The 57,133-nt window shown below is 56.3% G+C and carries 56 protein-coding genes and 1 tRNA gene (1 of these 57 cut by a window edge); 17 read left to right on the top strand and 40 right to left on the bottom strand.

All coding sequences use genetic code 11. The features are described 5' to 3' along the window. Window positions 1-148: the 5' end (the start) of a ParA family protein gene (locus VMV64_RS04535; RefSeq protein WP_325328760.1), read on the bottom strand. The gene continues 476 nt to the left of window position 1, outside the view; 148 of the gene's 624 nt are visible here — the first part of the coding sequence; it begins with the start codon at window positions 146-148; the stop codon falls past the left edge of the window. Window positions 149-313: 165 nt separating this feature from the next. Beyond that, window positions 314-766: a SixA phosphatase family protein gene (locus VMV64_RS04530; RefSeq protein ID WP_325328759.1), complete on the bottom strand. Its 453-nt coding sequence runs from the start codon at window positions 764-766 to the stop codon at window positions 314-316. Window positions 767-867: 101 nt separating this feature from the next. Here VMV64_RS04530 and VMV64_RS04525 point away from each other — a divergent pair, with 101 nt between their 5' ends. The 6 genes from VMV64_RS04525 to VMV64_RS04500 all read left to right on the top strand — a co-directional run bounded on the left by VMV64_RS04525 (window position 868) and on the right by VMV64_RS04500 (window position 6,128). Next, window positions 868-1,380, top strand: coding sequence for a hypothetical protein (locus VMV64_RS04525; protein WP_325328758.1), 513 nt, complete (start codon window positions 868-870; stop codon window positions 1,378-1,380). Between the two features lie 96 nt (window positions 1,381-1,476). Next, window positions 1,477-1,731: a hypothetical protein gene (locus tag VMV64_RS04520; RefSeq protein ID WP_325328757.1), complete on the top strand. Its 255-nt coding sequence runs from the start codon at window positions 1,477-1,479 to the stop codon at window positions 1,729-1,731. Then, a complete protein-coding gene (locus VMV64_RS04515; protein ID WP_325328756.1) occupies window positions 1,731-2,549 on the top strand; it encodes a Stp1/IreP family PP2C-type Ser/Thr phosphatase in 819 nt (272 codons plus the stop codon). The genes VMV64_RS04520 and VMV64_RS04515 overlap by 1 nt, the downstream gene beginning before the upstream one ends. Before the next feature lie 180 nt (window positions 2,550-2,729). After that, a complete protein-coding gene (locus VMV64_RS04510; RefSeq protein WP_325328755.1) occupies window positions 2,730-3,488 on the top strand; it encodes an FHA domain-containing protein in 759 nt (252 codons plus the stop codon). Window positions 3,489-3,775: 287 nt separating this feature from the next. Next, window positions 3,776-4,219: a pilin gene (locus VMV64_RS04505; RefSeq protein WP_325328754.1), complete on the top strand. Its 444-nt coding sequence runs from the start codon at window positions 3,776-3,778 to the stop codon at window positions 4,217-4,219. 64 nt (window positions 4,220-4,283) lie between these two features. After that, complete coding sequence (locus VMV64_RS04500) at window positions 4,284-6,128, top strand: hypothetical protein (RefSeq protein WP_325328753.1); 1,845 nt, start codon at window positions 4,284-4,286, stop codon at window positions 6,126-6,128. A gap of 19 nt (window positions 6,129-6,147) precedes the next feature. On the opposite strand, the gene VMV64_RS04495 is transcribed toward VMV64_RS04500, so the two are convergent. The 3 genes from VMV64_RS04495 to VMV64_RS04485 all read right to left on the bottom strand — a co-directional run bounded on the left by VMV64_RS04495 (window position 6,148) and on the right by VMV64_RS04485 (window position 12,098). After that, entirely contained in the window at window positions 6,148-9,114 is a 2,967-nt protein-coding gene (locus tag VMV64_RS04495) for a tetratricopeptide repeat protein (RefSeq protein ID WP_325328752.1), read from the bottom strand. Then, window positions 9,047-11,656: a tetratricopeptide repeat protein gene (locus VMV64_RS04490; RefSeq protein ID WP_325328751.1), complete on the bottom strand. Its 2,610-nt coding sequence runs from the start codon at window positions 11,654-11,656 to the stop codon at window positions 9,047-9,049. Before VMV64_RS04490 ends, VMV64_RS04495 begins: the two co-directional genes overlap by 68 nt. A gap of 79 nt (window positions 11,657-11,735) precedes the next feature. After that, complete coding sequence (locus VMV64_RS04485; RefSeq protein ID WP_325328750.1) at window positions 11,736-12,098, bottom strand: hypothetical protein; 363 nt, start codon at window positions 12,096-12,098, stop codon at window positions 11,736-11,738. 83 nt (window positions 12,099-12,181) lie between these two features. On the opposite strand from VMV64_RS04485, the gene VMV64_RS04480 reads away from it, so the two are divergent. The 3 genes from VMV64_RS04480 to VMV64_RS04470 all read left to right on the top strand — a co-directional run bounded on the left by VMV64_RS04480 (window position 12,182) and on the right by VMV64_RS04470 (window position 15,304). Beyond that, window positions 12,182-13,045 carry a glycosyltransferase family 2 protein gene (locus tag VMV64_RS04480; protein ID WP_325328749.1) on the top strand — a complete coding sequence of 288 codons (864 nt, stop codon included), beginning with the start codon at window positions 12,182-12,184 and terminating at the stop codon, window positions 13,043-13,045. Window positions 13,046-13,130: 85 nt separating this feature from the next. Then, on the top strand, window positions 13,131-14,255 hold the full coding sequence (locus tag VMV64_RS04475; RefSeq protein ID WP_325328748.1) for a glycosyltransferase family 4 protein: 1,125 nt from the start codon (window positions 13,131-13,133) through the stop codon (window positions 14,253-14,255). 14 nt (window positions 14,256-14,269) lie between these two features. Beyond that, window positions 14,270-15,304 carry a glycosyltransferase family 2 protein gene (locus VMV64_RS04470; RefSeq protein WP_325328747.1) on the top strand — a complete coding sequence of 345 codons (1,035 nt, stop codon included), beginning with the start codon at window positions 14,270-14,272 and terminating at the stop codon, window positions 15,302-15,304. A gap of 17 nt (window positions 15,305-15,321) precedes the next feature. On the opposite strand, the gene VMV64_RS04465 is transcribed toward VMV64_RS04470, so the two are convergent. The 21 genes from VMV64_RS04465 to soxX form a co-directional block, all read right to left on the bottom strand. Then, entirely contained in the window at window positions 15,322-16,608 is a 1,287-nt protein-coding gene (locus tag VMV64_RS04465) for a glycosyl transferase (protein WP_325328746.1), read from the bottom strand. Between the two features lie 4 nt (window positions 16,609-16,612). Further along, window positions 16,613-17,734, bottom strand: coding sequence for an acyltransferase (locus VMV64_RS04460; RefSeq protein ID WP_325328745.1), 1,122 nt, complete (start codon window positions 17,732-17,734; stop codon window positions 16,613-16,615). After that, window positions 17,718-19,313, bottom strand: a complete 1,596-nt coding sequence (locus VMV64_RS04455) for a glycosyltransferase family 4 protein (RefSeq protein ID WP_325328744.1) — start codon at window positions 19,311-19,313, stop codon at window positions 17,718-17,720. Before VMV64_RS04455 ends, VMV64_RS04460 begins: the two co-directional genes overlap by 17 nt. 14 nt (window positions 19,314-19,327) lie before the next feature. Beyond that, a complete protein-coding gene (locus VMV64_RS04450) occupies window positions 19,328-21,130 on the bottom strand; it encodes a class I SAM-dependent methyltransferase (RefSeq protein ID WP_325328743.1) in 1,803 nt (600 codons plus the stop codon). 25 nt (window positions 21,131-21,155) lie between these two features. Further along, complete coding sequence (locus VMV64_RS04445; RefSeq protein ID WP_325328742.1) at window positions 21,156-22,733, bottom strand: methyltransferase domain-containing protein; 1,578 nt, start codon at window positions 22,731-22,733, stop codon at window positions 21,156-21,158. 4 nt (window positions 22,734-22,737) lie between these two features. Beyond that, on the bottom strand, window positions 22,738-24,012 hold the full coding sequence (locus VMV64_RS04440) for an ABC transporter ATP-binding protein (protein ID WP_325328741.1): 1,275 nt from the start codon (window positions 24,010-24,012) through the stop codon (window positions 22,738-22,740). Next, window positions 24,002-24,373: a DUF86 domain-containing protein gene (locus tag VMV64_RS04435; protein ID WP_325328740.1), complete on the bottom strand. Its 372-nt coding sequence runs from the start codon at window positions 24,371-24,373 to the stop codon at window positions 24,002-24,004. The genes VMV64_RS04440 and VMV64_RS04435 overlap by 11 nt, the downstream gene beginning before the upstream one ends. Beyond that, window positions 24,366-24,659: a nucleotidyltransferase family protein gene (locus VMV64_RS04430; RefSeq protein WP_325328739.1), complete on the bottom strand. Its 294-nt coding sequence runs from the start codon at window positions 24,657-24,659 to the stop codon at window positions 24,366-24,368. The genes VMV64_RS04435 and VMV64_RS04430 overlap by 8 nt, the downstream gene beginning before the upstream one ends. Window positions 24,660-24,922: 263 nt before the next feature. Then, complete coding sequence (locus VMV64_RS04425; RefSeq protein WP_325328738.1) at window positions 24,923-25,723, bottom strand: ABC transporter permease; 801 nt, start codon at window positions 25,721-25,723, stop codon at window positions 24,923-24,925. Window positions 25,724-25,728: 5 nt separating this feature from the next. After that, window positions 25,729-26,340 carry an adenylyl-sulfate kinase gene (cysC, locus tag VMV64_RS04420; RefSeq protein ID WP_325328737.1) on the bottom strand — a complete coding sequence of 204 codons (612 nt, stop codon included), beginning with the start codon at window positions 26,338-26,340 and terminating at the stop codon, window positions 25,729-25,731. Between the two features lie 69 nt (window positions 26,341-26,409). Next, the gene (locus tag VMV64_RS04415; protein WP_325328736.1) at window positions 26,410-26,679 is read right to left on the bottom strand and encodes a type II toxin-antitoxin system RelE/ParE family toxin; all 270 of its coding nucleotides are present in this window, start codon (window positions 26,677-26,679) and stop codon (window positions 26,410-26,412) included. Further along, a complete protein-coding gene (relB, locus tag VMV64_RS04410; protein WP_325328735.1) occupies window positions 26,663-26,887 on the bottom strand; it encodes a type II toxin-antitoxin system RelB family antitoxin in 225 nt (74 codons plus the stop codon). Before relB ends, VMV64_RS04415 begins: the two co-directional genes overlap by 17 nt. Before the next feature lie 150 nt (window positions 26,888-27,037). Next, window positions 27,038-28,261 (bottom strand): ABC transporter permease, encoded by a 1,224-nt coding sequence (locus tag VMV64_RS04405; protein ID WP_325328734.1) that lies wholly within the window; start codon window positions 28,259-28,261, stop codon window positions 27,038-27,040. A gap of 67 nt (window positions 28,262-28,328) precedes the next feature. Further along, window positions 28,329-28,712 carry a GxxExxY protein gene (locus tag VMV64_RS04400; protein WP_325328733.1) on the bottom strand — a complete coding sequence of 128 codons (384 nt, stop codon included), beginning with the start codon at window positions 28,710-28,712 and terminating at the stop codon, window positions 28,329-28,331. A gap of 19 nt (window positions 28,713-28,731) precedes the next feature. Continuing rightward, on the bottom strand, window positions 28,732-29,460 hold the full coding sequence (locus VMV64_RS04395; protein WP_325328732.1) for an ABC transporter ATP-binding protein: 729 nt from the start codon (window positions 29,458-29,460) through the stop codon (window positions 28,732-28,734). Further along, window positions 29,460-30,626 (bottom strand): efflux RND transporter periplasmic adaptor subunit, encoded by a 1,167-nt coding sequence (locus VMV64_RS04390; protein WP_325328731.1) that lies wholly within the window; start codon window positions 30,624-30,626, stop codon window positions 29,460-29,462. The genes VMV64_RS04395 and VMV64_RS04390 overlap by 1 nt, the downstream gene beginning before the upstream one ends. A 218-nt stretch (window positions 30,627-30,844) precedes the next feature. Beyond that, entirely contained in the window at window positions 30,845-32,560 is a 1,716-nt protein-coding gene (gene soxB, locus VMV64_RS04385) for a thiosulfohydrolase SoxB (protein ID WP_325328730.1), read from the bottom strand. A gap of 106 nt (window positions 32,561-32,666) precedes the next feature. After that, window positions 32,667-33,497 (bottom strand): sulfur oxidation c-type cytochrome SoxA, encoded by an 831-nt coding sequence (soxA, locus tag VMV64_RS04380; RefSeq protein WP_325328729.1) that lies wholly within the window; start codon window positions 33,495-33,497, stop codon window positions 32,667-32,669. A gap of 74 nt (window positions 33,498-33,571) precedes the next feature. Next, a complete protein-coding gene (gene soxZ / locus VMV64_RS04375) occupies window positions 33,572-33,886 on the bottom strand; it encodes a thiosulfate oxidation carrier complex protein SoxZ (protein ID WP_325328728.1) in 315 nt (104 codons plus the stop codon). A gap of 49 nt (window positions 33,887-33,935) precedes the next feature. Next, complete coding sequence (soxY, locus tag VMV64_RS04370; RefSeq protein ID WP_325328945.1) at window positions 33,936-34,406, bottom strand: thiosulfate oxidation carrier protein SoxY; 471 nt, start codon at window positions 34,404-34,406, stop codon at window positions 33,936-33,938. A gap of 23 nt (window positions 34,407-34,429) precedes the next feature. Beyond that, window positions 34,430-34,789, bottom strand: coding sequence for a sulfur oxidation c-type cytochrome SoxX (soxX, locus tag VMV64_RS04365; protein ID WP_325328727.1), 360 nt, complete (start codon window positions 34,787-34,789; stop codon window positions 34,430-34,432). A gap of 277 nt (window positions 34,790-35,066) precedes the next feature. Between soxX and VMV64_RS04360 the strand changes: the two genes are divergently transcribed. Then, window positions 35,067-35,270, top strand: coding sequence for a putative motility protein (locus VMV64_RS04360; protein WP_325328726.1), 204 nt, complete (start codon window positions 35,067-35,069; stop codon window positions 35,268-35,270). A gap of 38 nt (window positions 35,271-35,308) precedes the next feature. Here VMV64_RS04360 and VMV64_RS04355 read toward each other — a convergent pair whose 3' ends face one another. Then, window positions 35,309-36,187: a fructosamine kinase family protein gene (locus tag VMV64_RS04355; protein WP_325328725.1), complete on the bottom strand. Its 879-nt coding sequence runs from the start codon at window positions 36,185-36,187 to the stop codon at window positions 35,309-35,311. 87 nt (window positions 36,188-36,274) lie between these two features. Between VMV64_RS04355 and VMV64_RS04350 the strand changes: the two genes are divergently transcribed. After that, window positions 36,275-36,874 (top strand): DUF938 domain-containing protein, encoded by a 600-nt coding sequence (locus VMV64_RS04350; protein WP_325328724.1) that lies wholly within the window; start codon window positions 36,275-36,277, stop codon window positions 36,872-36,874. A gap of 17 nt (window positions 36,875-36,891) precedes the next feature. Here VMV64_RS04350 and VMV64_RS04345 read toward each other — a convergent pair whose 3' ends face one another. Further along, a complete protein-coding gene (locus VMV64_RS04345) occupies window positions 36,892-38,361 on the bottom strand; it encodes a protein adenylyltransferase SelO (protein ID WP_325328723.1) in 1,470 nt (489 codons plus the stop codon). Between the two features lie 80 nt (window positions 38,362-38,441). Here VMV64_RS04345 and VMV64_RS04340 point away from each other — a divergent pair, with 80 nt between their 5' ends. Next, on the top strand, window positions 38,442-39,587 hold the full coding sequence (locus VMV64_RS04340; protein ID WP_325328722.1) for a GNAT family N-acetyltransferase: 1,146 nt from the start codon (window positions 38,442-38,444) through the stop codon (window positions 39,585-39,587). Between the two features lie 194 nt (window positions 39,588-39,781). Here the strand turns inward: VMV64_RS04340 and VMV64_RS04335 are convergent, their stop codons facing one another. The 9 genes from VMV64_RS04335 to rpsU form a co-directional block, all read right to left on the bottom strand. Continuing rightward, the gene (locus VMV64_RS04335; RefSeq protein ID WP_325328721.1) at window positions 39,782-40,438 is read right to left on the bottom strand and encodes a pentapeptide repeat-containing protein; all 657 of its coding nucleotides are present in this window, start codon (window positions 40,436-40,438) and stop codon (window positions 39,782-39,784) included. Window positions 40,439-40,520: 82 nt separating this feature from the next. Beyond that, window positions 40,521-40,952, bottom strand: a complete 432-nt coding sequence (locus VMV64_RS04330; RefSeq protein ID WP_325328720.1) for an FKBP-type peptidyl-prolyl cis-trans isomerase — start codon at window positions 40,950-40,952, stop codon at window positions 40,521-40,523. Between the two features lie 450 nt (window positions 40,953-41,402). Then, complete coding sequence (mgtA, locus tag VMV64_RS04325) at window positions 41,403-43,976, bottom strand: magnesium-translocating P-type ATPase (RefSeq protein ID WP_325328719.1); 2,574 nt, start codon at window positions 43,974-43,976, stop codon at window positions 41,403-41,405. A 15-nt stretch (window positions 43,977-43,991) separates the two neighbouring features. After that, window positions 43,992-44,291, bottom strand: coding sequence for a hypothetical protein (locus VMV64_RS04320; protein WP_325328718.1), 300 nt, complete (start codon window positions 44,289-44,291; stop codon window positions 43,992-43,994). Window positions 44,292-44,703: 412 nt separating this feature from the next. Next, window positions 44,704-44,780 (bottom strand) — tRNA-Ile (locus VMV64_RS04315). A 40-nt stretch (window positions 44,781-44,820) separates the two neighbouring features. Then, window positions 44,821-46,707 carry an RNA polymerase sigma factor RpoD gene (gene rpoD, locus VMV64_RS04310; RefSeq protein ID WP_325328717.1) on the bottom strand — a complete coding sequence of 629 codons (1,887 nt, stop codon included), beginning with the start codon at window positions 46,705-46,707 and terminating at the stop codon, window positions 44,821-44,823. A 52-nt stretch (window positions 46,708-46,759) separates the two neighbouring features. Beyond that, the gene (gene dnaG, locus VMV64_RS04305; RefSeq protein WP_325328716.1) at window positions 46,760-48,517 is read right to left on the bottom strand and encodes a DNA primase; all 1,758 of its coding nucleotides are present in this window, start codon (window positions 48,515-48,517) and stop codon (window positions 46,760-46,762) included. Window positions 48,518-48,823: 306 nt separating this feature from the next. Beyond that, window positions 48,824-49,270, bottom strand: coding sequence for a GatB/YqeY domain-containing protein (locus tag VMV64_RS04300; RefSeq protein WP_325328715.1), 447 nt, complete (start codon window positions 49,268-49,270; stop codon window positions 48,824-48,826). A gap of 3 nt (window positions 49,271-49,273) precedes the next feature. Next, a complete protein-coding gene (rpsU, locus tag VMV64_RS04295; RefSeq protein ID WP_009205451.1) occupies window positions 49,274-49,486 on the bottom strand; it encodes a 30S ribosomal protein S21 in 213 nt (70 codons plus the stop codon). Between the two features lie 121 nt (window positions 49,487-49,607). Between rpsU and tsaD the strand changes: the two genes are divergently transcribed. Continuing rightward, the gene (gene tsaD / locus VMV64_RS04290; protein WP_325328714.1) at window positions 49,608-50,612 is read left to right on the top strand and encodes a tRNA (adenosine(37)-N6)-threonylcarbamoyltransferase complex transferase subunit TsaD; all 1,005 of its coding nucleotides are present in this window, start codon (window positions 49,608-49,610) and stop codon (window positions 50,610-50,612) included. Here tsaD and VMV64_RS04285 read toward each other — a convergent pair. Both VMV64_RS04285 and plsY read right to left on the bottom strand, forming a co-directional pair. Then, window positions 50,605-51,399: a hypothetical protein gene (locus tag VMV64_RS04285; RefSeq protein WP_325328713.1), complete on the bottom strand. Its 795-nt coding sequence runs from the start codon at window positions 51,397-51,399 to the stop codon at window positions 50,605-50,607. The genes tsaD and VMV64_RS04285 overlap by 8 nt on opposite strands. Before the next feature lie 31 nt (window positions 51,400-51,430). Continuing rightward, the gene (plsY, locus tag VMV64_RS04280) at window positions 51,431-52,054 is read right to left on the bottom strand and encodes a glycerol-3-phosphate 1-O-acyltransferase PlsY (protein ID WP_325328712.1); all 624 of its coding nucleotides are present in this window, start codon (window positions 52,052-52,054) and stop codon (window positions 51,431-51,433) included. 213 nt (window positions 52,055-52,267) lie between these two features. On the opposite strand from plsY, the gene VMV64_RS04275 reads away from it, so the two are divergent. From VMV64_RS04275 to VMV64_RS04260, 4 genes are all read left to right on the top strand, one after another. Then, window positions 52,268-52,630, top strand: coding sequence for a dihydroneopterin aldolase (locus VMV64_RS04275; protein ID WP_325328711.1), 363 nt, complete (start codon window positions 52,268-52,270; stop codon window positions 52,628-52,630). Continuing rightward, window positions 52,621-53,355, top strand: coding sequence for a sulfite exporter TauE/SafE family protein (locus VMV64_RS04270; protein ID WP_325328944.1), 735 nt, complete (start codon window positions 52,621-52,623; stop codon window positions 53,353-53,355). Before VMV64_RS04275 ends, VMV64_RS04270 begins: the two co-directional genes overlap by 10 nt. A gap of 194 nt (window positions 53,356-53,549) precedes the next feature. Continuing rightward, the gene (locus tag VMV64_RS04265) at window positions 53,550-54,473 is read left to right on the top strand and encodes a phosphate/phosphite/phosphonate ABC transporter substrate-binding protein (protein WP_325328710.1); all 924 of its coding nucleotides are present in this window, start codon (window positions 53,550-53,552) and stop codon (window positions 54,471-54,473) included. Window positions 54,474-54,475: 2 nt separating this feature from the next. After that, window positions 54,476-56,935, top strand: coding sequence for an EAL domain-containing protein (locus VMV64_RS04260; RefSeq protein WP_325328709.1), 2,460 nt, complete (start codon window positions 54,476-54,478; stop codon window positions 56,933-56,935). An 8-nt stretch (window positions 56,936-56,943) separates the two neighbouring features. Here VMV64_RS04260 and VMV64_RS04255 read toward each other — a convergent pair. Further along, a partial coding sequence (locus tag VMV64_RS04255; RefSeq protein ID WP_325328708.1) for a hypothetical protein occupies window positions 56,944-57,133 on the bottom strand: 190 nt, incomplete at its 5' end.

Below are 57,133 nucleotides of genomic sequence, written 5' to 3'. Positions count from 1 at the left end.
GGCCCAGCCAGTCGCTGGCGGAACGCTGGCGGTCGAGGTCGACCAGGAGTACGCGGTTACCCCGGTTGGCCAAATAGCCGGCGAGATTGGTCGCCAGCGTGGTTTTACCACTGCCACCCTTGGGGTTGGCGATCAGAATCGTTTTCATCTTAAAAACGGCGGTTAGCCACGGATAAACACGGATTAACACAGATAAAGCAGATGGCTGCAAGTCGCTCCCGACTTCCCGAAGGGTGAGCGTCTTGTCCAGTGCAATTCATTGATAATCCGTGTGCATCCGTGTTAATCCGTGGCTGAATTGTTTTTTTTGGATTCATAAAAACTCCGGTGAAATAACCGCTCTCAGCACTGTTTGGGTCTCATCCTGGCGAGTGCGATTGCTGAACCACCAGACCGCGCCCTTCTTTATATTCCAGCTTTCCTGCGCGTTGGCGAGGAGGTAGGCCGCCACCTCCCCCAATGCCGGCTGATGGCCCACCACAACCACCGCTCCCTTGGCATCCGGCCAGCCGGTGGCGCCCAACAGGGCGGCCACGGATGCGCCCGGCCCCACCTCCTTGACGACGATTCCACCCCGCGTCAGCGCCGCGGCGGTCTGTTGAGTACGCGTGGTCGGGCTGACGATAATGCGCGCCTCCTCCGGCAGGTGCGCTTTCAGCCACGCCGCCATCTTCGCCGCCTGCCTCTCGCCCTTTTCGGTCAGCTTGCGCCCCTGGTCGGGAGATCCATCCTCGGCCTCGGCATGACGCCACAGAATCAGGTCCATACTCACATCCCATTTATAGCCAGTTGGCTCCAAGTATAAGATACTGGGCAAAACCGGGCTATCGCGCTGCCGGAATTTTTTGCAGCGGAACGGGTGAGGCGATGACCCCTTTGCCGCAAGGCGGCCTCGCATCTTTGCAGGCCTTCATCACCAGCGACAGCGACCTGCTGATCGGCCTGGAACGGGAGCGCAGCCCGGCAATCGCCGTGCTGGTGTGTTACGGACCGGGTGCGCTGATTTGGTCCGGCTTCGCCATGCTGGCGATCATGCTCGCCATCGCACACAGTTGGCACCAGCTAAGCACAGGACAAAGAGCGCCCATGCCGGAGATGAAAAAATTCCGCCGAAATCCGCACTTCCCTGACCTTCGGACTGCTCTCCGCGGCCATGCTGTTATTCTCCGCCGGGGCTCTCCGATTATGCCGGCAGCAATGGGCTTTATGCCGTCGCAGTGGCCTCCGGGCTGGCCGACGTGGACCATCACCCTTTTCAGTCTGCAACGCTTCTCCCTCGGTCGGGTGTCCTTCGGCGGTAGCGCCGCCCTGGCACGGCGCTGTTTATGGGGCATCTTGGCAACCGCACTGGGCGCGGAAATTGCTTTGTTAGTCGTGTAAAAAATAAATTTATTCAAAAAGCGTATGAACATTCTTGTTAGAATCAAGGATACTTCATTGATATACAACAACAGTCGATAATAACGGGGCAAGTCGATGAAACTATCATTCTGGAATGCAGACTGGTTTCTGGGTCTTCTGATTGCCCTCGCTTTTTTTTTCGCCGCCCAATCCGATCTGCTGCAAAGTCTGGAACGCAAGGCCTACGACCTGGGGGTACAGGTATCCAACCGCATGCCGGGGCTGGTTTTTTTGCAGACACAGCCGGAACAACGCTACCAGACCAGGGTCGAATTCACGCACGATCTCCTGGCATGCACCGTACAAATTTCGTCCGCCGGGGAGAAATAATGGACCTACGCCTAGCCCTCGAAATCGTCAGCCTGACCGACCCCGGCAAGGTCCGCTCGCACAACGAGGACAGCATCGCCACGGATAATGAAGCCGGCTTCGCCATCCTGGCCGATGGCATGGGCGGCTACAACGGCGGCGAGGTGGCCAGCGGGATTGCCGTGACGATGCTGGCGGACGGCCTGAAAAAGGCACTGCATGCCGGGCTGCCGGAACAGGGTCCGGGTCTGTTAGTCAAAAGCGAGATCGAAAAAACCAATGGCGCGATCTACCAGACGGCACAAAGCCAGCCGCAGTTCTCGGGAATGGGCACCACACTGGTCTGCGCACTGTTCCACGACAACCACATCACAGTCGCCCATGTCGGCGATTCGCGACTGTACCGTTACCGGCAAAAGGAGCCCGATCAAACGCAGTTCGAGCAGATCACGCGCGACCATTCCCTGCTGCAGGAGCAAATCGACAGCGGCATGATCAGCCGGGAAGATGCGCGGCTGTCCAACAACAAGAATCTGGTGACGCGTGCGCTCGGCGTCGACCCCACGGTGAACGTGGAGGTCCAGGAGCATGAAGCCCTGCCCGGCGATGTCTATCTGCTGTGCTCCGATGGACTCAACGACATGGTCGGCGATGAGGAAATCCAGCTGACCCTGAGCGTACTCGGCACCAACCTCGAGCTGGCAGCGCAACGACTGGTGCAAATGGCCAACGACAATGGCGGACGGGACAATGTTTCGGTCATTCTGGTGCGGATATTGCATAGCTTTCCAGCCAGGCGCGGCATTTTTGCCTGGCTTTCCGCGTGGCGCAAGAAATAGATTGGGGGCGAGGTAAACCCGAATTGTCCATTAGGCCGTTCGTGGTGAGCTTGTCGAACCACATACACTGTAAACAAGCCCTTCGACAAGGCTCTCCTGAGCGCAGTCGAAGGGCTCAGGGCGAACGGATTCTGGCAAACATTGCGGTATCAGACTTAATGAACAATCTGGGGTAAACACATGGCGAAGCTGATTATCACCTTGGACGGCCAACTGCTCAGCGAATTCGCGCTCGACAAGGAACGCATTATCATTGGACGCAAACCGCACAACGACATCCCGATCGACAACCTGGCGATCAGCGGTGAACACGCCGCCATCACCACCTTCCACAACGACGCTTTCGTCGAAGATTTGGGCAGCACCAATGGCACCCTGGTGAACAACCAACCGATCACGAAACACGCACTGCACCACGGCGATGAAATTGAAATCGGCAAGTACCGCCTGAAGTACGCCAACGTCCAGGAAGTCGGCAGCAAGAGAGAAGCCCACGAAAAAGGGGCGCAAGCATTTAAAAAAAACCCGATCCTGCGCCCGAATCAAGTTCCGACCATGTTGCCGGGCGAAAAACCGACCAGTGACATGACATCGCACACAATCCCCCTGGTCATGCCCGAAGCAGCACGGCGCGCTGAAACAGCCGCCGAGCCCGGCTTGCCTCCCGCCAAAGTGGAATCCCATGCCGCAATCCAGATTCTGAACGGCCCGAACACCGGCAGGGAACTGGAGCTGACCAAGACCCTGACCTCGCTGGGCAAGCCCGGCATTCAGGTCGCGGTCATCGCCCGGCGCCATCACGGCCATTTCCTCACCCATGTCCAGGGTGATCGCTATCCGATGGTGAACGGCCAGACACTCAACGCCCACCCATGCCAACTGGCGGACCATGACGTGATCGAACTGGCCGGGGTCAAAATGGAATTTTACCTGAAGTGAAGGTATGCCGACCCTTTTCTGGATACGGAGCAAATCGACGAAGTGGACGTAACGAAAATTCCAGGGTTTGCCGCTTAATGCACAATGTGACGGAAAGCGTCACATTGTGCCGACTTTCAACCGGACCTCTGCAAGCAGCAATCCAGACATTCAGCCGTGACATGCCCCACCTGCAATAAAAAACGAGGCCTCCAAACCCTATCAATCAAACTGGCACACAGATTGCTGTGTTAAATACCAGACACTTCCAAGTGTTGGCAGTTTACTCATACAACAAGGAGCTCGTTATGAAAAAAATACAACAAGGCTTTACCCTGATCGAACTGATGATCGTCATCGCGATCATCGGCATTCTGGCTGCGGTCGCATTGCCGGCTTATCAGGACTACACCGTTCGCGCCAAAGTTAGCGAAGGCATCATTGCCGCATCTTCTGCACGTACGGCTGTCGCCGAAACTTATGCAAACTCCGGCAAAATGCTGGTTGGCGCTGATTCCATGGGCGTACAAAGTCAAACTTCTAGATATGTGTCAAGCGTGGGCTGGGTTGGCGATGGCGCCAACACAGGTACGGTAACCGTAACGTTGTCAACTGATGCTGGCCTAAGTGACGCCGCTGGCGATACCATCCTGCTGCTAGCAGAGGGCACATCTTCAACAGGCGCAGTTAAATTTACCTGTAAAAAAGGCAACATCAACCAGAAATACCTGCCTGGCTCCTGCAAGAACTAATCTGCGAGTCATGCATGGAAAAGGACCCCGGGGCTACCGCCCTGGGGTTTTTTTTGGGTAAATTATGCGCAAAATTTTTCGGGCTTTCCGCCGCTTTTCCCCATGGGTTGCCATCCTTGCATTGACGCTTGCCGTCATGCTGCCAGGCCTCAATGGAGGATTCCTTTTTGACGACAACCCCAACATCGTCGAAAACAATGCGATCCACCTCCAAACCTTAAGTCTTGACTCACTTCGAGCCAGCATTGAAGGGCCTCATGCCGGCCCGCTTGGCCGCCCTATCAGCGTTCTGAGCTTCGCACTTACGCATTATTTCTTTGGTCTTGACCCGTTTGCGTTCAAGGCGATCAACCTCGCCATCCATGTCATCAATGGCCTGCTTGTGGGCTGGCTTGTAGCGCTCCTGCTGCGAGCCACACCCAACATTCAACTTTCCGAAAAAACCGGTACCTGGCTGCCGCTCTGGGTGGCGGCAATCTGGCTGATCCACCCCATCAATATCATGCCCGTGATGCAAGCCGTGCAGCGCATGACCCTGCTATCGGGGATGTTCATGCTGCTGGCGCTCATCAGCCATTTGAAAGCCATGTCCACGCCCTTTGGGAAAAGAGAATACTGGACATGGCTTGCCACTGGCTGGCTGCTATTCTGGCCGCTATCCATCTTAAGCAAGGAAACAGGGCTGCTTTTCCCCTTTTATATTCTTGCCGTCACGCTATTAACCCAGCAGACATCGGCGCCACTCCCGCGAAGGGAATCATGGGTCGCCCCTGCAGCGATTTTCTCTCTATTCATCATTGCGGCAGGCATGTTGTCATTTCTTGGCTGGAATTGGCTGGAAAGCGCCTACGCGATGCGCCCATTCACGTTATTCGAGCGTCTTCTGACTGAAACTCGTGTGCTGTGGTTCTATGCTGCACAAATCATTATCCCTGAATATACTTCTTTCGGACCCTATCTCGACGACTTTACTTTATCGACGGGGATTCTCCAGCCGCACACAACCCTGCTCTCAGTCATCGGGTGGAGTATGGCTATTCTGGGAATCTGGCTCTTTCGCAATCGCCGACCACTTCTGAGTTTTGCTGCGGCATGGTTTCTTATCGGACACAGCCTTGAGTCCACCTTTTTGCCTCTCGAAATTGCACATGAATACAGAAACTACCTGCCTTCAATCGGCCTGATCCTTGGTGTCGGATATCTGGGGGGAACCATTCTGCAGAAGGTAAAACTTGATCATCGATCAATGACAGTAAGACTCGTGGCAACCATTCCCGTGCTGGTCCTTGCTCTCTTCACCTGGCTACGCTCGGATCAGATGGGAGACCCCCTGCTGGGTGCACAAATTGAAGCCACGCGGCACCCGCAATCCGCCCGAGCCAACCATGCCGCGGCACTTGCGCTGATCAAGGCTGGTTATGGGGACGCCGGGGACCCTATTAGCGGGGAAAACATACGATTTTATTTGCAGCAAGCAGAAACGGTAGATACCTCATTCAAATTTGGTTATCTGGGTTTAATCGTTTGGGCGTGCTCCTCAGGAAGGCTGGTAGAGCAACAATGGATCGATGAATTCGCACATCGCTTGGAATACACGCCCTTTGCGCCAAAGGACCGGGCACTTCCAGATCTCCTTTTCAAACCTTTGCTCAGCATGCCGAAATGTCTAACCAGGCAGGACGCCATCAAACTTTTCGTAGCGGGAGCCAACAATGCCAGAATAAGCAGCTCGCTGCGGGCACGTTTTCTTGAAGCGGCCGCTGACTATGAATTGCTGGTGGCCGTTGACCCTCGCTCAGCACAAGATTACCTAAAAATGGCATCCGCAGCTTCGCCAGGAGACCTCGTATTGAAACGAAAATTCGAAAGTTTTGAATTTCTCAAGCCGACTCCAGAGCGTAGCCACTAGCCGTACCGTCCCAAAAATTTCATTTTCGGTCAGGCTCTGGCCCCATCTTCTGCTGCCACATGTTTTGTAGCGCCTCTTCCAGATTCAGCGCAAAAAGGAGCGCATCGAAAAGAGGTGAAGCGAGTACTTTCTCGCGCAACCCTGATCGCAGACGCGCTAAGCGGTTGAAGTTTGCAGCGTGGGCTAGCGCCCGGGTTACATAATCATCCTCATCACTGGCTATCCAGTCCCCCAGCCCCGCACAAGCCAGCAGGCTTGCGCCTTGGCGAGCGAGCAAAGTATCCCCGGCAAGCGTCAACGTAGGCACCCCCATCCACAACGCTTCGCAGGTGGTCGTTCCTCCCGGATAGGGAAAAGTATCCAGAATGATATCCACATCGGCATGCGCCGCCAGGTAGTCCTTTCTGGGAACAGACCCTTGTATCATCACGCGTTCTGGATCAATCCCCACTCGGGCCAAGCGCCGCTGCACTTCTTCACGGGCCGAGGGGGACTTCATTTCATTGCTTTGCAGCCGCAGTCTGGACTGAGGCAATGCGTGGAAAATCCGGCCCCATAATGCAAGAACATCATCATTTATCTTGCTCAGTCTCTGGAAGCAACCAAAGGTGACGTAGCCATTGCGTGCAGCCGGCAAAGGCGTAAGCGTAAGATTCGTGTTTGTCGCCGGCGCCGTAAAGCAAAGGCGTGTATCCGGCAAATACCACACCGTTTCAGTAAAGTGATCGCGGTGGGAATCCGGCACCGATACGGGATCGGCTAACAGGTAATCCATTCCGGGCACCCCGGTGCTGGCGAAATAGCCCAACCAGCTCACTTGCACCGGGGCAGGCTTCCACGCGAATACCGGCAGGCGATTCTTGGCGGTGTGGCCGGCTAGGTCGATGAGGATATGGATGCCATCCTCATGGATTTTCCGGGCTGCAGTTTGATCGCTCAGACCCGCAATGGGCTTCCAGGAGGCAAACCGGGATTTGATGCGGGCGGTGAGTTCATCTTCCTGTAACTGCGTAGGGTAAGCCACAAGCTCTACCCGTGCCGGATTCAGATGAGCGAGAATACTCTCAAGAAAAAAACCCACCGGATGGCTTCTTAAATCTCCCGAAACCAGGCCAACCCGCAAAAGCGGTTGGCCACTTTTCACCGGGCAAACAGACCAGCGTGAGTAGGGCATGGCTTGAGCCATCAGCTTATTTCCATAGCTCCTGGCTTCTTCCTGGTACTGGGCAGGCGTGCAATCAGAATGGAAGCTATGGAGGAAAAGCAGGTTGCCATGCACCTGGACATGATCCGGCTTCAGCGACAGGGCATGACGATAGCACTCCATCGCCTCATCCAGCTTGCCTTGAGCCTGAAACGTGTGCCCCAGATTATTGTATGCGTCGACATAATCCGGCCTGAGTGCAATCGCACGGCGATAGCTCTGAACCGCCTCATCTTGCTTACCTTGCTCTTGGAGTGCATTCCCCAAATTGTTGTGAGCCTCAACAATACCCGGCTTTAGGAAGATGGCGCGGCGATAATGCTCAACGGCCGCGTCCAGCTTGCCTTGCGCCTGAAGCACATAACCCAGATTATTATGTAATTCAGCCACATCCGGCTTGAGCGAGAGCGCATGGCGGTAATGACCAACCGCTTCATCCAGCTTGCCTTGTAGTCGGAGCGCATACCCCAAATATTCGTGCGTGACGGCGTTAACTGGATCTAGTGACAGCGCCTGTCGATAACGATCGACCTCCTCGTCCAGCTTGCCTTGATCATGGAGTACCCCGATGAGGTTGCGGTATGCCTCGGAAAAACCAGGTTTGAATGAAAGCGCCTGATGATAACTCTCAACCGCTTCGTCCATTTTGCCTTGTTCCTGGAACGCATACCCCAGATTATTATGCAGTTCGGCATAATCCGGTTTTAACTGAAGCGCATGGCGATAGTGTTCAATCGCTTCGTCCAGCTTGCCTTGTTTATGGAGCGTATGTCCCAAATTGCCGCGTACCGCAGCATCATTCGGTTTAAGCGAAAGCGCATGGCGATAATGTTCAACTGCCTCGTCTAGCTTGCCTTGTGCCTTAAGCACACTTATCAGATTGAGATGTGCCTCAGCAATTTCAGGTTTGAGCGTTAGCGCATGATGATAATTTTCCGCTGCTTCATCTAACCGGTTTTGCGCCTGGAAGGCGCTCCCCAGATTGTTATGTAATTCAGCGTAATCCGGTTGCAGTGTTAGAGCGTGACGATAATGCTCAACCGCTTCGTCCAGTCTGCCTTGCGCTTGGAGCACAAGTCCTAGATTGCAGTGCGCTTCAACATGGTCCGATTGAAGCGACAATGTTTTTAAAAAACAGTCGCTTGCCTGATCAAGCTTTCTTTCGTTAACATATAGAGTTCCAAGATAATAGTGAAACTCCGAGATATCTGAATTAAGCGCGATTCCTTTTTTGATTATGTCTTCAGCCCGTTCATTTTGCCCATTCTGTAAAAGCGCATAAAACAAATCGCCGTAAGCCATTTCAAAATCTGCTTTGAGTTCAATCGTCTTGCTGAAATTCTCTATTGCTCCACTCAGGTTCCCTTGTTCCTGCAAAACAGCCCCTAATAGGTAGTAAGCGTCTTCCATTTTGGGGTTAATTAAAATGGCCCGCTTGAGATAACGTTCAGCATCCCCGAAATGCTTCTGCTCCTTTAACACGAACCCCAGGTTAAGAAAACCTTCGGCATCATCGGGATTGATAGCAACCGCTTGCCGATAACATTCCGCCGCCTCTTCCATCTGGCCTTGAGCCAAAAACTCGTTACCTTGTTTTTTATGGGCTGCACTTCCATTCAGCAAGTCCTGCTGCACTAATGAGTCATTGCATGACTCGACGGTAGCCGTTGCGCACGGAATCTTTTCCGAAGCGGGCATAGCCTTTTTGAGCCAATTAAACATGATTGCCGGACGAATCAAACGGATGGGAATGTTGCCATATGCCTTGCAGCGCTTCTTCAAGATGCAGCGCAAAACGGGGAGCGTCGAACAATGGCGAAGCAAGCACTTGCTGTCGCAAGCCTGTCCGCAGTTGAGCCAATCGATTGACGTCAGCTGCGTGGAACAAAGCCCGCGCCATGTAGTCTTCTTCATTACTGGCAATCCATTCTTCCAGCCCGGCGCAGGTCAGCATGCTGGCTCCTTGGAGGGCGAGCAATGTCTCTCCGGCGAGAGTCAGTGTTGGCACGCCCATCCACAATGCTTCGCAGGTGGTCGTCCCGCCCGGATATGGAAAGGTGTCCAGAATGATATCCACGTCGGCGTGTGCCGCCAGATAATCCTCTCTGGGCATTTTCTCTCCGATCACCACGCGCTGCTGCGCGATTCCCACTCGGCCAAGCCGCTGCAGCAGAAGCTCGCGCGCTGAAGGGCAATCCATCTGCTTGCTTTGCAGCCGTAGCCGGGCCTGGGGCAAGGATTGGAAAATCTTTCCCCATAAAGTCAGCACTGAATCACTGATCTTGCTCACATTCTGGAAGCAGCCGAATGTTATAAAACCGTTACTCATGGCCGGCGGGGGCGAAGGCTCCAGCCTATCGCTCGACATGGGTGGCGTGAAGCAAAGCCGGGTATCCGGCAGATACCAAACTGTTTCAGTAAAGTGATCGCGGTGAGAGTCTGGCACCGCCACGGGGTCTGCCAACAGGTAATCCATTCCGGGCACCCCGGTGCTGGCAAAATACCCCAGCCAGCTTACTTGCACCGGGGCTGGCTTCCACGCGAATACCGGCAGGCGGTTGTGGGAAGTATGGCCCGCCAAGTCTATAAGGATATGGATACCATCCTCGTGTATCTTCCGGGCTGCAGCTTCGTCGCTCAGTCCCGCGATGGGGCTCCAGGCAGCAAAGCGGGATTTGACGCGGGCGGTAAGTTCATCTTCTTGCGGATGCGTGGGATAGGCCACCAATTCCACCCTGGAGGGATTCAAGTGTGCGAGTATGCTCTCCAGAAAAAAACCGACCGGGTGGTTTCTGAAATCTCCTGAAACCAGGCCAACTCGCAAAGGCTGTAAATCACCATCATTTGGATGAGCCAACCAGCTTGTATATGGCTGAGCTTGAGACAGCACCTTACATCCATAGTGCTTGGCTTCTTCAAGGTACTGAGCAGGTGAGTAATTGGGATGGAAACTCTGCGCAAAGAGCAGACAGCTATTTGGTTCAGCAGAATTAAGGTCGTGTGAGAGCGCATTCCGATAAGAGTCCATCGCCTTGTCAATATTGCCCTGCTCTATGAATGCTTTTCCCATATTGGAGTGCGCCGCGACATAATCCGGCTGAATCAACAACGCCTTCTGGTAACAGGAGATGGCTTTATCAAGCTTATTTTCGTAAACGTACAGGTTTCCCAGATAACAGAGTAGTTCGGCAGATTCCGGGTGAAGGGAAAGTCCTTTTTTAATGACTCTCTTGGCACTTTCATTTTGGCCACTTTGAAAAAGTGCATGACATAAGTCACGGCAAGCAATTTCAAAACCCGGCTTGAGCTCAAGGGTTTTATGGTAATTTTCGATAGCCCCAGTCAGATTTCCGAGTTCTTGTGAAATCGTCCCTAAAAGGTAATAGGCATCCTCCAGTTTTGGGTTTATCAGCGTAGCCTGTTTGAGATAACCTTCTGCCTCCGCGTAGCGCTTCTGTTCCTTTAATACAAAACCCAGGTTGAGAAAACCTTCGGCACAGTCGGGATTGACAGCAACCGCTTGCCGGTAACATTCCGCGGCATCTTCTAGCCTGCCTTGAGCCAAAAACTCGTTCCCTCGCTTCTTACAGGCTACACTTTCATTCTGCAGATCTGACTGCATCGATAAATTTTGATCAGGTTCGGCTGAGATTGCGTCGGAAATATTGAATAGTGCGGCGGCATAGTCACTTGGTTTGCTCTTGAAGGCAACGGCAGATATTTCCAGGTCTCCTGCATGGACAAATACAAAAGAGAATCCGGCATTGGAAAGAATCGCCTTCAAAGATTTCTGCGTGTACCCCGTCTTATGTGCGTAAAAGTCGCTACCACTTCTCTCGATCTCTTCGCCATAACCATAAATGACATCGCTGACGGTTATTGGCCCGGCGGGGGCCTGATAAAGAAAATCGTCTATGTCCAAGCCACGTTGGGCCACGATTTGCATCAACTCCCCCATATCCGGCACCCGAATGTACGCGAAGCCATCATCTTTCAGGATATAAAGAAATCCGGCCAACACCTTCTCGACGTCATGCCGGTAATAATGCTCCAGATTATGGGAGCAATAGACAGAATCGTAATCGGCTCCGGGCAAACCCGTCAGGTCCCGAGCATCGCACACAACATCAGGATTACCTTTCGGGTCTATGTCCAGCAGAACATGTTCCCACCCGTCATACTGTGCCGGAATCGGGATTTTTTTGTTATTACCTCCCACGTTCAGCACTTTCCTTTCCTGTGGCAATTTTTCCGTAAACGAACCGTCACTTTCCCGTGCCGAGCGCCCTGGAGAGTTGATGACTTTATTGAAAAATCTGAACATAATTTATGGGTCTTAGGAGGTTAAAGTGGGTTTAATCGTAATAATTTTAGTGTTGCAAGATATCGTGTGGTTGGGATTCTCAGCATTTCAGCATCAAATCTTTTGTCAATTGATCCACAAACACAGGATCATATCTTGCGTCTTTTAATGCCCATTTGAAAGCATTTCCCAGCTGTGCTTTTTTGTAAATATTCAGCTTGTGCTCAAGCTTGAATCGCGCCATCTGCAGAAACATCTTGTTTATCACTTCCTGCTTTTTGGCTATAGACTTATTTTTTCCGCCTGAGTCATCTGCTGGAATTCTTTCAATATAAAAATGGGCCAGAGAGGTACCAAATTCCTTGGCTTCGCTTGCATCAAACCAACTTAAAACCATTCTGCTTCTCCTGCTGAATTTGATATCAAACATTACATTAACATTTATTCCTCGTTCAAGTAACATACATCCTCCTGTGTGGGCCTCAAGCGCGAAAACACACTTCACTCAACGAGAGAAAAACCAACAATATTCTTCTGGATGTTCATGTGAAACAAGAACTATTGAGTTTGATTCTCCCTTCCCGTAACGAGGCAGAAGGTTTGCGCCGCCTGTTGCCGGAACTGGTAACGTTATTACCCGACGCGGAAATCATCGTCGTCAATGATGGCTCGGACGATAATACGCTCGCCGCATGTACGGAATTCCCCGTACGAGTGATCAGCCACCCTTACCCCAAAGGCAATGGAGCAGCAGTAAAATCCGGGGCGCGGGCTGCAAATGGGGACGTACTGATATTCATGGATGCCGATGGCCAGCACAAACCGGAAGACATCCCCGCCCTGCTGGAAAAATTTAAAGAAGGCTACGACATGGTGGTGGGTGCACGCCAGTCGGGCTCCCATGCCGGAGCTCACCGGGCGGTGGCGAATGACGTCTTCAGCCGCCTCGCCACCTGGATGACAGGACAACCAGTGGAAGATCTTACCTCTGGCTTTCGAGTGGTGAAAGCAAACAAGTTCCGCACGTTCCTTTACTTGCTGCCCAACGGTTTTTCATATCCGACCACTATTACCATGAGCTTCTTCCGTGCTGGATTCAGCGTCGCTTACCTACCCATCCATACCCCACGGCGCGCCACAGGGAAAAGTCATATCCGGCCGACACGGGATGGATTACGTTTCCTGCTGATTATTTTCAAGATTGGGACGCTGTATTCGCCCCTGAAATTATTTTTGCCAATCAGCCTGATCTTTTTCTTCTCCGGCTTAAGTTATTACCTATTTACTTTCGTTACACAGCATCGCTTCACCAACATGAGCGCACTGCTATTGACCACGTCCATGCTGGTATTCCTAATTGGGCTGATTTCCGAGCAGATCACCATGCTGATCTACAAAGACAGTGACTAGCGACAACACTGGCCAACAACGCAAAAAAGTACTGGTTCTAACCTCCACCTTCCCCCGTTGGGAGGGAGACAACGAACCACCCTTTGTGTTCGAGCTGTGCCGCAGGCTTAGCGCGGACTTTGACGTTTGGGTACTGGCGCCGCACGCCCCATGTGCGGAAACCCGTGAAACTTTGAGCGGGTTGACGGTAGTGCGTTTCCGTTATTTTTTTGAGTGGGGGGAGACGCTTGCCTACCGGGGAGGAATACTGGCCAACCTCCGCAGCAACCGGCTCTGTTACCTGCTTGTTCCCTTGTTCCTTGTTTGCCAGTTGACCGTCCTGTTGCGGCTGCTGGCCCGGGAAAGATTCGACATCGTGCATGCCCACTGGCTGATTCCCCAAGGGCTGGTTGCTGTTGCCGCCAGGCTGCTTTCCCGTCAGGCTCCCGCGCTGCTTTGCACCGCCCACGGCAGCGACCTGCATGGTTTGCGGGGAAGGCTGTTTTCGGCGCTAAAGCGCTTGGTGATGCGCCGGTCCGATACGGTAAGCATGGTAAGCCAGGCCATGAAGGAACACGCGGTTGCTTTGGGAGCCGAACCGGAAAAAATTTCCATCATCTCCATGGGTGTGGATACAGCAAACACCTTCACGCCCGCCGAGCATCCGACACAACGCAATAATGAATTGCTCTTTGTCGGCAGGCTCACTGCACAAAAGGGATTGGAGTCGCTGGTCCGGGCGCTGCCCCAAGTGGTAAGCGCCTGCCCAGACACCATCCTTACGGTCATCGGGCGTGGCCCGCAGGAGGAACCCTTGCGAGCGCTAAGCAAAGCGCTGGGCGTGGCGCGGAACGTGAGCTTTCTCGGTGCCGTCGCCAACGAAAATCTTCCCGAACTCTACCGAAGAGCCTCCATTCTGGTGTTCCCCTCCGCAACCGACGAAGGCTTTGGCTTGGTATGCGTCGAGGCGCTGGCCTGTGAATGCCCGGTAATTGCCTCTGACCTTCCCGCAGTGCGGGAACTCATTCTGAACGGCGAGACCGGATTGCTGTTCAAGCGGGGCGACGGCGACGAACTCGCCCACAAGATACTCACCCTGCTGGCCGACCCCACATTACGCCATTCACTGGGAAAGGCGGGAAGGAAATTTGTATCGCAACGGTTCGATTGGCAAATTGTTGCCCAGCGCTATGGCGATCTGCTCACCCGTTCGATTGCCATAAAGGCCTAGGAGTGATGACTGCCATGGAAAATAGCCCCTCCACCACATCTCCCGTATGCTCGGTGTGCATCGCCAATTACAACGGCGCAGAGGTTATCGAAGACTGCCTGAACTCGGTGTTTGCCCAGGACTGCGATTTCCCCATTGAGGTTCTTGTCCATGACGACGCCTCCACCGATGGCTCAGTCGACATCATCCGCGACCGCTATCCCAACGCCATCGTCATTCCCAGCGAAAAAAATGTGGGCTTCTGCATCAGCAATAATCGTATGGTGGCCCAAGCGCGCGGAAAATATATTCTCTTGCTCAACAATGATACTGCGCTGTTTCCTGATGCACTACGAACACTTTACGCATACGCAGAAAACCAGCCCCTCACAGGCATATTGGGTCTGCCCCAGTACGACATGAAAACAAGGGAACTGCTCGATATCGGCAGCCAGTGTGACCCCTTCCTGAATCCTGTGCCAAATCTGGATCCGGGAAGACACGATGTCGCCATGGTCTCGGGAGCATGCCTGTGGATTCCCCGGTTACTGTGGGAGGAGTTGGGTGGCTTCCCCGACTGGTTCGGATCTTTGGCCGAAGATTTGTATCTGTGCTCATTAACTCGTCTCAATGGTTATTCCGTGCAGGCACTAGGTACTTCAGGTTTCCTCCACCATGTAGGAATAAGCTTTGGCGGTGGGAAAGTAACAAAAGAAAATCGTCTGGTTACCTCCAGGAAGCGGCGCGCCTTGTCGGAGCGCAACAAGAGTTTCGTGATGGCGTTGGCCTACCCGGCCCCGCTGTTCCAACTGATCTTCCCACTGCACCTTGTCCTGCTTCTAGTGGAGGGCTTGGTACTGGCATTGCTCAAAAGAGAGTGGCAGGTGTTCCGGGATATTTATCTGGCATGTTTGCAAAGCCTGTGGCGGGAGCGGAAAAGACTTTTACTCCTGCGACAGGGGATTCAGGCTGGCAGGACAATCCCTTGGCGAGCATTCGTTGCCCCTTTCATCTGGCGACCCCACAAGCTGAGATTGCTCGTCAAACACGGGTTGCCGAGCATCCGCTAGAATTCTGGCCAACGTCGTCAACGCCTGGTCATGGCCCGTCGTATTCGTACAATCAGACCGCGTACGCCCTCCCGCCTCAACACCCTTAGCACCTGAGTGCCGAGAAGACGTGCCTGCTTCATGTCCGTGGCGGCGCTCCGGAGGCGGGCAGCCAATGGAGGCAAAGCGCCCGCCGGCGGGGCGATCGAGGGTATCAATGGTCCGAATACTTGGGACCAGTCGGCATTCGCCAAGGGCGTGGGAAGAAGCTCGGGGTATTCCTTTGACCCTCGCTGCCGACACCAGCCGGCATAAGTCTCATCATCACCATGATCCGCGGCGAATGGATCCGGATACCGCCGCTGTAGATCCGCACGGCTGCGGAAGATGAGACGATGGGCACGGCCAATCTTCGCGCAATCGTCGAACTGACCGAAGGCCCAAGGCCGGCGGGAAAGAGGGTCGTTCCGCCAGCCGCTGGTTTCTTTTTCATACCAGCTTACCAAGGCGCTGACCGATGAGTTGGCCGCGCAATATTTTCCGGTCATGATACGATGGGCGCCGCTATCGAAACCGGTAAAGTGATAAAAACCCAGCGGCTCGCCGTCCACCCTGAAACCCTCTTCCAGATTGCCGGACATTTCCCGGGTGGTGAGGTTCCAGGGCGCCACGTTGAATCGGGATGACCGTATGACCTCGACCCCGTCGAACAGGGCTGGCGCCAAATCAATCCAGCGCTGATCGGTGAAGAGACCATTGGGAATATCGTCGCGGCAAAAATAATAAATCCTGTCCGCCCACCAACGGGCAAAGGCTCGTCCAATAGATGATGGACGAACGCCGATGAAGCCGAGATTGTAAATCCCATGCTTGAGGCTGCATATCTCATTGTCTATCACCTGAGCCAAGCCAACCTCCGGCTTGTTCTGGTGGGGCGTCAACAGAATGTCGGATTCCCCTAGGCGGCCAATAAGATCGTCGAGGCGCGAAAATAGCACCATGTCGGGATCGAAGTAGAAAACCCCGCCGCAATCCGGCCGATCCAGCAGCCGACTCAGGACGAAGGGCTTGATCGCTGTGGACAGCTCGACAATGTCATGGGTAAAGGCCCAGCGCCGCCAATCCGGAATATCCAGCGTGTCGATGGGCATGATCTCGTCCCAAGCTTCGCCTCGAAGGAGTTCGGGATCGGTCAGACGATCCGAAAGGGCGAGCACCAATCGTATCTCGGGGTGATGGCGTTTGAGGGATTGGATCAGCAACCTGACTTTGGGGAGATAGTTGCATGCAGCGCTGGTAAACGCATAAAGCTGAGGTTTTGTCATGTGCTTAGGGGAGACTCAGGTTAAGTTGGCCTTGCGGCTTTAATCGAGCGCTACGCATCCATGATCTCTCAAATAAGTAATATGAGAGGGTCGCCAGAATGATAGTCACAAACAACGTCCATACAAGAAACGGGAAGCCGGGACCAACACCTAATCGCTTAAGCGAAAAAATGACCGGTAGATGCCACAAATAAATCCCGTATGATATTTCCCCAAGAAAATCCAATGGCCTCGACATGATGCGCGGCACTTTCCATGGCCAGAGAGTCGCGCTGAGTATTATGGCGCAGGCCGCCGCACCAATCAGCGTCCGGAAGAAAATTACCATCCAGTTATTCGGCCAATAGTCTGCATGGTTTATGTAGATGGAGAACATAACGATGCCCGTAACAAGGCCGCCAAGAATAACTATGGCGTAATGCTGTTTAATCCATTCTGCGACACTCACATATTTAGGGTCGAGCATAATTTTGCACAGCAAGATGCCCAGAACGAACTGATCGAGGGTTCCGGGTAACTGAGTCGTATATTGAAACAGCAGGAAGGCGCCTTGATCGCCCAGCAACCCGAAAACAGCCGCTCTCCATGCCCAAGCAATCGTGAAGAATGTAGCGATCAATACAAGAGCGCTCGTTCTGACAATCCAGGGCAGAACGAGTGCCACGAGAAAATAAAACTGCATCTCAACGCCGATGGACCAGTTGACGCCATTAATCGAACCATGAGTTCCCGGAAACAGGTTGTGGATAAACAGCAGATGCGTCACGCCGTGCCAGAGAATTCCTTTGATTGAAACAGACATCCACTCCGGCTGCACCAGCGTCACATACATCGCCGATGTCAGCAGGTACAACGGAACAATACGTGTCAGACGCCGCCGCCAATAATGAGATTTCCAATCCACACCCTGGGTATGGTATAGGGACCAGGCGGAATAAGTAATGACCAAGCCACTAATGACAAAGAAAAGGTCCACACCCATCCATCCGATGCGGCCCCAGAAAAACAATCCGCTGGTAGGATAAGTCGTCCAGTGGGTGTGCTCGATGACGTGGTAAAGCACCACGCTTAGGGCCGCGAAACCACGCAGCTTGTCAAGATTAGCGAACCTAGGGGTTGCGGACATGATCTTTATACAGCTCTTCGGTCGCCTCAAGGATACTTTCCGGGCTGCCGAGTGGAATTACCCGTCCGTAGGCATATTGGGCGACTCTTTCTCCTGGAGCCCCCAGATCGAATGTAAGGACAGGGAGTCCCATTGTAATCATTTCTTCCGTTACATATGAGAAAGTTTCGGGCCAGATGGACGGAAAGAAACCGACGTTTACCCCATGGGTTTCCAAGAGCTCCGGCAGTTGCTCCGGGCGGTAGGGCCCCGTGATCGTGACCGATTCCTTGGGCAGGTCATACTCGATCGTCCCGATAACGACGATGTGGGCCTTTTTCCCGGCGATCCGAATGTGATTCGCCAAATCGCGCACCACCCCACCCCCTTTGTGGTAGCCAATTTGACCGATAACCCCAATCACAGGCCAGCCAGGATCCTTCAGAGCGACTTTTCTCAGTCGAACATGGTCGAGGGTGTGGGGCACGACGCTTACCCGCTCCGGGTTGATTTCGGCATGGGCACGAAGCAGCAGATTCCGGGTTGCATAGGAAAAACAGCGAATTTCGTCGGCTTCTTGGAGCAGGGCGCCCCAAGCCGCTCTCCAGGAAACAATATCGATTCCGCGGGCGAACTCCAGGAAAGGGGAAGCGTTTGCCGGCAAGCAGCTTGCGCAGACGGCCGTATCCGGGATGCCGCAATACTTGCCGGCGTCGTTCAGCAATAGCCACGAGGGACAGATGCAGTAGTGATCGTGCACCAGGAAAAGAAACTGCTCGATCCCCTTCTGCCTTAACCAGTTTGTCAGCGCATCCACCAAGGCGATCGGCGCCGGGAAGGAAAGGATATTGTTGAAAACCACGCGCCCGAAATTCGCGCCGGACAAGGTCTCGAATAGCACATTCAAGTCCTCGACATGAGCAGTGCGGGTCCGCCTCCCCCGTTTCGCAATCAATTGATAAGCGAGTATGCCGTGATGAGCGGAGAGGAGGATGGGCGCAAAGCCCTCTGCGGCAAGGCGATGCATGAGGGAATGCCGATAAAGATTCGCCCCGCCCCCAAGATCGTGATCGATAACCAGCGCCAGGGGTTTTCCTTCCGCTTCCACCCACTGCAGCAAGCGCACGGGATCCCAACCCGAAGAGAAAAAGGCGAGGATCATCCTGGCCAACTTGCCCAGCAGCAGCCCCGACTGCCCTTGACGAACGAGTTGCATGCCCCGCGTGAAGTAATGCTTCCACGGGAGTGCCATGATGCGCGCCATCCCTCGGCTGGGCAGCACATGGCGCGGGAGAGGCGCTGCCAGATGTATCCGCCTGTTGTCCGGCCACTCCAGGACCAAGGAGAATGCATCTTGAGAGCCGGGCACTTCTTCCAAGGCGCCGTAAAGAACGAAATCGATATACGTATAACGCCCCTCGCCACTTCGATAAAGCTTCCCGAATATCGCGGGAATTTTGCCGACACCGCCACCCTCTCCATGTCGGACTTCCAGCCATGCCTTGCTGGGCGGCTCGCCTGAACCTTGCAGCTTGCCCCAGCCATGAAGGAGGGAGTGCCTCGTCTGAAGGGATTCGATATCTGCGGTCCAAGAACTCAAGCGCCATGCCTCCGTTAGCGTTTTGCCGAATCGCTCGGCAGCAGTGAACGCAATACATTCCAGAATGCCCGAAGGGGTTTGGTGATTTGCCAGGAGACCGTGGCCTTGACGCGGGCAATCTCTCTTCTCAACGCGATGATTTCTTCGGCGTAGGTGGGCGGCGAGGTAAACGAACGCAGCGGCCCGTCCAGCAATTCGGCGAGAGAGGCTCCATGCCGACGCAAGCCGTAGACGGTATCGTGCAAGGTTTCCTCAAGCGCAACGGCAGCACGATAGTCCGCGTCGGAAAGATTTTGCCCCAGGGATGCCAGCACCCCACTCACCACTTCACGGAACGTCAAGCTCGCAAGGTTCGGGGAGCAAGGACAAGCGGAAAGCGCATTGACCAGTCCCCTGATCAGCACCCAGGCAAGGAGTACCGGCAGCTCGGATCGCCATTCGTCATCGATCTCGACCAGGGCGCCCGTGACGTCCCGCACAAAGTTGGACGGAATGGCATCCAGGCATTCTCCGGGCAGCACCATCGTATGATCGGGTCCGGGCTGGGCCATGGCGGCAAGACGCTCCACCCAGGGCGCCGCCCACCGCGCCACTTCCGCCACGCCGCCGCCCCGCGCCATGATGGGTTGCAGTTCAGTGACGTAAAGCCGCCCGGAAATGTAGGGGGCATGGGGGGGCAGCCGATGCCGGAAGCATGGGCCATTGGCTTGAATCGAAGCAGACATATGGTGAAAGAGATGCCGCTTGGCGACGGCAATGCTGGCGCCCACCGGCAGGAAAGCCGTTTCCGTGGCATAGAAGGGCACCCGCTCCGTGCTGTAGAGTCGGGCGAGCCAGCCTGGATGGGAGCCGTCTGCGGGAGATTCCTTGCGGGCAAGCACCAGGAAGGAATTTGCAAGCCCCGGCATGAGCCTATTGCGCGCCAAAGACTGCCAGGCGAGACTCTCATGAAACGCCCGGTCCGTGCCCCCGCCGTAGTCACGGCTGAAGGCGCGGTACAGCAAATCAGCGGGCCGAAAATCGTCTCGCGCGAAGGCATCCTCCGCCAAGATAAGGTTGGGCAGTTTATAATCGGGGAAAGGATAATAAAACGCCAGATCGGCGAAACCGGCGGCACGCAGCCGGGCCTCCAGTTCACGCCTACCAAAGGTTACCGGTGTCCCCGCGTCGTAAAGGCCATTGATGCCGAAATAGGGCACCCCGGTGTGATCCTCGCTGCAGCCGTTGAAATATTTGAGGCCCAACTTGTTTTCGATCGCAAGGATGAGAACACCATCCTCCTTCAAAAACGACAAGGCATGCGCCAGACAGGCTCCAATCGGGTCATCTGACTCGATGAACAACGGGGCATATTCGAGGACACCAATAAGAGTGACGTAATCGAATTTCTCCTCAGTCCTGAAATCGGCGAGGTTGTCGCAATAGATCGCAACATTAGGCCGGTCTCGACAACGCTCTGCAGCAATTTCTGCTCGCCGGTAGCTGCCTTCAACGGAAACGATTGTGGCCCCAGTTTCGCCAAAGTAACGAGTTATCGCGCCGCAGCCGCAACCTAGTTCAAGGATACGATCAGTGGGTTTGAACAAAAAGGGACGTAGCAGGTTGTGCCGAACGGGGCTCAGGTGGTATTCACTCGGCCAATCGGTGATGTGTGGCAGAAGCTCCTCGGAAGTCCCGCTTACATCGCGGCACTGCCGGAGCGCCGCCAGCAACCGGTGCTCGACGGCATCGCCGTCTGAGTAGGCAATGCCGTCGTGGGATGGCGTCACCCATATTTTGAGTTCGGGGTTGAAGGAGTATGGCCGTGCTTCTGTCATGGGAATAGGATGGGGTAATCCGCGTTCATGGTAGTCCTAACAACGACGTCAGCCGCCGAAACAGCCCGGCGCTCTGGGCTCTTTCAGGCTCGGCCTCTTTCTGCCGTGCGATGCCAATTCCAGAAATACGTTCCACCAGATATTCCTGATAGAAGCCGGCTGGGTCGAAATGGCTCAGTGATTCAGGCGCGCGCAAGAAGCCGTACCCCGGCTCAATGTGGTTGTACTGGGTGTGCCACCCCCGCACTGCGCGCTCCTCGGGATTGAATCTGGGCTTGCGTTCGCCCAGCACCTTCTTTTCCCCATGACTATGGGAGCGCACGGGATAGTGCCGCAGCAGGAATTTGTAGGGGAACACCCTGCGGCCCGGAAAGTCCGCATCGTGGCCGCCGCTTTTGGCGAGGGTGAGCGGCTGGCCTAGATTCTTCCAGGCCTTGACCTGCTGGAAATGGCCGGGGCGGCGACCGAACTCCCAATGGGTGAAATAGCTACCAAAATCACTGCCCGAAACAAAGCTGTTATCGATCGGGGGGAAATCAATCACCGTGTGATCCACCGCATTGAACCCCATCCGGTCCACATATTGCAACGCCTCCCTGAGCCGAATCTCAGGCCAGGGGGATTCCCGGATCTCATCCACGTCATGGTGGATGAACCAGTCGGCGGGAATGGTCCGGGCCAGTTCTTCTACCCTCGCCAGCAGCCTGCCCAAGTCGAAAGTCCCTGTGCTACCCTCGGCTGGAAAGCGTTCGATGCCGATCAGCCCCTTGCCCAGTAGCGGCTCAACCGCCGCTACGGTGCCGTCGGTGGACCAGTTGTCGATCAGGTAGACCTCTATGCCCGCACGCAACAACCGGCTCACCGAATGAAAAACAATGTCTTCCTCGTTATACGCCGTCATGAACGCGACCACCCGGAAGTCGTCGTTCGCGGCCATATCCCTCCGCGGCAGACGGTTGCCGTGCAGAACCGACAAGATCGTCTTCTTTTCCCGGTCGTGGTCATTGTTGCAGGTGAGCCCGAGGAAGGCGATTTTGAATGAAAACGCCTCCAGCAGTTGCAACAACTCGGCCCGGTTCCACTCGCGCACATGAGCCGGGTTTGCGGGGGGGCCAATGTCGTCCAAGCCCCTCACCAGATCGCGTTCCGGCGTAGTCAGAATGGCCGCCGGGGCGTACTCGAGGCAATGGCTGAGGGCCAGCAGCAGCCCGGTGGGATCGGTAAGGTGCTCGATCACGTCCGAACACACGACAAGGGTTTTTTCCAGTATCTCCCGTGGCAACAAGTCCCCATGCTGCTTTTCCAAATCCAGGGACAGCCATTGCCCAAAGGGGTAATGGCTGCGGCAATAATCGATATTGGCGCCGGAATCCACCCCGGCCAGCTTGAACTCAGGGTGCAGTTTGAGCAATTTGTGGCCGCGGCCGCAGCCGATATCGAGGATATGGGTGCAGCCGAACTTGCGCCCGAGGTAACCCGCCAAAGCGTAAACGTCCGGCTGATGGACTATCCCCCCGCAGTTGACCAGAGAGTCCTCGAAATAAACACTCGCCCCCCTGACCACATAACCCGGCTTGATGAAAAAGCTTTCAGCGTGTTCCATCAGGTTAGCATTCCCTTTCCAGAGAGACGACAGCGGGTGGGGCGAAGACACCGTAGCGCGGTTTCCCCATAACCTCGAAAGGCAGATAGTCGGTACGATGATCATGGGCCACCGATACCCCATCCAGCCCGAATGCTTGCGACCCGACAGACAGCAGGTAATGGCCCGGATTGAGAAACATCGGCAGCCGAAAAACAATGTTCAGTATTTGTCCGGGCTGGGGCGACTCGATATGAACATCTTCCATGAGTGTGGTCGTGCCACACAAAGGGAGGCCTTTCAGATCCTTAATGACAAACGACATGAATGGGCGAAGGTTGCCCCGATGGCTCAGCACCCTGATTTTTACAAGGCATTCATCCCCGTGGTGCAGCAGTTGAGTTGGCCTGCCGTCCAGAGTGAACAACCCGGCTTCGATTATTTCCGTTTCCCGCGAGCCATAACGTACCTCCGACAGATTGGGCTTGAACATCCCCTCCCAAAACCGACGAGTGTCAGCACCTGTCCCCAAGGAGCCAGACACCGGTTCCTGATGCTGAATAGTTGCTAACAACCTGCGGTAATTGTCGATGGCCACCTGAGGACTCCCGGATTCCACCAACCTGCCACAGTCTAGCAAAATCACCCGCTCGCAATGCGCAGCCACCAGGTCCAGGCTGTGAGTGACAAACAAAATGGTCACCCCTTTCTCCTGAAATTCCCGGAACTTCCCGAAGCACTTGGCTTGGAACTGGGCATCACCCACGGACAGCGCTTCATCCACCACCAGGATATCCGGCCCGACGTTGATGGCGGCGGCAAACGCCAGCCGCACATACATTCCACTCGAATAGGTTCGGACTGGCTGGTCGACAAATTCCCCGATGTCCGCAAAAGCAACGATGCTGTCGAAACGTTCATCCATTTCGGCCTTTGTCAGGCCCATTACCGCGCCCTGGAAATAGACGTTCTCCCGCCCCGTGAATTCCGGGTTGAACCCTGCGCCCAATTCCAGAAGGGCGGAAACACGGCCATTGACCTGCACCACACCCGAAGTGGGCTTGAGAATACCGCAAATCAGTTGCAACAGGGTGCTCTTACCCGACCCATTTCGCCCAATGATGCCAACGGTTTCCCCTTTTTTGATTTCAAAGGAAACGTCCTGCAAGGCCGTGAATTCCCGGTGGAAGCGAACCCGACCCAAGGTAAGCGCCTGCTTGATGCGGTCGCCGGGGTGGCCGAAAATACGGTATTTCTTGGTGAGGTTTTTGACCGAGATGGCGATTTCGTCAGAGGGCATCCCGATTGCTTTCCTTTGTTTGTTCGCCGCTGAGGATCGTCTGTGTCGCGTCCAGCAGTAATGGGAGTTCTGTCTTTATGGCATTCCAGACGATTTCCAGATCGACGCCGAAGTATTCATGGGCGAGCAGGTTGCGGAAGTCCTTGATATCACGCCATGGCACCTCCGGGAAGTCAGCCTTGACTGTTTCCGGCAGTTTTCCAACCGCTTCGCCGATGATCTCAAATTCACGTATGACGGCTGCGCAGCGCATCCTGTCGGCAATGAAATGTTCGAAGGCAATGTCTTGAACATAGGACTGGATTGCGCGCCCAGAATCCAGTATGTCCGTGAGATAAAGCTGGTGATGGCGTTCAGGCATAGAGAACATCTTTTTTTATTGTCTCGTGCACCATCGGCTTCAATGCGCTCTCGATGCCAAGATCGACGTGTTTTCCAAGGTTTTCTTCAAGATATCGCTTGCACCCGAAGAAATTCCGCAAGGTTTTCTTCTCGGCCTGAAATTCGACGAGGATGTCGATATCCGAGTCGTCCCGTGCAGCTTGGCGTGCATAGCTGCCAAAAAGTCCGATAACCGCTACACCGTAGTTCAGTTGCATTTCCTGCTTGTGAGTTCTCAGGAAGGTCAGGATGTCATCTCGTGTCATGTCATGTCTCCTGCTGGAGGGGTTTGCTTTGTGTGATTTCTCTATATCTGTAAGCGAAAGCCGGGAAGCGAATGCCGGCTATTTCCCTATCCATCGCAGAGTCACACCTATTCCATTGGGTTAGCGGCTTCATGGTTCGACAGGCTCACCACCGACGGAGTAACCCAACATTCACTGGCTTCACAATGGATAGTTTCGCATTTCTCGCTGGCAGATGTCACTCTTTCCTCATGATTTGATGCCGTGACGTGCACCAGGCTTACTCACAGCGCATCGGCAAATTCCTCGCGGCTGTGCTGAAAGAAGGCATAACCGAGAATGGCCGCTGCCAAACCGATGGCCAGCGCAGTGCTCCAGGGAGCCCACGGAATCGACGTTCCCAAGGCGGCAGCCCGTCCAGCCTCTATCACCGCGCCGAGCGGATTGTGCAAATAGATGGGGCGCAGCACTTCAGGCACAGCGCTCACCGGGTAGAACACGGGCGACAAAAACATCAGCATCTGCACAAATAGCGGCACGATCTGGGTCATGTCCTTGATGAACACCCCCCAGGCGGCCAGAAACCAGGAAAAACCCAAGGCGAGCAGCAGGACGGGAATGAGCAGGAGGGGAAAAAGCAGTACCTGCCCGTGCAGATTTCCCGTCCAGGCCAGTGCCACCAGCAGGATGAGGAAATTGAATGCGCCATGCACCAGCCCTGCGCCGAGGGGAACCAGGGGCAGAATATTCACCGGAAAGATGATTTTTTTTACAAAACTGGGGTAGCCGCGCACCGCCGAGGGCGAGCGGGATACGGCCTCGGCAAAGATATTGAATACGATCAGACCGCTATACAGGATCAGCCAGAAGGGCAGCCCCTCCTGCTGCTGGGGCCAGCGCGCCTGAAAGATATGGCCGAAGACGAAGGCGAAAATACCCAGCATCAACAGCGGGCTGAGAAAAATCCACAGCACGCCGAACATCGCGCCCCGGTAGCGCAGCAGCACATCGCGCTTGATGAGCTGGCCGAGCAGGTAGCGGTGGCGCCAGATATCGGCAACGATGCGCAGGGGATTGAAAACCATTTTGCTCATTGCGGCTTGGGAATCACTCCGCGACCCTGCAGATAGCCGATGACCTGATCCACACATTGATCCAGCGGCATGCTACCCGTATCGACGGTCAGTTCCGGATTTTCCGGTTCTTCATAGGGGGAGGAGATGCCGGTGAAATCGCGAATCTCGCCGGCACGGGCCCGGCGGTACATTCCTTTCACATCCCGATGCTCACAGATTTCCAGCGGACAGCGGCAATAGACTTCGATGAAATCGCCTGAGGCCGTCAGGTTGCGAACCTTGAGACGATCCGTGCGGAATGGGGAGATGAAGGCGGTCAGCGCAATCACGCCGGCTTCGACAAACAGCTTGGCCATTTCGCCGATGCGGCGGATATTTTCCCTGCGGTCTTCCTCGGAAAATTCCAGGTCACCACACAGACCATGACGCACATTATCGCCATCGAAAACAAGGGTTCGGCAACTCATCTGGTGCAGCCTCTCTTCAACCGCGTGCGCCAATGTCGACTTGCCGGCACCGGAAAGCCCGGTAAACCATACGATCACACTTTTGTGGCCGTTGAGCTGTTCTCTGCGAGCGCGCGTTACCGTGGCATGGTGCCAGACAGTGTTGGTGCTTTTATTCATACCGCAACGCCTCCACCGGCTTGAGCATTGCTGCCCGCCGTGCCGGGGCACAGTCTCGCAGCCGGGAACTCACCGATACACTTCCCGCCGATTGCCTACCCGCACAACGAGGACTCGCAAGGCTTCATCCTCGATGGCACAGACAATTCGATAGTCCCCCACGCGGTATTTCCAGAAGGCGCCAAGGCTCGCTCCCTTCAACGCTTCGCCAATGCTGCGCGGGTCGTCCAGTGCGGCAACACGTTCAAACAGGAACTTAAGTATCCTTTTGGCGTGTTGCGGGTCGAGCTTGTCAAGCTCCCGATCGGCGGCGGGAGAAAACTCAACCCTCCAGGCCATGGCGCTTCATCACGTCCTCAAGCGGGATGGTTTTTTCCCGTCCAGCGCGTATATCCTCTAGCCGCTTCTCGGCCAGATACACATCCTCCAAGTCATCGAGGTATTCAAGGATGGCCTCGCGGGCGTAAAATGTTTTGGTACGCCCGGTACGCCGAGCAAGTTCATCAAGGCGGGATTCGATTTCTTCAGGCAGTCGAATAGCAAGCATGTCAGTAACCCTCCGTTATTGATATACAAGTATATCCGCATTCTTGACGGTGTCAACTGACACGCCCTGGCCTTTCGCCAGTGTTGCTACGCAGAGCGGACAAAATACAGAGAAACCCATCAGGCTCCGAAGCATCTCCTCACGAGGAGGTCATTCATACCGCAACGCCTCCACCGGCTTGAGCATCGCCGCCCGCCGTGCCGGGTAGTAACCGAAAAATACGCCGATCGCGGCAGAAAAGGCAAACGACAGCAGGATCGACCACACCGTTACCACCACGGCCATTTCCGCCATCGAACTGACCAACCAGGCTCCACCAACACCAAGGAGCACTCCAACCAACCCGCCGACTACGCAGATAATCAGCGCTTCAAGCAGAAATTGTAACAGGATGTCTCGGCGGCGCGCACCGATCGCCATCCGGATGCCGATTTCCCGGGTGCGCTCGGTGACCGATACCAGCATGATGTTCATGATCCCTATTCCACCTACCAGCAAGGAAACGGAGGCAATTGCTCCCAGCATCAAGGACATGGCCTGCGCCGATCCGGCTGCGGACTGTGCCACTGAAGTCAGGTTGCGGATCATGAAGTCATCCTCCGCTCCCTCAGCCAGGCGGTGGCGCTGACGCAGTAACTGGCCCATCTCCCGTTCCGCCTCATCCATCACTTCGGCGGATTTTCCTTGTACCGAGATATAACGCACCGTACCGGGGAACTGGTTGCCAAAGAGCTTGCGCTGGGCGGTGGTGACCGGCACCACGGCAGTGTCGTCCTGGTCGCGCCCATCCAGGCTCTGCCCCTTGGCCGAGAGCACGCCGATCACCAGGAACGGCATGTTTTTGATGCGGATGCTCTTGCCGGTAGGATCTTCCTCTCCAAACAGATTTTTTGCCACCGTCTGACCGAGCAGAACGACCCGGGTCGCGCCGCGCACATCGCTTTCCTCGAAAGGATGGCCGGAATCCAGGGTCCAGTTGCGCACAGTCAGATAATCAGGAGTGGAGCCGGTCACCACCGTACTCCAGTTGTTCGAACCATAGGCCAGCTGCGCGCTGCCCGGATAGACCGGGGCAACCGCCTTGACCGACGGGACTTGAGCGAGCGCCTGCGCGTCGCCGACGGTCAGGGTAGGCACGCTGCCCGTACCGAAGCGCAGTCCGCCTGAAGTGCTGGCGCCGGACAAGACGATGAACAGGTTGCTGCCCATCGAGGCAATGGATTGGTTGACGGTGTATTGCGCCCCTTGGCCGACGGCGAGCATCAGCACCACCGCCGCCACGCCGATCACCATGCCGAGCATGGTCAGCGCGGTGCGCATGCCGTTCATCGCCATGGCGCGCCAGGATTCGGCGAAAATCGCGAGAATTTTCATGACAGAAAGATTAACCACGAATGACACGAATGTTCACGAATCTGCACGAATACATCAAAATAGGAAATCATAGAACGACCCGCTGGTATTCCAAACGAGGGTTGGCAAAGTTAAATACCATAGCCAAATTCAGGCCGGTTGCCTTGAGATAATTAAGTGTCTGGGCCTTATGGGAATCAGATATTTCACTTACTGTTTTGAGTTCCAGAATAATCTTGCTCTCGATCAGAATATCCGCGTAATAAGTGCCGACGGATTCGCCGTCAAACAATACAGTAATCGGAGCCTGCTGCACCGCATTGATTCCTGCTTTGCGAAGTAGCACCATCAGTGCATTCTCATACACTTTTTCCAAGAACCCATTTCCCAGCCTGGTATGAGCCTGCATGGCCAACCCCACGATTTGGTAAGCCAGTTCCTGATGAAGTATTTTCGTCTGATTCGTGTTCATTCGTGAACATTCGTGTCGCCTAGAGGCGCCTACTTTCGGCATTCGTGGTGAATGAACTGACTTTTCCATCATGCGCCACCCGCCCGTCCACGAAGCGCACCATTCGGTGAGCATAGCGGGCGATATCAAGCTCATGGGTCACCAGGATGACGGTCATGCCCTGTTCACGGTTGAGGCGGGTGAAAATCTCCATGATTTCCTGGCTGGTGTTGGTGTCCAGGTTGCCGGTGGGTTCGTCGGCCAGGATCAGCGGCGGGCGGTTGATCAGCGCGCGGGCGATGGCGACGCGCTGCTGCTGACCGCCGGAAAGCTGGTTGGGCAGCGATAGGGCAAATTTTTCCAGACCGGTCTGGCGCAACATTTCCAGGGCGCGTATGCGGCGTTCAGCCCGCCCCAGGCCAGCATAAAGCAGCGGCAGCGCGACATTGTCCAGCGCGGTGACGCGCTTCAACAGGTTGAAGCCCTGGAACACGAATCCGATCAGGCCGTTGCGCAGGTGTGCCAGTTCGTCCGGACTCAGCTGCGCCACATCCCGACCATTGAGAAAGTAATGGCCGCTAGTGGGCGTATCAAGACAGCCCAGGATATTCATGAAGGTGGACTTGCCCGAGCCGGACGGCCCCATAATGGCGACGAATTCGCCTGCAGCGATGCTCAGGTTGACGTCGTACAGCACCGGGACGACGCGCCCGCCGGCAACTTCATACTGCTTGTGCAGGCCCTCGACGCGAATCAGGGGATCAGCCATTACATCATCCTGAGGCCAAAGCCGGGACCTTTTTCTTTCTTGGCGCCTATCTCTCTGACTATCAGCGGCTCCCCGAGCTTGATGTCGTCTCCCAGCACTTCAGTGTAGGAGCCATCAGAGATGCCGGCCTTTATCCTCACCGGCTTCGGCTCCCCTCGCTCGAGCCGGTAAACGGTAGCGCCGCCGCGCCCTTTGTCTTTCCTGTTGTTGTTCTTGGCGGCGGTCTCGCCGCCTTCTTCCTTCAGCGGCTTGAAGCGTAGCGCCGCATTCGGCACGCGTAGTGCGTTTTCATGCCGGCTAACGATGATCTGAACATGAGCGGTCATGCCCGGCAACAACACTTCATCCGGGTTATCCACCGCCACCACCACGTTGTAGGTCACTACATTCTGCTGCACGGTGGGATTAAGCCTGACTTGTTTGACGCGGCCTTCAAACTGCCGGTCGGAAAAGGCGTCGACGCTAAAGTGCACCGGCAGGCCGATCCCGAGGTTGCCGATATCCGCCTCGGCTACGCTGGTTTCGATCTGCATCTGCTTGAGATCGCCCGCGATCTGGAACAACGTCGGCGTCTGGAAGCTGGCCGCGACCGTCTGGCCCACATCGATGCTGCGCGCCACCACCACCCCGGAAATCGGCGAACGGATCACGCTATAGTTCAGGTTGGTGCGGGAACGCGCCAACTGGGCTTGTGTGAGCTTGAGCTGGGCCAGTCCCGACTCCAGCTGCTGCCGAGCCTGGTCCACGCCGTCCTGGGAAATAAAACCCTTCTGCTGCAATGCGCGCGCTCGCACTTCCTTGGCACGCGCCAGGGTCAGTCCGGCCTCCGCATTGGCGACGTTGGCCTGGTCCTGCTTGAGTTGGGCTTCGAACAGGGCGGGGTCGAGCTCCGCCAGGATTTGCCCTTCTTTCACCCGGCTGTTGAAATCCGCATTCAGCTTCTTCACCGTGCCGGACACCTGGGTGCCCACGTTCACCAGCACCACTGGGCTCAGGGTGCCATTGGCCGAGATGCTCTGGACAATATCGCCGCGGTCAACCGCCTGGGTTTTGTACTTTTCCTGGGAGGGGTTGGCGCTCTGGGTCTTCCAATAATAGGCTCCGCCGGCAGCGACGATGAGCGCGAGAATGACGAGCGGGATGCGGATGGAACGGGCTGAGGGCATAGGCATCTTCGACAAAGAAATTTTTGTCCTGAAAACTACTATTATCCACGGATGAACACGGATTAACACAGATAAAAAAATGGTTGGGCATAAACCGTTTGCCGCCAGAAGGGTGGGCCATACGCCTTATGTAACCCATTGATAATCTGTGTACATCCGTGTAATCCGTGGATAAACTTTTCTAGGATTACGGCAGTTGCCCGCCTATCTTACCCTATTCAGGCGATGCCGGCATTGCCCTCCACCCCGATCAGCCTGGGCAGATTGAGCTTGCGCGGCGTGATCACCTTCTTGTCGCGCAGATAAGTTGCCACCACATCCCAGATCGGCTCGCCGCTGGCACCTTCGGCCACCGGCGCCCAGCCCGCCACCTTGTATTTCTTGTTGGGATCGAGCGCCTTGCCTTTCAGGCTCATGTTGTTGATGCGCTTGCCGAAGCCCTGGCGCAAATCGCAGGTATAGCTGATGCCGCCGACGCGCACCATGTCACCGCCCTGCTGCTTGTAGGGATCAGCGTTGAACAGGTTGTCGCAGACATCTTCCATGATGTCCTTGATCATCGTGCCGCTCATTTCGGTGAGGGTGGTATACGGATAGGTAATGGCGGTCTGGTCCATCACGTGCTCCATGGTGATGGTGTCGCCCGGCAACAGCGAAGTGCCCCAGCGGAAGCCGGGAGAGAAGGCAGCGTCCGCGCCTTTCACTTCCATCAGGGCATCCAGTATCAATTGATCGAAGGTGCCGTTGAAGTTACCGCGGCGGTACAGCGTTCCCTCGGTGACGGCCAGCTTCTCCGCCAGCTTGGCTTCGTAGGGCGCGCGAACTTTCTTGATCAGCCCCGCCATTTCCGCATCCGGCTCGATCAGGTTAGCGAACACCGGCAACAGCTTGTATTTGAAGCCAGCCACCTTGCCATTCTTTACGTCGAAATCCAGCACGCCAAGAAACTTGCCATTGGAACCGGCATTGGTCACCAGGGTCTGCCCTCTGGCATTCTTGATGATGGACGGAGCGGGTATGCCGTCGTGGGTATGGCCGCCAAGGATGGCGTCGATGCCGGTGACGCGGCTGGCCATCTTCAAATCCACATCCATGCCGTTGTGGGACAGCACTACCACGACTTGGGCGCCCTTGGCGCGAGCCTCATCCACCATCTTCTGCATATTGTCGTCCTGGATGCCGAAGCTCCAGTCCGGGGTCATGTAACGCGGGTTGGCGATCGGCGTGTAGGGGAAGGCCTGGCCGATGATCGCAACCGGAATGCCATTCATGCGCTTGATGACATAGGGCTGGAACACCTGGTCGCCGAAATCGTTGGTCTTGATGTTCTGCGCCAGAAAGTCCACCTTACCCTTGAAATCGTTATCCACAATCTGCTTGACGCGCTCTGCACCCAGGGTGAATTCCCAGTGGCCGGTCATGATGTCCACACCGAGCAGTTTGCAGGCATCCACCATGTCCTGGCCATTGGTCCACAGCGCGGTGGCGGAACCCTGCCAGGTATCGCCGCCATCCAGCAGCAAGGCCCCCGGACGGTTGGCGCGAACTTTCTTCACCAGTCCGGCGAGGTGGGCAAAACCGCCGACCTTGCCGTAGGTACGGGCGGCCTTTTCGAAATCGAGGTAAGTGAAAGCATGGGCTTCGACCGTCCCGGGCTGAATGCCGAATGACTTGAGCAGCTGCTCTCCCACCAGGTGCGGCGGTTTATTGAGGCTGGTACCCAGGCCGATATTCACGTTGGGTTCACGGAAATAAATCGGCATCAACTGAGCATGGCAATCGGTAATGTGCAGCAAAGAGACATTGCCGAATGAAGGTAAATCGTAGAAGCTTCCAGCATGGCTGGCAGACAGGGCCTGCCGGCTGTTCAGGGCGAAGCCGGATGCGGCGGCTACTGCCAGGATCTGCAGAAATTCGCGGCGGTTCATGGACATGGGAACTCCAAATCAGGGTAGAGAGGCACGAGGCGAGGGACAAAAGGAAACCGCGAAGCGACAACCGCCTCCAGCCTCCAGCCCCGCGCCTCTGGCCCGAAGTGGTTTACTTGCGGAACACCGGCGTCTGCATCGGCAGGCCGTTGCTCATATAGGTGAGGAAGTATTCCAGGTTGTTGTACTCTTCGCTGTTGAATTCCAGCGGTGCTGCTCGAACATTTTTCTGGCACTGGCGAAAACGTCCTTGCAGCGTAACCAGTTCCGTTCCGGCACGAAATTCCGGCCAGTGCGCAGCCTGCCCGATCATCGGGGAGAGCTGTTCGCTACGGATGAACTTACCGACATTGTCGATATGGCAAGATGCACATGAGAAATTCAGCTGTCCACGGCGGCTATAGTAATGTGTCTTGCCTTTCTCGTACGCCGCCAAGGCAGCAGGGCCCTCCACCTTGACCTGCACTTTCATTCCGTCCGACAAACTCTTTACGTATGCCGACAGCAACCCGAGATCATTGCCGCCATATTTCAACTCCGCCTCGCCGTTCGCCTTCAGGCAGGCATTGAGCGCATTCTCGAAAGTGATGACCTTGCCGCTGGCATTATCGAAATAGGGATAGCTGCCAGCTACATTCTTTCCGCCATTGGGAAAGCACGAGGAGAGCTTCTTACCGTTCTTGAACGGCTTTTCCCATATTTTCCTGCCATCATCGACATCATTAACGAAAGGCGGGAAAATCATGATGCTTTCATACTGATCCAGGGCGTCTTTATTCAACGCCAGGGCGCCCAGCACATAATCCTCAAACTTTACGCCAGGAAGATGCTGCTTGTAATGCTCGCTCAAGGCCTTGCGATCGTCGGCAGGCCCGGCGCTCGCAGCAAGGCTGGCACCCAGAAACAGACAGGCCAGAAAAGCGGTGAGTCTCCGTCTCATCATCAATTCCTTTCGCAGAAATCGTTATAATTTTTTGTGTGAAATTGGCCGGACGAGAAGCATCCGGCCAGGCTCGATCAGGCAATAGCTGCTTCGCCGCTCATCTTTTCGCCTTTGTTGTCCACCGCATTGATCACGATTTTGTCGCCGGCCTTGGCACCCTTGATCTTGAAGCCCAGAAAGGGATTCTTGGAAATTGCCGCGCCCCACTGCGCTTCCAGTACGGTCTTGCCGTTCAGGGTGGCCACGACGTGATTGATGAAGTGGGCAGGAATCAATTGCCCGGTTTTGGCGTCCTTGCGCAGGCCGGTCTCCATGATGTGATTCATCAGCGCTTTCACATCGGCGACATCGCCTTGCAGCGTCGCGCGAATTTTCATTCCTTCAGCCATGTTCGTATCCTTGTCAAATAAAGTGAATATTCAAATCCATTCAAGCTGATCAACCGCCGCAGCCGCCGATCGTCACCTTGACTTCCTTGGAGGCGGTGTAAGCCTTGCCGCCGGCCTTCACTGCCACCCTGACGTGGGAGGTGTTGGCCATCTTGATGCGTGTAGAAATGTATCCTTCAGCGCCATTGGCAAACTCGAAATCAGCGATCAAGGGATTCTGGTTCTTGTCTACAAAGATAATGATGGAAGTGGTGCCGGGAATTTTGCTGGTCACTTCTACCGGAACCACCGCACCATTCTCGGCAATATCCGGCGCCTTGATCAGGATGTCCTTGCTCTCGGCGGCGCCAGCAACATTTACGCCCTTCATCGCATCCGTCGTGGTCGTGGCATCAAATGCCACCTTGTTCCATTCCGCTGCCAACACCTGACCAGGCTTGAGCAGGCCCGCCGCAATCGCGACCGCCACCGTCCCGGCAGCTCCGGTGCTCTTCAAAAAAGTTCTACGCAAGTGATTCATCATCCGATCTCCAAATAAAAAAGTTAAAGACTATGTATGTATTCAACGACCTGATCAATTTCCTGCTCAGTCAGTATCTGGTGCTTTCCGAAAGGCGGCATCGATGTTTTGGGGTTGGCTACAGTGGAATCCCAAATCTGGGCACGCAGTTTGCTTCGGTCAGGAAAGCGCTCCTTCATCATGATGAAGGGTGGCGCTATGTTACCGGGCGACTCGGCCTTCGGATCATTGGGGATCGCATGGCAGGCGAGGCAATTGCCCTTCGCCTTATCAAATACGACCGCCCGTCCAGCGGGCTCCTTTGTGCCCTCGGCCGCCATGGACAGGTTCGCGATACCCAAGCCGGCGATCAGCGCAAACAAAAGTGTCGATTTTTTCCGCATCACTCCTCCTTCTCCGTTTTGTCGAGCATTCTCCGAAGGCATCCGTTTTCCTTGGAAAGATTTGCTGTTTGTGTAAAGCAAGCATACTGAATTTATCTTGGGCAAAGCAAGCTTTTTTTTAATTTTTTTGTTTTATTTCCGATAGTTAGTACAAATGTACCAGGTAAATTAGCATATGACCAATTACCAATTAAACTGGCAGCGATCATTTTAATCGCATGAAAAACTGTCCTGTGCTATATTCAAAATTGAAAATTTATTTCAATGGGAAACTGCCATGGATATTTCCAGCGCATCGTCTGTCAGCGCACTATCAGGCCAATCGGTAGGCAACTCGGTCGAGAATGAAGTTTTGAGGAAGTCCCCGGAAATTCAGGCGCAAAACACCGCGGCACTCATCAATTCCGTACCGCAACCGACAAAAACCTCCGCCGCGAACATGCCCTCCCACTTGGGGCAGAACGTCAACACTACGGCCTGACTTCAGTTCCTTGCCACTGCGGTACACGAAGTGTGGGGCTATCCTGCCTCGCTCAACAGCTTTTCGATCATCCCTTCCGCTTGTCCAAGATAGCCTTCGCCAAACATATTTAGATGATTGAGTATGTGGTAAAGGTTGTATAACGACTTTCGCGCGGGGTAGCCGGAATCGAGAGGGAACGCTTCGCGGTAGGCCGCATGGAATGCCGCAGGAAAGCCGCCGAACAGCTCAGTCATCGCCAGATCCGTTTCCCTGTCGCCGTAGTAGACCGCCGGATCAAAAATAACCGGCTCACCGCTAGCGGCGTAAGCATAATTTCCGCCCCACAGATCACCGTGCAACAACGACGGCAATGGTGCATCGCCGGTAAAAAACCCGTCCAGCCTCACCAGCAAACGCTCCCCCTTGCGCTGCAGTGCACCGCCATAACCGTTGCTCGCTGCCAGCGCAAGCTGGCACCCGAGCCGCCGGTCACGCCAGAACTCCGGCCAGTTGTCGGCAGGTGTATTGACCTGGCACGTGGAACCGATCGTGTTGTCACGCCGCCAGCCGTACTGTGTCCCGCGGACCCGGTGCATGCCGGCCAGCTGGCGCCCCAGATCTTCTGCCCGCCCCTTCCTGCCGGAACTGAAATCAATATATTCGAGCACCAGAAATGCAGAATCCGCAGCGGTTCCGGTACACACCGGACTGGGAACGCGGATAACGCCGGTTCCCGCGATTTCACGCAGCCCGTCGGCCTCCGCCTCAAACATGGCCAGACCAGACATACGGTTAACTTTGACGAAGAAGCGGTGCGCACCGTCCTCGACCGAATACGTTGAATTGATGCATCCGCCCCCGGTGGCGCGGCATTTCCGGACGGTAAAATCTTCCCCCGTTGCAGCCTGGATTGCTTTGCCGATTGTCTGCCACATCGCTTTATTTCCCATGGTTCATTTTACCCACTGAAGTTCGCATGTAAAATTCGCGCCATACCCGTGCAAATCCATTACCATCAATACATGAAACCTTACGCCGAATCCTGCGAGCAGAATCAGGGACCCATACTCGAAGTCCTGCAGGAGATTTTTGCCAGCCAGCGCCGAGTGCTGGAAATCGCCAGCGGGACCGGCCAGCACGCCGTTTACTTTGGCCGGGCACTGCCGCACCTGACCTGGCAGACCAGCGAGCTGTCGCAGAACCATGCGGGCATCCAGGCATGGCTGGATGAATCTCTGCTGCCGAATGTGTTGCCCCCTGTTGCCATCGACATCAACGATCCCGAGTGGCCGATCGAAAGCGTGGACGCCGTGTTCAATGCCAACACCGTGCACATCGTTGCGTGGCAAGAAGTGGAGATTATGTTTGCAGGCATAGGCCGCGTTCTGGACGAAGGCGGAATCCTCTGTCTGTATGGGCCGTTCAACTACGGCGGAAAATTCACTTCCGAAAGCAATGCGCGATTCGACGCCTGGCTCAAGTCACGCGACCCGAACAGCGGCGTCCGGGATTTTGAGGCCCTGAATCGGCTCGCCGAATCGCAAGGGCTGTTGCTGCAGAAGGATGTAGCCATGCCTGCCAACAACCGGATCCTGGTATGGCAGCGCTCGCATCGCTCCTAGGAATCCCTAGAAACCCGTCACGACGAGCAGCTCACCGAAATATGCTGCGCCCAGTCCGGCGGCGGCGCGGCATAATCCGCCATCTCCGGCTGCTCGTCAAAGGGGCGGCTAAGCAATTTCAGCAAGCGATCCACTTCTGAAAAGTCGCGCTCCTTCTCGGCCTTGCCGATTGCGACTTGCGCCAGATAATTGCGCAGGATGTATTTGGGGTTGACCCTGTCCATGCGCACCTTGCGCTCATCGTCCGTGCCCGCCTCATTTCGCAACCGGGCGCGATAAGTTTCGGCCCAGGCATCGAATGCCGGGCGGTCGATGAATTGATCGCGCACCACGCTGTTCTGCTCGCCCGTTGCGGATTTGAAATACCCCAGGCTGCGGAACAGATGGGTATAGTCCACCTGGTTGGCGTGCATCAGCCCCAGCAGCGCCTCGATCAGTGAAACATCTTCTTTGCCTGTGTGGGTCAAGCCCAGCTTCTGGCTCATCAAGTCCACATAATGCTCGGCATAAGTCGGGCTATAGTTGCCCAGCACCGCTCTTGCCTCCTCCACCGGGATAATCGGCGTCAAGGCCTGCGCCAGGCAGGTCAGGTTCCACAGGCCGATTTGTGGCTGCCGGTCAAAGGCGTAGCGCCCGCCATGGTCGGAATGGTTGCAGACGTAACCCGGATTGTAGGTTTCCATGAAACCGAATGGGCCATAGTCGAAAGTCAAACCGAGGATGGACATGTTGTCAGTATTCATCACCCCATGCGAGAAGCCGACCGCCTGCCATTTGGCCATCAGCCTTGCAGTGCGCGTGACCACCTCGTTCAGGAAACGCGGATATTTGTCAGGCGCGTCGGCCAGCTCGGGAAAATGCCGGGTAATCACATAATCGGCAAGCAGGGAAATCGGTTCTGGCTGGTCCCGGTAGAAAAACACCTCGAACGAGCCGAAGCGCACGTGAGAAGGCGCGATGCGCGTAACCACCGCGGCACTTTCGACGGTCTCGCGCCAAACCTCTTCGTCGCTGCCGACAATGCACAAGGCGCGAGTGGTGGGAATGCCCAGGCCATGCATGGCCTCAGAACACAAGTATTCGCGGATGCTGGAACGCAGCACGGCACGGCCATCACCACTGCGTGAAAACGGCGTGGCCCCGGCCCCCTTCAATTGAAGATCCCAGTGCTCCCCGGCGCGATTCTTTACTTCACCCAGCAATATCGCCCTGCCATCGCCCAACTGCGGCACGAAATGGCCAAACTGGTGCCCGGCATAGAGCATCGCCAGCGGGTCGCTGCCGGGCAGCAAACGGTTGCCGATGAAATACTCGGCAAAGTCGGCGCGCATCGCTTCGTCCGCATCCAGATCAATCAATTTTGCCGCATTCGCGTTGAAGCTGACCAGATAAGGCTCGGGCAGAGGCGTAGGGTGCAGGCGGCTGTGGAAAGTGTCCGGCAGGCGCGCAAAGGTATTCTGAAAATCCAGCTGATCAAGTTTTTTCATGGAGCGATTCAATCCCGAGTGTATTACTGGGAGAATCGGGCCGACTCGGCTAGAATCAAGAGGACTAAATTACCGGGCCAATGAAATTGCCTCCCTCACCTGATCTCAAGATTATCGAAACCATCGCGGACATCCCCGAGGCGCAGTGGAACGCACTGGCAGGCAACAATCCGTTCCTGTCCCACGCCTTCCTGCGCGCACTCCAGGAAAGCGGATGCGCCACGCCGCGCACCGGCTGGCAGGCGCAGTTCCTTACCCTCTGGCAGGACGGCACCCTCGCTGGTGCCATGCCGCTGTATCTCAAAAACCACTCATACGGTGAATTCGTTTTCGATTGGGCGTGGGCGGAGGCTTACCAGAAACAGGGGCTGAACTACTACCCCAAACTGCTGTGCGCCGTGCCCTTCACGCCGGTAGCAGGACTACGGCTGCTGGCCTCATCGCCCCAGATTCGGGCACAGCTGGTCCGGTCAGCCTTGCAACTGGCACAGAGCTCAGGCGTCTCTTCCCTGCATTGTTTATTTCCCCACGAAGATCAGGCGCTGGAGATGCAACAGCAAGGCATGATGTTGCGCCAGGGCGTGCAGTTTCACTGGCAAAACCCGGGATATGCGGATTTCGATGCTTTCCTGTCCGGCATGAGCCACGACAAGCGCAAAAGGATCAAACAGGAGCGGCGCAAGGTGAGGGATGCCGGCATCAACTTCGAGCGCATCCGCGGGGAAAGGATCACGGCAGAACAATGGGCGTTCTTTTTTCGTTGCTTTACCCACACTTTCCGGCAATACAACTCGCCGCAACCTTTGAATCTGGATTTTTTTCGGCGCATCGGTGCAGCCATGCCCGAAAACATTCTACTCGTCATCGCCTCACGCAATGGCGAGCCGATTGCCAGCGCACTCAATTTCTTCAACGACGACGACCTGTATGGGCGCTCCTGGGGCGCGCTTGAATACCACCCCGGCCTGCACTTCGAAACCTGCTACTACCAAGCCATAGAATTTTGCATCGAACAGAAAATCGCCACCTTCGAAGGCGGCGCTCAAGGCGAACACAAGATCGCACGGGGATTCCTGCCCGTGATCACCTGGTCGGCACACTGGCTAGCTCATCCCGAATTTTCGCGTGCGGTGGAAGATTTTCTACAGCGCGAAGCAAAAGGCATGAGCCAGTATGTAGATGAACTGAACGACAGCAACCCGTTCAAGCAAAGAGGTTTCAGGTAGCGTCACGATCATTAGTCTGATTGAGACTCCGCCTCGCCGTCCGCAGTTGGCACATTTGAGACTGTCGCCCACCGTCCAGCGCGGAGCTTCTTCGCCAGACGTACCTTTCACCCAATTTCAGAACCGATCCCGCTTTTTCCTGATGCGATCAAAAAAAGCAAAAATGACAGGGAGCATATCAATGGGGCAGTCGACTAAAGCACTGTCAAACCGAAACCACCGAGGAGCTCCGTCGCCTGAGAGCTTGAGATAATTGCACCACGTAACGCCCCTGCGTCATTAAGGTTTAGACTGCCGAGATCACATCCACGAAGATCCGCATTGAGAAACAAAGCGGTTCGTAGCGATGCCTCTCGCAAGCTGCATTCCGTTAACACGGCATCACGAAAATCGGCGCCTCCAAGGTCGGCGTCGGTGAAATCAAGCCCTACAAGTTCGCACTTACGGAAGGACACGCCACGTAGCATCGCGCTGACGAGCAGGCAGCGCTCGAAATGGATGCCAAGAAGACGAGCCTCGCTGAAGTTTGCTCCCGTTAGCTTGCAGTCTTCGAAGCGTGCAGACGATAGCCGGGCTCCGCGCCAATCCGTGTTTGCGAAATTGCACCGCCAGAAACCTGCATCGCTGCAATCGGCCGCATGCAGGCTGGCTCCTGCCCCTCTACATGCAATCCAGGTACTGTCGCAAATGCTCGCTCCGCGCAGATTAGCCCCAGTGATCTCGCAATTGGAGAACTCGATGGCCGACAAATCCAATCGAGACAAATCCGCATTAGAAAATGCGCATTCGGAGAATGTTCGTCGTCCGTCGCGAATCTCCGATTCGAGTATGTCACGGTCGAAGACCTGCATTACGAAACTCCTCAGAGACACCTGTTTATGGTTTCTTGATTAGCCCCAACCTCAGCCAGCCTGACCATCCACCCCACTCTGACTACTTCACAATTTCCAGCAGCTCCACCTCAAAAATCAGCGTGGCATTGGGGGGTATGGTTCCAAGGATACCGTGCGGACCGTAAGCCAGATTGCCCGGGCAAACCAGCTTTGCCTTGCCGCCGACTTTCATGGCTTGAACGCCTTCGGTCCAGCAGGGAATGACCCGGTTCAGGGGGAAACTGGTCGGCTGGCCTCTTTTGTAGGAACTGTCGAACTCCTTCCCGTCGGTAAGGGTTCCACGATAATGAACCTTGACCGTGTCCGTTGATTTTGGACTGTCACCCGATCCTACTTTCAATGTGGTTATTCCAATCCCGGAAGGGGTCTTTACTTCCTTGAACTCGACCGCAGCGATTGTTGGCGCCGCAGCATGAGCACCTAGCGTTAGCACGAGGGACATTGAAGCGATTAGCGTGCCTATTTTTTTCATGAAAGTCTTTCTTGTGAGATTGAATAAACGGATTACATTAGAACTATGTTGAACTGTTCCCGTGCATCGCTACTTTCCGCATGCTAAGGATTCGATCGGCCAATAACGTCGGATAGCATGAGCCAGAGTCCGCGGTTCTACACCGAAGGTTGGCGTTTCAACCGCTCGACCTGAAGTATCCTTGACCTCTGCACCCCCAGTCAAATGCCCAAGGGGCGGATAACAGACAAACTGAACCTACTGCCACCGCGCCACATCTCTACTCTACACGTAACTGCCTGTCACCACTTTATCGAGGCCAGCGCCTGCTTTCAGCGAAGGCGAACGAACTGCCGTACCCGACCCCAAGCTGTCGCATAAGCTCACATCTGATGATCAGAAGCGAAAGATGAATGGCTGTTCCACCCTAAGACGTTGCATGAATTTATGCCGCCTGTAGAGGCTGACGGACTAAGCCCGGGTGGCAGGTCTGCGCGGCCGCCTTCCCACTGCTGACCATCGGTAGAAGCCCTGCTTGGCCAGTTCAACAAGGAAGAGATAGACAAGCACCATGGCCCCGAGGATGAAATAGAACCTGGCCGGCGGCGGCACAAAACCGAAATGCGTACCCAGCGGCGTAAACGGCAAGAGCACGGCGATGGTCACAACCGCCAGGGAGGTAACCGTCAGCATCGGATGGGCGCGGCTTTTCAGGGGGTTTCCACGGGTGCGGATGATGAAGATCACCAGCACCTGAGTGCACAGCGATTCAACGAACCAACCGGTCTGAAACAGTTTCTCATCCGCCTGCAACACGGCCAGCAGGATGTAGAAGGTCAGAAAGTCGAACAGGGAGCTGATCGGCCCGATCACGAGCATGAAATTGCGGACGAAATTCATGTCGAGCACACGCGGGGCGTGAATTTCGCCGGCATCCACCTTGTCCAGCGGGATCGGTATTTCCGAGATGTCGTAGAGAATGTTGTTGAGCAGGATCTGGGTCGGCAACATCGGCAGGAAAGGCAAGAACAGCGAGGCGCCGGCCATGCTGAACATGTTTCCGAAGTTGGAGCTGGTCCCCATCATGATGTACTTCATGATGTTGCCGAAGGTGCGTCGTCCCTCCAGAACGCCCGCATGCAGCACGTGCAGGTCCTGTTTCAGGAGAATCATGTCGGCCGCCTCCTTGGCTACATCTACAGCAGAATCCACCGACAGACCGACGTCCGCCGAGTGCAAGGACGGCGCATCGTTGATGCCATCACCCAGGTATCCAACCACATGGCCGCGGGCCTTGAGCGCCCGGATCACGCGCTCTTTCTCTGTCGGATTCACCCGGCAGAACAGGTTCGTCGTTTCGACCCTGGCCTGCAGGGCGTGATCATCCATCTTCGCGATTTCTTTGCCGGTCAGAAGCCCAGTGACCGGAATCTTCAATTGGGCACAGACATGCCGGGTGACCAGATCACTGTCGCCAGTAACGATCTTGATTGCGACGCCGACCCTGTTGAGCGCCTCAAGTGCGGAGGCAGCGCTCTCCTTCGGAGGGTCGAGGAAGGCTGCAAACCCGGCAAGCACCAGTTCCGTTTCGTCACTCACCACGGCATGGGGATGGTCCAGCGGAACCTGACGCCAGGCGATGCCCAGCACACGGAAACCTTCTTCTTCAAGCGCGTGATACTGGCCGCGAATCGCCGTCAGAGCTTCGTCGTCTATAGAACGCTGGAAATTGGCGCCTTCTGCTTCATAATGAGTGCAAAGTCCCGCGATCTCGTCGGGCGCGCCTTTCACCACCAGCCATCTCGTCTCGCCATTATCCAGAAGCACCGAGACGCGACGGCGCTCGAAGTCGAAGGGGACCTCATCGATTTTTTTCCAGGCGCCAATCTCGATGTGCTGATGAGCGAGAATGGCTTCGTCGAGGGGACTTTTTAGGCCCGTCTCGAAGAAGCTGTTGAAATAGGCCAGCTCCAGTACTCGCTCGCTGGGCCGGCCTTTCGCATCCACATGTCTTTCCAGGCGGATTTTTGCCTCGGTCAGGGTGCCGGTCTTGTCGGTGCAGAGGACATCCATGGACCCTAGATCCTGAATGGCGGACAGGCGCTTGACGATCATGTGCTGCTTCGCCATGCGCATTGCACCCCGCGACAGTGTCACCGAGATCACCATGGGCAGGAGTTCCGGCGTCAGCCCAACGGCAAGGGCCACGGCAAACAGGAAGGATTCCAGCCAGGGCTTGTGGAAAAAAGTGTTAACGAGCAGAACGAACAGCACCATCAAGACCGTCAGCCGCATGATCAACATGCCGAAGCGGCGGGTGCCGATTTCGAACGAAGTCGGCTCCGACTGGCGTGAAACTCTGTCAGCGACTTCTCCGATGGCGGTACCTGCCCCAGTCTTGACCACCAGTACCCTGGCACTACCGCTGATGACAGATGTGCCCATGAATACCGCATTGGTCGCTTCCTGCAGCTCTGTGGACGTATCCGGTAGCGCGCCCGGTCGCTTTTCCACCGGGTAGGACTCACCGGTCAACAGCGCCTGCTTGACAAAGAAATCACGCGCTTCCAGCACTCTTCCATCCGCCGGAATCAGATCGCCGGCCGAAAGCAGGACGACGTCACCGGGTACCACCTGGATCACCGCGACCTCCAGTGGCTTGCCATCGCGCAGCACGTTGGCCCGTATGGAAACCGACTGGCGCAATTTTTTTGCGGCCGCATTGGCACGGTACTCCTGGACAAAATCCAGCGTGACGCTCAGCAAAACGATGCAGCTGATGATGAGGAAGTTGGTGACCTCCCCGGTGAACGCTGAAACCGCACTGGCGATGAGAAGGATAATGACGAGAGGGTTCTTGAAGCGGGTGAGATACTGTAGCAGCAGAGATTTTTCCTGCCGCTCGCGGAACAGGTTGGGGCCGAATCTGGCAAACCGGGCTTTGGCCTCGGCGCCCGACAAGCCGGTAGCCTTGGTCGCAGGCTCAGCCACCTCTTTCGACGGTGGCTCAAGCCACCAAGGTCGGCGCGTCGAATCTATCGGCATTTCACAAGGCCCCGGTCAGTCCGGCGTGGAATAGTGGTAATGGAGAGCATTCAGGTATCGAGCCATCTCCGCAACGTCGTCATCACCCCACCCAAGCCCTGAAAATCCCTGCCAGCGGCGTACTTCCGCCTGAAGACTTGACCAGTCGGTGGCGAGTTGCTTGTCCCGCCAATGAACCTCGGCGCTGTGGCAGGCGATGCTACGCGTCGAGTACAACAACTCACCGCGTGTAGCGTCATGTATTGGCTCTGCGTCGGCATCAGCGAGATTTCCGAACAAGACGGACAGCACGACGAGTATCGATCTCCGAAGCATGTTGATCCCCATAAACATCACCACCCAATTTAGTATATACCTCGTCAGATGGCGGAACTACCTGGCAGGGCAGGTCTTGTAAGTTGGCTTTTTGGCTGAAACCCGCCACTCAGGCGCATCAATTCGGCTTGTGATGACTGACGGTAATTGGCACCAACGACTCGTCGCATAGGTCTCTTCCTGGCCGATGTGAAACGGTCGGGCCGTTACCCATCCAACGATCAGTAGTCGCTGCTGCATCGCACTACGCCAAATCAATCACGGAAATCGGATACCAACAAAATGAAGAAATCAACTTTCCAGGATAGGAAAATACGGCAAGGCGCAGAGCAGTGTATTTTCTACGACCCTCCCGCCAGTGTCCCGCCAAATAAAAAGGAGCTAGGCGATTAAACCTAACTCCTTGTTATTATGGTGGGCCCGCACGGACTTGAACCGTGGACCAAAGGATTATGAGTCCTCTGCTCTAACCAACTGAGCTACAGGCCCAAAAAAAGCTGCGTTGCGCTATGAAGGCGGCTTGCCTGGATCAGACCTCGTGATCCAGGAAGCTGCGCAGGCGCTCGGAGCGGGAGGGATGGCGCAACTTGCGCAGGGCCTTGGCTTCGATCTGGCGGATACGCTCGCGGGTGACGTCGAACTGCTTGCCGACTTCCTCCAGGGTGTGGTCGGTGTTCATCTCGATGCCGAAGCGCATGCGTAGCACTTTGGCTTCGCGCGGCGTGAGCGATTCCAGCACTTCCTTGGTGGCTTCGCGCAAGGAGGCGTACAGCGCCGCATCGGCCGGAGCCAGGGTGGTCGAGTCCTCGATGAAGTCGCCCAGATGAGAATCCTCGTCGTCGCCGATCGGGGTTTCCATGGAGATCGGCTCCTTGGAAATCTTGAGGATTTTGCGGATCTTCTCCTCGGGCATTTCCATCTTGGTCGCCAGCTCGGCAGGGTCGGGTTCCTGCCCGGTTTCCTGCAGGATCTGCCGCGAGATGCGGTTCATCTTGTTGATGGTCTCGATCATGTGCACCGGGATGCGAATGGTGCGCGCCTGGTCTGCGATGGAGCGCGTGATCGCCTGACGGATCCACCAGGTGGCGTAGGTCGAGAACTTGTAGCCGCGGCGATATTCGAACTTATCGACCGCTTTCATCAGGCCGATGTTGCCCTCCTGAATCAGGTCGAGGAACTGCAGGCCGCGGTTGGTGTATTTCTTGGCGATGGAGATCACCAGGCGCAGGTTGGCCTCGATCATCTCGCGCTTGGCGCGACGCGCCTTGGCTTCGCCGGTGGACATCTGACGATTGATTTCCTTCAGGTCCTTGATGGGAATCCGCACCCGCACCTGCAAATCCAGCAGGCGCTGCTGCTGGTCGACAATGGCGTGCTGGAAACGCGACAGTTTCTCGCAGTAGGGCTTCTTGGTGGCGATTTCCGTCAACACCCAGTCCAGATTGTTTTCGTTGCCGGGGAAAGTCTTGATGAAATGCGGGCGCGGCATGCCGGATTTGGTCACGCACAATTCCATGATCTCGCGCTCGTAGCTGCGAACTTCTTCCACCAGGGAACGCAGGCTTTCACACAGGAATTCCACCTGTTTAGCAGAAAAACGGATGGACAGAAGCTCGCTTGAGACCTGGTCCTGCCATTCCTTGTAGCCCTTGGTCTTGGGACCTTTATTCGCCAGCGCCTGCTGCATTTTGTCGAATGCCTTGCGGATCACGGCGAAGCGCTCCAGCGCATCCGCCTTGAGCTGGGCCAGATTGGCCGCTGCTACCGCGGCGCCGGCTTCTTCTTCCTCTTCTTCCGTCAGATCCTCTTCCTCTGCCGCCGCTTCCACGACAGAATCCGCCAAATCCGCGGCAAGCTCTCCATCCGCGTTCATCAAGCCGTCGACCAACTCGTCCACACGCATTTCGTCGCGCTCGACCTTGTCTACCAGCGCAAGAATCTCGGCGATCGTGGTCGGGCAAGCAGAAATCGCCTGCACCATGTGCTTCAGACCATCCTCGATACGCTTGGCGATTTCAATCTCGCCCTCTCGGGTCAGCAGCTCCACCGAGCCCATCTCGCGCATGTACATGCGCACCGGATCGGTGGTGCGGCCGAAATCGGAGTCCACGGTGGAAAGCGCCGCCTCGGCCTCTTCCACGACATCCTCGTCGGTCACTGCCGCCGGGGCATCGGACATGAGCAGGGTTTCCGCATCCGGCGCCTCGTCGCACACGGAAATCCCCATGTCGCCGATCATGCTGATGATGCCCTCGATCTGCTCGGCATCGAGCATGTCGTCGGGCAGGTGGTCGTTTATCTCGGCATAGGTCAGGTAACCCCGCTCCTTGCCCAGCACGATCAGGGTCTTCAGGCGCATCCGTCGCGCATCGACGTCGCTCACACGTGATTCTGGTTTGTCGTTTTCAGTCGCCATAACATTCTGTTCCAGCAAAGAATTTCGTTGCAAAAAAGTGCTAAATTATATACTATTTTTGGGTGAATTGGCCACTTTTTGTCGAGGCGGAACCACCCTGCAGCAAGCGCTGCAACTCCTGCTTCTCTTCCGGGGACAGCCCCTGCACGCGGGAAAGCGCAAGCAGCGATTCGATCCGCCGCTGACGGGCCGACTTTTTCAACTGCTCCAGCGCGCCGGCGAACTCCTCCGCCACCTCGAATTCCTCGTCCCACTGGAGAATCTCGCCCGATACCTCGCTCAACAAAGCCTCATGAGATGTGCCGCGAAAACGCTCCAATACAGCTACCGTCATCATTGGCTGTGAATAGCCACCGGCGACGAGACCCAGCAGTGCCGCCAAGGTCTTCAGCTCTTCCGATTCGTCACCCAACAGGCCCATATCGAAGTCCGCCCCCAGTTCGGGCTGGCAAAGCAGCAACTGCAGCAGCTTTCTGGCCAGTGAGGGCGGCTTGCGGGAAGGCCGGGGTCGCGTAGCGGCGGGTTTTACCGTCGATTTGACCGGGATCAGTCCCTCTAGTTCATTCCGCGAAACACCCGCCAATTCCGCCAGACGCTGCTGCAGCATCAGGCGAAGTGCCGGTGCAGCCACCTGCTGCGCCAGGGGCTGTGCCAGCTTGAGAAAGTGCGCCCGCCCTTCCATGGTTTGCATGTCCACCCCGGCGGCCAATTCACGCAGGAGGAACTCCGACATCGGCATCGCACTTTCGAGCAACGCCTCGAATGCCGCCTTTCCTTCCTTGCGCACGTAGCTGTCAGGATCCTCGCCCTGGGGCAGAAACAGGAACTTGATGCTTTTTCCGTCGCCCACCAGCGCCAGGCTGTTTTCCAGGGCGCGCCACGCCGCCTTGCGCCCTGCCGTGTCGCCGTCGAAACAGAACACGACGTTATCGGTCTGGCGTAGCAGTTTCTGCACGTGCACCGGCGTGGTCGCGGTGCCCAGCGTTGCCACCGCATATTCGACGCCATGCTGTGCCAGCGCCACCACGTCCATGTAACCTTCCACCACGATCACTTTGCCGGCAGCGCGAATCGCCTGGCGCGCCTGAAACAGGCCGTACAATTCCCGACCTTTCTCGAACAGCGGCGTTTCAGGAGAATTCAGGTACTTGGGTTCTCCCTTTTCCAGCACCCGCCCGCCGAAACCGATCACCGCACCCTTCTGGTTGAGGATGGGAAACATGACACGGTCGCGGAAGCGGTCGTAGCGCTTACCTTCGCCCTCGATCACCAAACCCGCCTGCACCAGGGATTTTTCCTGATAGTCGGAAAAAACGACGGCAAGGTTTTGCCAGCCGCCCGGCGCATAACCAACGCCGAATCGCGCCGCGATTTCGCCGGAAAGGCCGCGTTTTTTCAGGTAAGCGATCGCCACTTCCGAGCGCTTCAGTTCATCGCGGTAATAATGGGTCGCATGCTGCAGCGCCTCTGACAGGGCGTCTAAACTTCCCTCTGCCTTGTGCTCATAACGCCCGGATTCCTCTTTCGGCACCGTCAGGCCGGCGCTTCTGGCCAAATCCTCCACCGCCTCGACGAAGCCCAGACCCTGATGCTCCATGACAAAACCAATGGCGCTGCCATGCGCGCCGCAGCCGAAACAATGATAAAACTGCTTGGTGGGACTAACCGAAAAAGAAGGGGATTTTTCGCTGTGGAACGGGCAGCAGGCAACGTAGTTCGCGCCCGCCTTCTTGAGTGGGACGTAGCGGTCCACCACGTCGACGATATCCAGGCGATTGAGAAGATCCTGAACGAAGGACTGCGGAATCATGAGCCCCCTGCTAACTGCATCATACCGAAACGGCACCGCCCGTCATGATACGGGAATCGGAAACGACAGTCGGACGGGTGAAACTTTGGAGATGAAACGCTAGCGGCCTGTCAGACTTAAAGAATCGAAGCGAAAAATGAGCTGGTCGAGGGCAGATTTTGCGAGCTTTCGCCTTACGGCGAAATGCCTGCTTACCCCATTTCACGAATTTCAAGCCAATAGTTATTCATATTGGCGCAGGAAAGCGGGGAAATATGCACCGGCCAGGTCATTTTGCAGCCGATTTCCTTTAAGCCCGACAGGCTGCTAGCCGCCCAGCTTGCCTTTGATCAGGGCGGACACCTTGCCCATGTCGGCACGTCCGGCCATTTGCGGCTTGACGATCGCCATGACCTTGCCCATGTCCTTCACGCCGACCGCTCCAGAAGAACCGATGGCAGCAACGACCAGCGCCTCGGCCTCGGCATCCGTCAGGGGCTGCGGCATATAGCCCTGCAGCACCGACACCTCGAACTTCTCGGTGTCAGCCAGATCCTGCCGCCCGGCGGATTCGAACTGGGAAATGGAGTCGCGCCGCTGCTTGAGCATTTTCTCGATCGCCGCGACCACCTGATCATCGGAGAGCTCGATACGCTCGTCCACCTCGCGCTGCTTGATCGCGGCCATCAGCAGCCGGATCGCTGAAAGGCGTGGCACATCCTTGGCACGCATCGCCGATTTCATATCCTCGGCGATTTGAAGCCTGAGACTCATTGCTCAGTAAAGCTTGGGGGGGAGCATTTGGCTGCGCAGGCGCTTGAAGTGGCGCTTGACGGCAGCAGCCATCTTGCGCTTGCGCTCGGCAGTGGGCTTTTCGTAAAACTCGCGGGCACGCAGTTCGGTCAGCAGACCGGTTTTTTCCACGGCGCGCTTGAAACGGCGCAGGGCTACATCGAACGGTTCATTTTCCTTGACGCGTACACTCGGCATGAGCAAATCACCTTCTAAATTAGTAATGAGTTTTGGAGTAAATCGATAATTATATCGGCTAAATCGTCTTTTTCATAGCCAAATTTACCGTTACCCGCAAAACCGCTATGATGGCGGGCTTATGCTCGTCCTCGGAATCGAAACCTCCTGCGATGAAACCGGCGTTGCTCTGTACCATACGGAGCGAGGCTTGCTCGCCCATGCGCTGCACTCGCAGGTGGCGATGCACGCCGAATATGGCGGGGTGGTGCCGGAACTCGCTTCGCGTGATCACATCCGGCGCGTACTGCCCCTGACCCGGCAAATCCTGCAACAAGCTGGCTGCACCCTGAGCGATATCGAGGCCATCGCCTACACCGAAGGGCCGGGACTGGCCGGGGCGCTGCTGGTCGGCGCCAGCATTGCTGCCGCGCTTGGATTCGCGCTCAAGGTACCGGTCATCGGCATCCACCATCTTGAAGGCCACCTGCTCGCGCCATTGCTCGAACCCAATCCGCCTGCCTTCCCGTTCGTCGCCCTGCTGGTTTCCGGCGGCCACAGCCAGTTGATGAAAGTTTCCGGCATCGGCGCCTACGAAACCCTGGGGGAAACCCTGGACGACGCCGCCGGCGAAGCCTTCGACAAGACCGCCAAGCTGCTCGGACTGGGCTATCCGGGTGGGCCGGCCCTATCCATGCGGGCCGAGCGGGGCGTGCAGGGGCGCTTCAAGCTGCCAAGGCCGATGATTAACAGCGGCGACCTCAACTTCAGCTTCAGCGGCCTGAAGACAGCGGTGCTGACCCTGGCCAGGCAACAGACGCTGGATGACCAGACCGTGGCCGACATCGCCCGCGCCTTTCAGGACGCCATCGTCGAAGTGCTCGCCGCCAAATCGCTGGCTGCGTTGAGCCAGAGCGGCCTGGACCGACTGGTGGTGGCCGGCGGCGTGGGCGCCAACCGGCAGTTGCGCGAACAGCTCTCCGCGCTTTCCGCCCGCCGGGGCTTTGAGGTGTTTTATCCGAAACTCGAATTCTGCACCGACAACGGCGCCATGATCGCCTTCGCCGGCGCAATGCGGATCAAGCTCTCCGCCGCCAAGGGCTGGAAGTTCAACGTGCGGCCGCGCTGGGATCTGGCAACTATTTGATTCCGCGCAATCCGCTCACCCAGCGGATCAAGGATTCATTGCCGATCATCCGCGTCACTTCCAGCGGGAAAAACAGCACCGCATAGAATACGATCAGAACCAGTATCAACAGCACATGGCCGAACACGCTTTCAGGACGTAACACACCCCAGTATTTCATGGCGAGGAACACCAGATCCTTCTTGTGCTCCGCCATGCTGCGGTATTTCAGCACCAGCTTGACCAGCAGATAGACGGCGTAGCCGCCGCTAAGCGACAGGAATACCACGCGAAACAGGCTGTACATGTCCATGCCGCCGAGCAGGGCGCGGTGATACATCAGCGAAAGCCCCCCCATGACTACCGAAGCGACCACCGCGATCAGGATGTTGGCGATCAGGCGTCGCCGTTCCCGTGCCAGATCCTGCTGGCGCTGGATGAAGAAGCTGTCCACCTCGCGCTTCAGATATTCGACGCGGTCCTGCACCAAGGCGGTGATTTCCGCCTTCATCACGCCCACACGGGCGTCGATGGTGGCGCCGAGCTTCTCTGCGGCGTAGTCCACCAGCTCGATCACGTCGTCCTTGGTGAACTGGCGCTGGCTGTGCAATTCGGCGGAAATCTTGTCCAGCTTGTTATCCACCTCCCGGCTCGCGCCCAATACCGCCTCGCGCAGCTCGCCGCTAGCCTCTTTCACCCCATCCTGGACAACGCCATTCAGCTTCTCCGCGGCCTGCTCGATGGCCGTGCGGGAAACCTGTTCCAGGCTTTCCCGTGCGTAATCCATTTCCTTTTCGAACCAGGCCACAGCCACACCTCCCGTAACTTAAGTATAGGGCTTACTGCGGCGGTGAGTCGCCGGGCTGGGTCTTGCCGATCGCACGTTCCTTGCCGGAAAGCAGGTTCTGGATATTGCTCTTGTGCCGCCAGATCAGGAGCAGCGACACCGCCGCCACCGCCGCAACCAGCACACCGGATTTCAACCACAACCAGCCGTAAAACGGCGTGAACACCGCCGCGATCAAGGCGGACAAGGAAGAAATTCGCCACATATAGGCCGCCAGCAGCCAGGTGGCCAAGGCAGCGAGACCCAGCCAGGGATTAAGCGCCAGCAGGATACCCAGCACCGTGGCTACGCCCTTGCCGCCGTGGAAGCCGAAAAAAACCGGGTAGGCATGGCCGAGGAACACCGCGATGGCCGATGCGGCGACGACAGTCTCGTCCAGGCCGTAGACCGGCGCCAGGCGCAACGCAAGAAAAACCGCCAGCCAGCCCTTGGCGCCATCACCCAGCAAGGTCACCGCGGCGGCCAATTTTTTGCCGGTACGCAAGACATTGGTCGCGCCCGGATTTTTCGAGCCGAAGGTACGCGGATCGGGCAAGCCGAACACCTTGCTGGTGAGTACGGCAAAGGAAACCGAACCGATCAGGTAAGCGGCGAGGATGAAAATTACCGTGTTCATGTCAAAGCACCTAGACCGGATGAGCCGGAAGCAAAATGGAGTGATGGGTAATGGGGGATGGTCGAAAGGTTTTCATCACCCATTCCTCATCACCCATCACCGTATGGCTCATTTCAACCCCAAATTCTTGTCGAATTTTGACATCATTTGGTCAATAAGCGATTAAAATGGCCACTTTTAGATTTTACGGCAAATTGCCCGCCTGAACACCCGATGGATATCGTTTTCCTGGAAGAAATCAAGCTCGACATCGTCATAGGCATCTATGAGTGGGAACGCAAAGTCCCGCAGACTATCCGCATCGACATCGACATCGGCCTGCCGCACAGCCGTGCCGGCGAAACCGACAGCATAGCGGACACCATCGACTACGGTGCGGTGATGGCGCGCATTCGCCAAACCGCGGCCGAACGTCACTTTTCCCTGGTAGAAGCCCTGGCGGAGCACATTGCCGCCCTGATCCGCACCGAGTTCGGCGCGCCCTGGGTAAAAGTCTCTGTCGCCAAACTGGGCATGCTACGCGGCGTCAAGCGGCTGGGAATTGTGATTGAGCGCGGGGAACGGCCATCAGTCTAGAAGCATTAGCGGCCGCACTGCTGATCCTCCTTCTCGCCTACTTCATCCGTGGCATCACGGGTTTCGGCTCCGGACTGATTGCGGTACCCCTCCTGGCGCACTTCCTGCCCCTGCAATTTGTCGTGCCATTCGTACTGGTGCTGGACTTTACCGCTTCCATTGTCCTTGGCGGCAAAACCCGCGAACAGATCGACTGGAATGAACTGAAACCCTTGCTGCCCTTCAGTGCGGTGGGCGTGATGCTGGGCGTGACGCTGCTCATCCACATGCCTCGCGAACCCCTGCTGATCGGGCTGGGGATTTTCGTGCTGATTTTCGGCGCACGCACCCTGCTCAACATCCATGGCGAAACCACCATCTCGCGGCTCTGGGCCATACCGGCTGGACTCACAGGCGGCACCGTAGGCGCACTATTCGGCACGGGCGGTCCGCCCTACATCATCTATCTGTCCCACCGCCTGAAGGACAAGGCAAAGTTGCGCGCCACCTTCTCCGGCCTCTTCACCTTGGAGGGCGGACTGCGCGTCGTCACCTTTCTCGCCGCCGGCCTGCTATTGCAAGACGGGATGTTCACCGCCCTCCTTGCCGCCTTGCCGGTCATAGCGCTGGGGCTATATCTCGGCCACCGCGTCCATCTCGGCATTTCCAGCCTGCAAATGCTCAGGCTGGTTGGGCTGCTGCTGGTTGGCAGCGGCCTCTCCCTTCTCTGGAAAGCCTGGGCCTAAAAACAGGTATGCAACCTCCCGTCGTCATCCAGCCTCCGTCCCGCGCTGCCGCAATGACTGATCAGAATCAATAAAGATTGTTTTGTCCGCAACAAAAATCCCAACCCATAAAAAAATTATATACAATCTTCGGGTCTTCCCTTATATACAGTCTGGAACCCCTGAGGCGCATTGATAAAGAGGGTTGTAACGCTATGGGCATTACGCGAAGGATTATCAGTTTTTCACTCGTCCTCTTCCTTTTTTCCTGGGGAGGCGCCCAAGCCGACTCCGCCTACAAGCCGACCGGCGCACCGGCTAAAGAGAGCGTGTTTATTTTCGGCCCCCATCCCTACTCTAACCCGCAGGATGTTTTCGAGGACTATGAACCGATCATGCGCTACCTCGAGCGCAAGCTGCCAGGCACCCATTTCCAGATCGAAGCCTCGAAAAACTACGCTGATTACGAAGCAAAACTTGCGGCGCAGCACTTCCACTTTTCCCTGCCCAACCCCTACCAGACAGTTTTCAGCCTGGAACACGGCTACCGCGTAATCGCCAAAATGACCCCGGACGAGGATTTCCGCGGCCTGATCGTGGCTCGGATCGATAAAAATCTGCACTCCGCACACGACCTGTCCGGCAAAACACTCTGCTTTCCTTCGGCCACTGCGGTTGCGGCTACCATGCTCCCATTGCTTTACCTGCAGGAAGTCCAGGGCGTTGCGGTAAAACAAGATATCCAGATCCGCTATGTCGGTTCGCAGTTCTCATCGTTGCTCAACGCCTACACTGGCGATGCAACGGCCTGCGGCACTAGCGTGCGCTTCTGGCGCACGTGGTCGAAAGAGAATCCGGACAAAGCAAAGCAAATGCGCGTGTTATGGAAAACCGAGCCGCTGCCGCACAACGCCATCATTGCGCGCAGCGACATAGACCCCAAACTCGCACAACAAGTCGCATCCGTGTTAGCGGGAATGGACAAGGACAAGGAACTGGACCAGCAGCAATTCAAGGTGGGGCAGCAACATTTTGAATTGGCCAGCAACGCCTCCTACAAACCCATGCAGGATTTCCTCCGGCGGTATGACCAGGCGATCGGCCTGCCTCCGGCAATGAAAACGCAGAACTCGAAATAATCGTGGGAAAACACTACCGGCTGACCAATTTTCTTTTCCATAGCCTCAAGGGCCGGATCATCGGCACCGTAATGCTGCTTCACGCCGTGCTGATGGGGCTGGTGGTGACCGACATGCTTACCCGCCAGCAAGGCTTCATGGAAAAGCAACTTGCCCATGAAAGCCAAATGCTGGCACACACGCTGTCGGTCAACGCCCCCTCCTGGCTGTTGAGCCGCGACGTCAACGCACTCGATGAACTGGTTTCCAGTCTTAAATCGGTAAAACATCTGAATCTTGCCTTGATCCTGGACACCCACGGCAAGGTGCTTGCCGCCACGGATTCTGCACTGTTCAACGTAACGTTCTCGGACTCGCCCAGCAAAAAATTGCTCGCCCCCCTGCTCACCGACCCGACTCGAACCGAGTATCAACTATTGCACGACGGCCTGATTGACTCGATTTTCGCCATTACCAGCAACGGCAAACGCATTGGCTTCGCCCGCGTCATCCTCGATGCCGCACCGATGCAGGTCGAATTGAATGCGGTAACGCATAAAGGCGTAATTTATACGCTGATCGCCATCACCCTTGGCGGCCTGATCACCTGGCTGGTGGTGCGCAAGGTGACCTACCGGCTGAACATGCTTTCCAATGCGGCGGACAGCATTTCCGCCGGCGACCTTGAAATCGCCCTGCCGAATTATGAGGGCCGGGATGAAGTCGCCAGGCTTGCCCGCGACTTCAGCCAGATGGCGTTGGCGCTGAAACAGAATAGCCGCGAGCGCGACCAAGCCGAAGCCGCCCTGTACGCGGAGAAGGAACGCGCCCTGGTCACCTTGCAGTCAATTGGCGATGCCGTGATCACCACCGACATCGAAGGCAGGGTCGAATTTCTCAACCCGGTGGCGGAGGCCCTCACCGGCTGGAGCAACGACGAGGCCACCGGACAACCTCTGCAGCAGGTGTTCAACATTATCAGCGAAATCACCCGTCAACCGGTTGAGAACCCGGTGGAGAAAGCGCTCCTCCAGAACGGCATCGTCGGCCTGGCCAACCATACCGTGCTGATCCGGCGCGACGGGCATGAGGTGCACATCGAGGACTCCGCCGCACCGATCCGCGAACGCGACGGACGCATCATCGGCGTCGTGCTGGTGTTCCACAACGTCAGCGAAAAGCGCAAGCTGGCCCACCAGCTTTCCTACCAGGCCAAGCATGATGCCCTCACCGGCCTGATCAACCGGAGCGAATTCGAACACCAGCTGGAAGACCTGCTCGACAGCGCGGCCACCCAGCACAAGCAGCATGCATTGCTTTATCTCGACCTCGACCAGTTCAAGGTAGTCAATGACACCTGCGGCCACAGCGCCGGGGACGAACTGCTGCGCCAATTAACCGCGCAGATCCAGGACAAGGTGCGCGAGTCCGATACCTTCGCCCGACTCGGCGGCGACGAGTTCGGCGTCCTGCTGGAAAACTGCCCGCTGGATCAGGCGGTTCGCCTGGCAAACGTCCTGCTCGACGAGGTGGGGGCCTTCCGCTTCGTCTGGCTCGACAAGACCTTCGCCGTCGGCGTCAGCATCGGCCTGGTGGCGATCACCGCAACCAGCGGCAATTCGGCAAGCGTGCTGTCCGCCGCCGATACCGCCTGCTACGCGGCAAAGGACAAGGGGCGCAACCGGGTGCAGGTGTATTCGCCGGACGACATCGAGATGGCCGAACGCCACGGTGAAATGCACTGGGTGGCGCGCATCACCAAGGCCTTCGTGGAAGAGCGCTTCCAGTTGCACTACCAGCCCATCGTTCCGGTTCAGAATGGCGCGCCCGAACAGGAACAGCATTTCGAGATACTGCTGCGCATGCGGGACGAAAACCATAACCTGGTTCCGCCCGGCGCCTTCATCCCCGCCGCGGAACGCTACAACCTGATGGTCGAGATCGACCGCTGGGTGATCCACAACGCACTCAACTGGCTGATCGCCCACGCCGAACGGCCGGTGATCTGCGCCATCAACCTTTCCGGCCAGTCGGTCAACGATGACCGCTTCCTCGCCTTCCTCATCGACCAGATCAAGGGCACAGGCGTGCCGCCGCACAAAATCTGCTTCGAGATTACCGAAACCTCGGCGATCTCCAACCTTGTCAAAGCGAGCAACTTCATCAAGACCATCAAATCGCTCGGCTGCAGCTTCTCGCTTGACGATTTCGGCAGCGGCATGTCCTCCTTCTCCTACCTGAAGAACCTGCCGGTGGATTACCTGAAGATCGACGGCAGCTTCGTCCGGGACATGATCAACGACCCGATCGACTGCGCCATGGTCGAATCCATCAACCACATCGGCCATGTGATGGGAATCAAAACCATCGCCGAGTTCGTCGAAAACCAGGCCATCCTGGAGAAACTCCGCGCCATCGGCGTGGACTACGCCCAGGGTTACGGCATCGCCAAGCCCCGCCCGCTGGAGGAAATTGTGCCTTAGAAGCTGTCTCAATAAATATCATGGGATGCATTGCTGCCAGAAAGCCCGGCAGCTAGGCGCGCGACGCAGGTCGTAGCTGGGTCTACGATGCCAAGTAGCGCCAACCCCCATCCCAACCTTCCCCCGCGGGCGGGGGAAGGGGCGATCGCCTCCCCTCCCGCTTGCGGGAGGGGATTGAGGGGAGGGCTGACGCTGCCG

Origin of the sequence: Sulfuricella sp. (assembly GCF_035531155.1) — a bacterium.
Lineage (GTDB): Bacteria > Pseudomonadota > Gammaproteobacteria > Burkholderiales > Sulfuricellaceae > Sulfuricella.
The sequence above is the reverse complement of the archived record's forward strand: the minus strand, read 5'-3'. Positions and strand labels throughout refer to the sequence as shown.

Excerpts from the sequence above, each read along its gene's own strand:
- VMV64_RS04530 (WP_325328759.1), bottom strand. The coding sequence starts at position 766 with ATGGACCTGATTCTGTGGCGTCATGCCGAGGCCGAGGATGGATCTCCC.
- VMV64_RS04525 (WP_325328758.1), top strand. The coding sequence starts at position 868 with ATGACCCCTTTGCCGCAAGGCGGCCTCGCATCTTTGCAGGCCTTCATC.
- VMV64_RS04520 (WP_325328757.1), top strand. The coding sequence starts at position 1,477 with ATGAAACTATCATTCTGGAATGCAGACTGGTTTCTGGGTCTTCTGATT.
- VMV64_RS04515 (WP_325328756.1), top strand. The coding sequence starts at position 1,731 with ATGGACCTACGCCTAGCCCTCGAAATCGTCAGCCTGACCGACCCCGGC.
- VMV64_RS04510 (WP_325328755.1), top strand. The coding sequence starts at position 2,730 with ATGGCGAAGCTGATTATCACCTTGGACGGCCAACTGCTCAGCGAATTC.
- VMV64_RS04505 (WP_325328754.1), top strand. The coding sequence starts at position 3,776 with ATGAAAAAAATACAACAAGGCTTTACCCTGATCGAACTGATGATCGTC.
- VMV64_RS04500 (WP_325328753.1), top strand. The coding sequence starts at position 4,284 with ATGCGCAAAATTTTTCGGGCTTTCCGCCGCTTTTCCCCATGGGTTGCC.
- VMV64_RS04490 (WP_325328751.1), bottom strand. The coding sequence starts at position 11,656 with ATGTTCAGATTTTTCAATAAAGTCATCAACTCTCCAGGGCGCTCGGCA.
- VMV64_RS04485 (WP_325328750.1), bottom strand. The coding sequence starts at position 12,098 with ATGTTACTTGAACGAGGAATAAATGTTAATGTAATGTTTGATATCAAA.
- VMV64_RS04470 (WP_325328747.1), top strand. The coding sequence starts at position 14,270 with ATGGAAAATAGCCCCTCCACCACATCTCCCGTATGCTCGGTGTGCATC.
- VMV64_RS04465 (WP_325328746.1), bottom strand. The coding sequence starts at position 16,608 with ATGACAAAACCTCAGCTTTATGCGTTTACCAGCGCTGCATGCAACTAT.
- VMV64_RS04460 (WP_325328745.1), bottom strand. The coding sequence starts at position 17,734 with ATGTCCGCAACCCCTAGGTTCGCTAATCTTGACAAGCTGCGTGGTTTC.
- VMV64_RS04450 (WP_325328743.1), bottom strand. The coding sequence starts at position 21,130 with ATGACAGAAGCACGGCCATACTCCTTCAACCCCGAACTCAAAATATGG.
- VMV64_RS04445 (WP_325328742.1), bottom strand. The coding sequence starts at position 22,733 with ATGGAACACGCTGAAAGCTTTTTCATCAAGCCGGGTTATGTGGTCAGG.
- VMV64_RS04440 (WP_325328741.1), bottom strand. The coding sequence starts at position 24,012 with ATGCCCTCTGACGAAATCGCCATCTCGGTCAAAAACCTCACCAAGAAA.
- VMV64_RS04435 (WP_325328740.1), bottom strand. The coding sequence starts at position 24,373 with ATGCCTGAACGCCATCACCAGCTTTATCTCACGGACATACTGGATTCT.
- VMV64_RS04430 (WP_325328739.1), bottom strand. The coding sequence starts at position 24,659 with ATGACACGAGATGACATCCTGACCTTCCTGAGAACTCACAAGCAGGAA.
- VMV64_RS04425 (WP_325328738.1), bottom strand. The coding sequence starts at position 25,723 with ATGGTTTTCAATCCCCTGCGCATCGTTGCCGATATCTGGCGCCACCGC.
- cysC (WP_325328737.1), bottom strand. The coding sequence starts at position 26,340 with ATGAATAAAAGCACCAACACTGTCTGGCACCATGCCACGGTAACGCGC.
- VMV64_RS04415 (WP_325328736.1), bottom strand. The coding sequence starts at position 26,679 with ATGGCCTGGAGGGTTGAGTTTTCTCCCGCCGCCGATCGGGAGCTTGAC.
- relB (WP_325328735.1), bottom strand. The coding sequence starts at position 26,887 with ATGCTTGCTATTCGACTGCCTGAAGAAATCGAATCCCGCCTTGATGAA.
- VMV64_RS04405 (WP_325328734.1), bottom strand. The coding sequence starts at position 28,261 with ATGAAAATTCTCGCGATTTTCGCCGAATCCTGGCGCGCCATGGCGATG.
- VMV64_RS04400 (WP_325328733.1), bottom strand. The coding sequence starts at position 28,712 with ATGAACACGAATCAGACGAAAATACTTCATCAGGAACTGGCTTACCAA.
- VMV64_RS04395 (WP_325328732.1), bottom strand. The coding sequence starts at position 29,460 with ATGGCTGATCCCCTGATTCGCGTCGAGGGCCTGCACAAGCAGTATGAA.
- VMV64_RS04390 (WP_325328731.1), bottom strand. The coding sequence starts at position 30,626 with ATGCCCTCAGCCCGTTCCATCCGCATCCCGCTCGTCATTCTCGCGCTC.
- soxB (WP_325328730.1), bottom strand. The coding sequence starts at position 32,560 with ATGTCCATGAACCGCCGCGAATTTCTGCAGATCCTGGCAGTAGCCGCC.
- soxA (WP_325328729.1), bottom strand. The coding sequence starts at position 33,497 with ATGATGAGACGGAGACTCACCGCTTTTCTGGCCTGTCTGTTTCTGGGT.
- soxZ (WP_325328728.1), bottom strand. The coding sequence starts at position 33,886 with ATGGCTGAAGGAATGAAAATTCGCGCGACGCTGCAAGGCGATGTCGCC.
- soxY (WP_325328945.1), bottom strand. The coding sequence starts at position 34,406 with ATGAATCACTTGCGTAGAACTTTTTTGAAGAGCACCGGAGCTGCCGGG.
- soxX (WP_325328727.1), bottom strand. The coding sequence starts at position 34,789 with ATGCGGAAAAAATCGACACTTTTGTTTGCGCTGATCGCCGGCTTGGGT.
- VMV64_RS04360 (WP_325328726.1), top strand. The coding sequence starts at position 35,067 with ATGGATATTTCCAGCGCATCGTCTGTCAGCGCACTATCAGGCCAATCG.
- VMV64_RS04355 (WP_325328725.1), bottom strand. The coding sequence starts at position 36,187 with ATGTGGCAGACAATCGGCAAAGCAATCCAGGCTGCAACGGGGGAAGAT.
- VMV64_RS04350 (WP_325328724.1), top strand. The coding sequence starts at position 36,275 with ATGAAACCTTACGCCGAATCCTGCGAGCAGAATCAGGGACCCATACTC.
- VMV64_RS04345 (WP_325328723.1), bottom strand. The coding sequence starts at position 38,361 with ATGAAAAAACTTGATCAGCTGGATTTTCAGAATACCTTTGCGCGCCTG.
- VMV64_RS04340 (WP_325328722.1), top strand. The coding sequence starts at position 38,442 with ATGAAATTGCCTCCCTCACCTGATCTCAAGATTATCGAAACCATCGCG.
- VMV64_RS04335 (WP_325328721.1), bottom strand. The coding sequence starts at position 40,438 with ATGCAGGTCTTCGACCGTGACATACTCGAATCGGAGATTCGCGACGGA.
- VMV64_RS04330 (WP_325328720.1), bottom strand. The coding sequence starts at position 40,952 with ATGAAAAAAATAGGCACGCTAATCGCTTCAATGTCCCTCGTGCTAACG.
- mgtA (WP_325328719.1), bottom strand. The coding sequence starts at position 43,976 with ATGCCGATAGATTCGACGCGCCGACCTTGGTGGCTTGAGCCACCGTCG.
- VMV64_RS04320 (WP_325328718.1), bottom strand. The coding sequence starts at position 44,291 with ATGCTTCGGAGATCGATACTCGTCGTGCTGTCCGTCTTGTTCGGAAAT.
- rpoD (WP_325328717.1), bottom strand. The coding sequence starts at position 46,707 with ATGGCGACTGAAAACGACAAACCAGAATCACGTGTGAGCGACGTCGAT.
- dnaG (WP_325328716.1), bottom strand. The coding sequence starts at position 48,517 with ATGATTCCGCAGTCCTTCGTTCAGGATCTTCTCAATCGCCTGGATATC.
- VMV64_RS04300 (WP_325328715.1), bottom strand. The coding sequence starts at position 49,270 with ATGAGTCTCAGGCTTCAAATCGCCGAGGATATGAAATCGGCGATGCGT.
- rpsU (WP_009205451.1), bottom strand. The coding sequence starts at position 49,486 with ATGCCGAGTGTACGCGTCAAGGAAAATGAACCGTTCGATGTAGCCCTG.
- tsaD (WP_325328714.1), top strand. The coding sequence starts at position 49,608 with ATGCTCGTCCTCGGAATCGAAACCTCCTGCGATGAAACCGGCGTTGCT.
- plsY (WP_325328712.1), bottom strand. The coding sequence starts at position 52,054 with ATGAACACGGTAATTTTCATCCTCGCCGCTTACCTGATCGGTTCGGTT.
- VMV64_RS04275 (WP_325328711.1), top strand. The coding sequence starts at position 52,268 with ATGGATATCGTTTTCCTGGAAGAAATCAAGCTCGACATCGTCATAGGC.
- VMV64_RS04265 (WP_325328710.1), top strand. The coding sequence starts at position 53,550 with ATGGGCATTACGCGAAGGATTATCAGTTTTTCACTCGTCCTCTTCCTT.